Annotated in this window: 53 protein-coding genes (1 of these 53 running past the window's edge); 35 read left to right on the top strand and 18 right to left on the bottom strand. The window is 45.6% G+C overall.

Annotated features, from left to right (window positions below; translation table 11 throughout):
* Positions 1-387 precede the first annotated feature (387 nt).
* Together Q1A40_RS14050 and mdtD are read left to right on the top strand one after the other, a co-directional pair.
* On the top strand, positions 388-1,083 hold the full coding sequence (locus Q1A40_RS14050) for a FadR/GntR family transcriptional regulator (protein ID WP_300001085.1): 696 nt from the start codon (positions 388-390) through the stop codon (positions 1,081-1,083).
* Positions 1,084-1,115: 32 nt separating this feature from the next.
* On the top strand, positions 1,116-2,510 hold the full coding sequence (mdtD, locus tag Q1A40_RS14055) for a multidrug transporter subunit MdtD (RefSeq protein WP_300001087.1): 1,395 nt from the start codon (positions 1,116-1,118) through the stop codon (positions 2,508-2,510).
* Here mdtD and rbsR read toward each other — a convergent pair.
* From rbsR to rbsD, 6 genes are all read right to left on the bottom strand, one after another.
* Positions 2,507-3,496: a ribose operon transcriptional repressor RbsR gene (gene rbsR, locus Q1A40_RS14060; protein ID WP_300001089.1), complete on the bottom strand. Its 990-nt coding sequence runs from the start codon at positions 3,494-3,496 to the stop codon at positions 2,507-2,509. The genes mdtD and rbsR overlap by 4 nt on opposite strands.
* A 7-nt stretch (positions 3,497-3,503) precedes the next feature.
* Positions 3,504-4,436: a ribokinase gene (gene rbsK, locus Q1A40_RS14065; RefSeq protein ID WP_300001091.1), complete on the bottom strand. Its 933-nt coding sequence runs from the start codon at positions 4,434-4,436 to the stop codon at positions 3,504-3,506.
* A 76-nt stretch (positions 4,437-4,512) separates the two neighbouring features.
* A complete protein-coding gene (gene rbsB / locus Q1A40_RS14070) occupies positions 4,513-5,400 on the bottom strand; it encodes a ribose ABC transporter substrate-binding protein RbsB (RefSeq protein WP_300001093.1) in 888 nt (295 codons plus the stop codon).
* A 25-nt stretch (positions 5,401-5,425) separates the two neighbouring features.
* Positions 5,426-6,391 carry a ribose ABC transporter permease gene (gene rbsC / locus Q1A40_RS14075; RefSeq protein ID WP_300001094.1) on the bottom strand — a complete coding sequence of 322 codons (966 nt, stop codon included), beginning with the start codon at positions 6,389-6,391 and terminating at the stop codon, positions 5,426-5,428.
* Positions 6,388-7,902 carry a ribose ABC transporter ATP-binding protein RbsA gene (gene rbsA / locus Q1A40_RS14080; protein ID WP_300001096.1) on the bottom strand — a complete coding sequence of 505 codons (1,515 nt, stop codon included), beginning with the start codon at positions 7,900-7,902 and terminating at the stop codon, positions 6,388-6,390. Before rbsA ends, rbsC begins: the two co-directional genes overlap by 4 nt.
* A gap of 7 nt (positions 7,903-7,909) precedes the next feature.
* The gene (rbsD, locus tag Q1A40_RS14085; protein WP_300001098.1) at positions 7,910-8,329 is read right to left on the bottom strand and encodes a D-ribose pyranase; all 420 of its coding nucleotides are present in this window, start codon (positions 8,327-8,329) and stop codon (positions 7,910-7,912) included.
* A 571-nt stretch (positions 8,330-8,900) separates the two neighbouring features.
* On the opposite strand from rbsD, the gene Q1A40_RS14090 reads away from it, so the two are divergent.
* Positions 8,901-9,110 (top strand): YdgH/BhsA/McbA-like domain containing protein, encoded by a 210-nt coding sequence (locus Q1A40_RS14090; protein WP_300001100.1) that lies wholly within the window; start codon positions 8,901-8,903, stop codon positions 9,108-9,110.
* A gap of 270 nt (positions 9,111-9,380) precedes the next feature.
* On the opposite strand, the gene kup is transcribed toward Q1A40_RS14090, so the two are convergent.
* On the bottom strand, positions 9,381-11,249 hold the full coding sequence (gene kup / locus Q1A40_RS14095) for a low affinity potassium transporter Kup (protein ID WP_300001102.1): 1,869 nt from the start codon (positions 11,247-11,249) through the stop codon (positions 9,381-9,383).
* A 127-nt stretch (positions 11,250-11,376) separates the two neighbouring features.
* Here kup and ravA point away from each other — a divergent pair, with 127 nt between their 5' ends.
* Both ravA and viaA read left to right on the top strand, forming a co-directional pair.
* Complete coding sequence (gene ravA / locus Q1A40_RS14100) at positions 11,377-12,873, top strand: ATPase RavA (RefSeq protein WP_300001104.1); 1,497 nt, start codon at positions 11,377-11,379, stop codon at positions 12,871-12,873.
* Complete coding sequence (gene viaA, locus Q1A40_RS14105; protein ID WP_300001106.1) at positions 12,867-14,321, top strand: ATPase RavA stimulator ViaA; 1,455 nt, start codon at positions 12,867-12,869, stop codon at positions 14,319-14,321. The genes ravA and viaA overlap by 7 nt, the downstream gene beginning before the upstream one ends.
* Before the next feature lie 2 nt (positions 14,322-14,323).
* On the opposite strand, the gene asnA is transcribed toward viaA, so the two are convergent.
* A complete protein-coding gene (gene asnA / locus Q1A40_RS14110; RefSeq protein ID WP_300001108.1) occupies positions 14,324-15,316 on the bottom strand; it encodes an aspartate--ammonia ligase in 993 nt (330 codons plus the stop codon).
* A 155-nt stretch (positions 15,317-15,471) separates the two neighbouring features.
* Here asnA and asnC point away from each other — a divergent pair, with 155 nt between their 5' ends.
* From asnC to glmS, 15 genes are all read left to right on the top strand, one after another.
* A complete protein-coding gene (asnC, locus tag Q1A40_RS14115) occupies positions 15,472-15,930 on the top strand; it encodes a transcriptional regulator AsnC (RefSeq protein WP_300001110.1) in 459 nt (152 codons plus the stop codon).
* An 89-nt stretch (positions 15,931-16,019) separates the two neighbouring features.
* On the top strand, positions 16,020-16,469 hold the full coding sequence (gene mioC, locus Q1A40_RS14120) for an FMN-binding protein MioC (protein ID WP_300001112.1): 450 nt from the start codon (positions 16,020-16,022) through the stop codon (positions 16,467-16,469).
* Between the two features lie 368 nt (positions 16,470-16,837).
* On the top strand, positions 16,838-18,727 hold the full coding sequence (gene mnmG / locus Q1A40_RS14125; protein ID WP_300001114.1) for a tRNA uridine-5-carboxymethylaminomethyl(34) synthesis enzyme MnmG: 1,890 nt from the start codon (positions 16,838-16,840) through the stop codon (positions 18,725-18,727).
* A 52-nt stretch (positions 18,728-18,779) separates the two neighbouring features.
* Positions 18,780-19,397, top strand: coding sequence for a 16S rRNA (guanine(527)-N(7))-methyltransferase RsmG (gene rsmG / locus Q1A40_RS14130; RefSeq protein WP_300001116.1), 618 nt, complete (start codon positions 18,780-18,782; stop codon positions 19,395-19,397).
* Between the two features lie 623 nt (positions 19,398-20,020).
* Entirely contained in the window at positions 20,021-20,401 is a 381-nt protein-coding gene (atpI, locus tag Q1A40_RS14135; protein ID WP_300001117.1) for a F0F1 ATP synthase subunit I, read from the top strand.
* A 5-nt stretch (positions 20,402-20,406) separates the two neighbouring features.
* A complete protein-coding gene (gene atpB / locus Q1A40_RS14140) occupies positions 20,407-21,225 on the top strand; it encodes a F0F1 ATP synthase subunit A (protein WP_300001118.1) in 819 nt (272 codons plus the stop codon).
* Positions 21,226-21,274: 49 nt separating this feature from the next.
* Complete coding sequence (gene atpE / locus Q1A40_RS14145) at positions 21,275-21,514, top strand: F0F1 ATP synthase subunit C (protein WP_004393045.1); 240 nt, start codon at positions 21,275-21,277, stop codon at positions 21,512-21,514.
* 64 nt (positions 21,515-21,578) lie between these two features.
* The gene (gene atpF / locus Q1A40_RS14150) at positions 21,579-22,049 is read left to right on the top strand and encodes a F0F1 ATP synthase subunit B (protein ID WP_300001126.1); all 471 of its coding nucleotides are present in this window, start codon (positions 21,579-21,581) and stop codon (positions 22,047-22,049) included.
* A gap of 14 nt (positions 22,050-22,063) precedes the next feature.
* Positions 22,064-22,597: a F0F1 ATP synthase subunit delta gene (gene atpH / locus Q1A40_RS14155; RefSeq protein ID WP_300001128.1), complete on the top strand. Its 534-nt coding sequence runs from the start codon at positions 22,064-22,066 to the stop codon at positions 22,595-22,597.
* Positions 22,598-22,611: 14 nt separating this feature from the next.
* Positions 22,612-24,153, top strand: coding sequence for a F0F1 ATP synthase subunit alpha (gene atpA, locus Q1A40_RS14160; RefSeq protein ID WP_300001130.1), 1,542 nt, complete (start codon positions 22,612-22,614; stop codon positions 24,151-24,153).
* A gap of 50 nt (positions 24,154-24,203) precedes the next feature.
* Positions 24,204-25,070 carry a F0F1 ATP synthase subunit gamma gene (gene atpG, locus Q1A40_RS14165; protein ID WP_300001132.1) on the top strand — a complete coding sequence of 289 codons (867 nt, stop codon included), beginning with the start codon at positions 24,204-24,206 and terminating at the stop codon, positions 25,068-25,070.
* Between the two features lie 34 nt (positions 25,071-25,104).
* Entirely contained in the window at positions 25,105-26,487 is a 1,383-nt protein-coding gene (gene atpD, locus Q1A40_RS14170) for a F0F1 ATP synthase subunit beta (RefSeq protein ID WP_300001133.1), read from the top strand.
* A 20-nt stretch (positions 26,488-26,507) separates the two neighbouring features.
* A complete protein-coding gene (locus Q1A40_RS14175) occupies positions 26,508-26,927 on the top strand; it encodes a F0F1 ATP synthase subunit epsilon (protein WP_300001134.1) in 420 nt (139 codons plus the stop codon).
* 532 nt (positions 26,928-27,459) lie between these two features.
* Positions 27,460-28,830: a bifunctional UDP-N-acetylglucosamine diphosphorylase/glucosamine-1-phosphate N-acetyltransferase GlmU gene (gene glmU / locus Q1A40_RS14180; protein WP_300001136.1), complete on the top strand. Its 1,371-nt coding sequence runs from the start codon at positions 27,460-27,462 to the stop codon at positions 28,828-28,830.
* Between the two features lie 189 nt (positions 28,831-29,019).
* Entirely contained in the window at positions 29,020-30,849 is a 1,830-nt protein-coding gene (gene glmS, locus Q1A40_RS14185; protein ID WP_300001138.1) for a glutamine--fructose-6-phosphate transaminase (isomerizing), read from the top strand.
* 90 nt (positions 30,850-30,939) lie between these two features.
* Here glmS and Q1A40_RS14190 read toward each other — a convergent pair whose 3' ends face one another.
* A complete protein-coding gene (locus Q1A40_RS14190) occupies positions 30,940-32,253 on the bottom strand; it encodes a dicarboxylate/amino acid:cation symporter (RefSeq protein ID WP_300001140.1) in 1,314 nt (437 codons plus the stop codon).
* A gap of 876 nt (positions 32,254-33,129) precedes the next feature.
* Positions 33,130-34,125 (bottom strand): LacI family DNA-binding transcriptional regulator, encoded by a 996-nt coding sequence (locus tag Q1A40_RS14195; protein WP_300001142.1) that lies wholly within the window; start codon positions 34,123-34,125, stop codon positions 33,130-33,132.
* Positions 34,126-34,335: 210 nt separating this feature from the next.
* Between Q1A40_RS14195 and Q1A40_RS14200 the strand changes: the two genes are divergently transcribed.
* From Q1A40_RS14200 to Q1A40_RS14220, 5 genes are all read left to right on the top strand, one after another.
* On the top strand, positions 34,336-35,577 hold the full coding sequence (locus tag Q1A40_RS14200; RefSeq protein WP_300001144.1) for an MFS transporter: 1,242 nt from the start codon (positions 34,336-34,338) through the stop codon (positions 35,575-35,577).
* A gap of 18 nt (positions 35,578-35,595) precedes the next feature.
* Positions 35,596-37,029, top strand: a complete 1,434-nt coding sequence (locus Q1A40_RS14205) for a glycoside hydrolase family 32 protein (protein WP_300001146.1) — start codon at positions 35,596-35,598, stop codon at positions 37,027-37,029.
* A gap of 72 nt (positions 37,030-37,101) precedes the next feature.
* Entirely contained in the window at positions 37,102-38,370 is a 1,269-nt protein-coding gene (locus tag Q1A40_RS14210; protein WP_300001148.1) for an OmpG porin family protein, read from the top strand.
* Between the two features lie 14 nt (positions 38,371-38,384).
* Positions 38,385-39,878 (top strand): family 43 glycosylhydrolase, encoded by a 1,494-nt coding sequence (locus tag Q1A40_RS14215; protein ID WP_300001150.1) that lies wholly within the window; start codon positions 38,385-38,387, stop codon positions 39,876-39,878.
* A gap of 9 nt (positions 39,879-39,887) precedes the next feature.
* Positions 39,888-40,904, top strand: a complete 1,017-nt coding sequence (locus Q1A40_RS14220; protein WP_300001152.1) for an OmpG porin family protein — start codon at positions 39,888-39,890, stop codon at positions 40,902-40,904.
* A gap of 64 nt (positions 40,905-40,968) precedes the next feature.
* On the opposite strand, the gene Q1A40_RS14225 is transcribed toward Q1A40_RS14220, so the two are convergent.
* Positions 40,969-41,754 (bottom strand): DeoR family transcriptional regulator, encoded by a 786-nt coding sequence (locus Q1A40_RS14225; protein WP_300001154.1) that lies wholly within the window; start codon positions 41,752-41,754, stop codon positions 40,969-40,971.
* Positions 41,755-42,073: 319 nt separating this feature from the next.
* Here Q1A40_RS14225 and rbsK (Q1A40_RS14230) point away from each other — a divergent pair, with 319 nt between their 5' ends.
* The 3 genes from rbsK (Q1A40_RS14230) to Q1A40_RS14240 all read left to right on the top strand — a co-directional run bounded on the left by rbsK (Q1A40_RS14230) (position 42,074) and on the right by Q1A40_RS14240 (position 45,431).
* A complete protein-coding gene (rbsK, locus tag Q1A40_RS14230; RefSeq protein ID WP_300001156.1) occupies positions 42,074-42,994 on the top strand; it encodes a ribokinase in 921 nt (306 codons plus the stop codon).
* Between the two features lie 95 nt (positions 42,995-43,089).
* Positions 43,090-44,406, top strand: coding sequence for an L-fucose:H+ symporter permease (fucP, locus tag Q1A40_RS14235; RefSeq protein WP_300001158.1), 1,317 nt, complete (start codon positions 43,090-43,092; stop codon positions 44,404-44,406).
* Between the two features lie 11 nt (positions 44,407-44,417).
* Positions 44,418-45,431 (top strand): aldose 1-epimerase family protein, encoded by a 1,014-nt coding sequence (locus Q1A40_RS14240; protein WP_300001160.1) that lies wholly within the window; start codon positions 44,418-44,420, stop codon positions 45,429-45,431.
* A gap of 64 nt (positions 45,432-45,495) precedes the next feature.
* Here the strand turns inward: Q1A40_RS14240 and yfdV are convergent, their stop codons facing one another.
* The 4 genes from yfdV to Q1A40_RS14260 form a co-directional block, all read right to left on the bottom strand.
* Positions 45,496-46,458 (bottom strand): transporter YfdV, encoded by a 963-nt coding sequence (gene yfdV, locus Q1A40_RS14245; RefSeq protein ID WP_300001162.1) that lies wholly within the window; start codon positions 46,456-46,458, stop codon positions 45,496-45,498.
* Positions 46,459-46,741: 283 nt separating this feature from the next.
* A complete protein-coding gene (locus Q1A40_RS14250; protein ID WP_300001163.1) occupies positions 46,742-47,878 on the bottom strand; it encodes a cupin domain-containing protein in 1,137 nt (378 codons plus the stop codon).
* 231 nt (positions 47,879-48,109) lie between these two features.
* A complete protein-coding gene (locus Q1A40_RS14255; RefSeq protein ID WP_300001165.1) occupies positions 48,110-48,517 on the bottom strand; it encodes a DUF2000 domain-containing protein in 408 nt (135 codons plus the stop codon).
* A 58-nt stretch (positions 48,518-48,575) separates the two neighbouring features.
* Entirely contained in the window at positions 48,576-49,427 is an 852-nt protein-coding gene (locus Q1A40_RS14260) for an AraC family transcriptional regulator (protein WP_300001167.1), read from the bottom strand.
* Between the two features lie 300 nt (positions 49,428-49,727).
* Here Q1A40_RS14260 and pstS point away from each other — a divergent pair, with 300 nt between their 5' ends.
* The 5 genes from pstS (at position 49,728) to phoU (ending at position 54,240) form a co-directional block, all read left to right on the top strand.
* Complete coding sequence (gene pstS, locus Q1A40_RS14265; RefSeq protein ID WP_300001169.1) at positions 49,728-50,768, top strand: phosphate ABC transporter substrate-binding protein PstS; 1,041 nt, start codon at positions 49,728-49,730, stop codon at positions 50,766-50,768.
* 63 nt (positions 50,769-50,831) lie between these two features.
* Positions 50,832-51,794, top strand: coding sequence for a phosphate ABC transporter permease PstC (pstC, locus tag Q1A40_RS14270; protein ID WP_300001171.1), 963 nt, complete (start codon positions 50,832-50,834; stop codon positions 51,792-51,794).
* On the top strand, positions 51,791-52,681 hold the full coding sequence (gene pstA, locus Q1A40_RS14275; protein WP_300001173.1) for a phosphate ABC transporter permease PstA: 891 nt from the start codon (positions 51,791-51,793) through the stop codon (positions 52,679-52,681). Before pstC ends, pstA begins: the two co-directional genes overlap by 4 nt.
* A 45-nt stretch (positions 52,682-52,726) precedes the next feature.
* Entirely contained in the window at positions 52,727-53,500 is a 774-nt protein-coding gene (pstB, locus tag Q1A40_RS14280) for a phosphate ABC transporter ATP-binding protein PstB (protein WP_300001175.1), read from the top strand.
* A gap of 14 nt (positions 53,501-53,514) precedes the next feature.
* Positions 53,515-54,240 (top strand): phosphate signaling complex protein PhoU, encoded by a 726-nt coding sequence (gene phoU, locus Q1A40_RS14285; RefSeq protein WP_300001177.1) that lies wholly within the window; start codon positions 53,515-53,517, stop codon positions 54,238-54,240.
* Positions 54,241-54,281: 41 nt separating this feature from the next.
* Here the strand turns inward: phoU and yiiM are convergent, their stop codons facing one another.
* The 3 genes from yiiM to Q1A40_RS14300 form a co-directional block, all read right to left on the bottom strand.
* On the bottom strand, positions 54,282-54,959 hold the full coding sequence (gene yiiM, locus Q1A40_RS14290; RefSeq protein WP_300001179.1) for a 6-hydroxyaminopurine reductase: 678 nt from the start codon (positions 54,957-54,959) through the stop codon (positions 54,282-54,284).
* A 75-nt stretch (positions 54,960-55,034) separates the two neighbouring features.
* On the bottom strand, positions 55,035-55,655 hold the full coding sequence (gene sodA / locus Q1A40_RS14295; RefSeq protein WP_300001180.1) for a superoxide dismutase [Mn]: 621 nt from the start codon (positions 55,653-55,655) through the stop codon (positions 55,035-55,037).
* Between the two features lie 682 nt (positions 55,656-56,337).
* The gene (locus Q1A40_RS14300; RefSeq protein WP_300001182.1) at positions 56,338-56,691 is read right to left on the bottom strand and encodes a helix-turn-helix domain-containing protein; all 354 of its coding nucleotides are present in this window, start codon (positions 56,689-56,691) and stop codon (positions 56,338-56,340) included.
* Between the two features lie 104 nt (positions 56,692-56,795).
* Between Q1A40_RS14300 and Q1A40_RS14305 the strand changes: the two genes are divergently transcribed.
* Positions 56,796-57,332, top strand: a complete 537-nt coding sequence (locus tag Q1A40_RS14305; protein ID WP_300001183.1) for an NAD(P)H-dependent oxidoreductase — start codon at positions 56,796-56,798, stop codon at positions 57,330-57,332.
* Positions 57,333-57,590: 258 nt separating this feature from the next.
* Positions 57,591-57,671, top strand: the start of a protein-coding gene (locus Q1A40_RS14310; protein ID WP_300001185.1) for a GntR family transcriptional regulator. 654 nt of this gene lie beyond the right edge of the window; the window shows 81 of its 735 coding nt (coding positions 1-81); the start codon lies at positions 57,591-57,593; the stop codon falls past the right edge of the window.

The following is a 57,671-nucleotide window of genomic DNA, read 5'->3' on the forward strand; positions in this document are numbered from 1 at the left end:
CGACACCCGAAGGTGTTTGAGATATCAATCTTGCGAGTGCCCACACAGATTGTCTGATAAATTGTTAAAGAGCAGTGAGTTGCTTGCCTTAGCTTGCTAACTCGAGGTGGCGTATATTACGCGTTCCTCTTTCAAAGTCAAGCGCTTATTGTTCGCTTTTCTTCGACTGTTTCGGCGGTTAGCAACCGTTGTTCCGTCTCAGTGGATGCGCATTATAGGGATTTCCTCGCGGCTGACAACCCCTAATTTCAAATAATTTGCTGACTGAGGGATTTTGTAGCAATGTGCGGAAATATCAACCAATCTCAGCGAATTTGGGGTAAAAACCACCCAATGCTAACGGGCAATGTCATACTGGTTAGTGAATATTTTCCAAAGGATGTATTTATGTCTTTATCTACACAGCAGCTCGCCGCCCAGAAAAACCTTTCTTATATACTGGCTGAAAAACTCGCACAGCGTATATTGAAGGGCGAATACCCGGTTGGCAGTATTCTGCCAGGTGAAATGGAGCTAGGCGCGTTATTCAACGTCAGCCGTACTGCTGTACGTGAGGCAGTGAAAACATTAACAGCAAAAGGCATGTTATTACCCCGCCCAAGGATAGGAACTCGAGTAATGCCTCGAACACAATGGAACTTCCTGGATAAAGAGTTACTCGCCTGGTGGATGACAATGGATAACTTAGACTTTATTGTTGATGACTTCATTATTATGCGCCATAGCATCGAACCACAGGCTTGTGCTTTAGCCGCTATTCATAGTGAAGATTCACAGCGGCAAAAACTGCTCTCTATAATGAAGGAAATGGTTTCCTTGCAGGACACCTTCGATAAAGACTATTGGATAGAAATAGATATGGCTTATCATGAGCTAATCTATGAGATGAGCGGTAACGCATTCATGACCTCTTTTGCGAACTTGTTCCGCCCTGTCTACTACAACTATTTCACAGCCATCACCGATAACAAAGTGGTTAATCTTAATTTGCATCAGGCCATTGTTGATGCCATCTGCCAGCGAGACAAGCAGGCTGCATTTGCTGCCTGTGTGGCACTATTGAATGAACCCACGTCTCATTAGGAATACAGGCTCATTGAATCATCAGGAAATTAATGACTAAAAGCACGCGCAGTATGGCCGGACTCCCTTGGATAGCGGCAATGGCCTTTTTTATGCAGGCCCTGGATGCCACGATCCTCAACACGGCTCTTCCGGATATCGCCCGTAGCTTGAATCGCTCGCCGTTGGCAATGCAGTCAGCCATTATTAGCTATACCCTGACCGTCGCAATGTTGATTCCCGTGAGTGGCTGGCTGGCCGACCGTTTTGGTACACGCCGTATATTCATGATTGCCGTATCCCTTTTTACTTTTGGCTCTCTTGCCTGTGCGCTTTCTGGTTCGCTCAGCCAGCTGGTCATTTTTCGTATTCTCCAGGGAGTGGGAGGAGCCATGATGATGCCGGTGGCTCGCCTTGCTTTACTACGTGCCTATCCGCGCAGTGAACTGCTACCGATACTGAATTTTGTCACTATACCTGGATTAGTTGGCCCGGTAGTCGGTCCGTTATTAGGAGGAGTACTTGTCACATGGGCCAGCTGGCACTGGATTTTCTTAATCAACATTCCGATTGGTATCTTTGGTCTAATTTATGCCCGTAAATACATGCCGAATTTCACCACGCCAATTAAGAAATTTGATATGCGCGGTTTCTTATTGTTTGGTATTGGTCTGGTACTGATTTCCTGTGGTCTGGAACTGTTCGGGGAACATGTTGTTGATACCTATATCGGTGTGTTGGTTATTATTGGCGGTTTTTTCCTGGTGCTGAGTTATATATTTCATGCCCGTCATGCTCAGTCGCCGCTTATTCCGCTCCCCCTGTTTAAAACGCGGACATTCTCTGTTGGAATTATCGGCAATGTAGCGTCACGCTTAGGGACTGGATGTGTTCCGTTTTTAATGCCACTCATGCTACAGGTCGCATTTGGTTACAGTGCATTAATTGCTGGTTGTATGATGGTACCAACCGCGCTCGGAGCTTTAGTGGCTAAGTCGACGGTAACACAGGTACTGCGCTGGTTTGGCTACAGAAAAACGCTGTTCAGTATTACTCTGTTTATCGGAATAGTGATTGCTCAATTCTCACTCCAGACACCGGATATGGCTTTATGGCTATTGGTTCTGCCGTTATTTGTGCTGGGTATGGCCATGTCAACGCAGTTCACTTCAATGAATACCATCACACTCGCCGATCTCAGTGATGAACATGCCAGTAGCGGTAATAGCGTCCTGGCCGTCACTCAGCAACTTTCCATTAGCTTTGGTGTTGCTGTTAGCGCCGCAGTGCTTCTGGCCTTTAAAAATAACGAAAGCCTGAATACCGTAGAGCAATTTCACTACACATTCCTGAGTATGGGAGGAGTGACACTCCTCTCCTCGCTGGTATTCCTGGCGCTGCATCCAAAAGATGGTCGTAATTTAATAAAAGACAGACATAAACCTTAAACAGATCCACGCACAATCAGTTTTGGTGTGAGCTGTAAACACTGCTGGGCTAAATCGGGTTGCGCCATTCGCTTAATCAAGACATCGACTGCTAACTCACCTAATTCATCTTTAGGCTGATGAATAGTGGTTAGTGGTGGCGTCATGTAACTTGCCAGTTCTATATCATCATAACCCACTACCGCCATATCCTTTGGAACAGCCATGGATGACTGATATAACGCCTGATAGATACCAACAGCCATAGCGTCATTACAGGAAAAAACGGCTTCTGGTGGCGTGTCCAGTGAAAGCAGTTTCTGCATGGCGATGTATCCACCATTAAACTCAAAATCACCGATGATTTCATATCCAGGAAGAATGGGAAGTCCAGCTTGTTGCATTGCTTTCCGATAACCATCAAGACGCATACAAGCCGGGCTTTTATCTATCGGACCACTGATGCAGGCAATTCGGGAATAGCCTTTATCAATCAGGTACTGGGTGGCAATTTCACCTCCCAGTAATGAATTATCCTGAATCACATCGCTACCGTCGAATGGCGACCAGTCCATCATCACCGTAGGAACACCGGGATAACGGTTCATTATTTCAATCGAAGGATGGTGTGATTCAGTACTGAGTAGCAGCAACCCATCAACGCGTTTTTGCAGTAGCGTTTCCAGGTTACTGTTCATGCGCTGCTCATCCCCTTCGGTATTGCAGAGTACCAGGCTATAACCGCGTTCAAAACAGCTCCGCTCAACGCCGCGCACCAGCTCAGAATAAAACGGGTTACTACTGGCGGTAATTAACATGCCAATAGTATGAGTCTGATTCAGCTTAAGACTACGCGCCAACGCTGAAGGGGCATAATTCAGCGTTTTAATGGCATCGTCAACTTTCTTACGTGTGGCCTCACTCACAAAGCGATCGTTGTTAATCACATGCGAAACTGTTGAGGTAGAAACACTCGCCAGGCGAGCGACATCCTTCATTGTGGCCACTGTTTACTTATCCCTGTTGTTCTAAAAATGCATCTATTTCATGACGCCACGGCACTGAAGGCTGAGCACCCTTACGAGTTACCGCAATCGCGGCTGCAGCATGCGCAAAGCGAACCGCTTCATTCATCGCTTTTCCTTCCAGCAATGCAGTCACCAGCGCACCATTGAAGGTATCTCCGGCGGCAATAGTATCGATAGCGTTTACCCTGAAACCGGGAACTCGTTGACCGATGCCTTTATCACTTAACCACACGCCGCGGCTACCCAGCGTAATAATGACAATATCAATTCCTTTGCCATGTAATACATTTGCGGCTTTTGCCGCATCATCATCATTTTCAACCCGAATACCGGTCAGCTTTTCTGCTTCAGTTTCATTCGGCGTTATCATATACAGCAGCGACAGTAACTCATCGGATAACGGACAAGCGGGAGCTGGATTGAGGATAACTTTAGTCTGATGCTGGTGTGCTATTTTTGCCGCAGCCAGCACGCTTTCCAGCGGAGACTCCAGTTGCATTAATAACGCTGATGCTTCACTGATTTTTTGTTGTTGCTGATTAACCAAGTCCGGCGTTAATGCTGCATTAGCTCCGGCATGAATACCAATTACGTTTTCGCCATCACTGTTAACAAAGATCAAAGCGACGCCAGTTGTTTCATCCGGAATCGTACTGATAGCTGAAATATCAATGTTATCGCTGGCTAATTGCTGACATACCTTCTTACCGGTATCGTCATCACCCACGCAGGCAATAAACGTGATATCAGCCCCACTACGCCCTGCGGCAACCGCTTGGTTAGCGCCTTTACCGCCAAAAGCAACCTGATAATCCTTTCCGGTAACGGTTTCCCCTGGTGTTGGGAAATTATTATTAAGATTAAGAATATGATCGGCATTGATACTACCAAGAACAACGAGTTTTTCTGTGTTTTTCATTTGATTTATATCCAGTTAATTGCACCATCATAACCTGATGGTGCAATGTCCTTGCTTGGTATATTTAGGCTAATACTTATTTTTTAACCAACTTCAAATCAACCGGGATTTGCGCCGGAACAGTTTCGCCTTTTAACGCTTTATCTGCGGTAACTACGCCAATAACTCCGATTTGGTCGGCCATCTGCGCCACTGTTGCGCCCAGTTTACCGCCTTCAACCGCTTTCACACCATCATCAGTGCCGTCAAAGCCGACGACCAGCACATCGTTTTTACCTGCAACTTGCAGGGCACGCAATGCCCCTAACGCCATTTCATCGTTTTGAGCAAATACAGCCTGAACGTCAGGATGTGCAGTCAGCAGATTCTGCATAACGTTCAAGCCTTTAGTACGGTCGAAATCAGCAGGCTGGCTCGCCAGGACATTAAATTTATGGGCAGCGACAGCCTGTTTAAAACCTTCACCACGTTCACGGGCAGCAGATGCACCTGCGATTCCCTGTAGCTCAATAACCTTGGCCCCATCACCCAGTTTTTCAGCAATAAAGTCACCCGCCATTTTACCGCCCGCGACGTTATCAGAAGCGATATGGCTGACAACAGTGCCCTGGTTTGCTACACGGTCCAAGGTAATTACCGGAATATTCGCCTGATTAGCCATCTTCACTGCGTTACCCACTGCATCTGAATCAGTTGGGTTAATCAACAGTAATTTAGTTCCACGTACCGTTAAATCTTGAACGTTGGCCAGTTCTTTAGCCGGGTTATTCTGGGAGTCCAGAACCACCAGGGTATAGCCCAGTTTATCGGCCTCTTTCTGTGCACCATCTTTCAATGAAACAAAGAACGGATTATTCAAAGTAGACACGACCAGAGCGATAGTATCTTTTGCCATGGCATTAGCGCTAAGTGTGGCACTCAGTGCAACCGCAGAAACCAAAGTAGCCAGTTTTTTCATGTTCATATGCGTATTCCTGTAGGGTGACTTGTTACTGTTTTTTGTTATCCACCAGCACCGCCAGCAGAATAACAAGCGCTTTAACGATCATCTGGTAGTAAGAGGAAACACCTAATAAATTTAAACCGTTGTTAAGAAATCCAAGAATTAATGCCCCGATCAGGGTGCCAACAATACGGCCCTTACCACCCGCAAGACTGGTACCACCCAGTACTACCGCAGCGATAGCATCAAGTTCATAACCCATACCCGCGGTAGGTTGTGCGGAAGAAAGACGCGCGACTTCAATGATTCCAGCCAGTGAAGCCAGCAAGCCACACAGCGAGTAAACAATAATTTTAACTTTATCAACACTGATTCCAGAAAGACGAGTCGCCGCTTCGTTGCCACCTAAAGCATAAATATAGCGGCCTAAACGGGTATGGTGCAGCATGTACCATGCAGCAATAAAGACAATCGCCATAATCCAGACTGGAGTCGGTATACCTAAAGGACGACCGATACCAAACCAGCCAAAGAGATCGGCATTATCAGAGAAGCCAGTATTGATAGGGCTACCGTTGGTATACACCAGGGTCACACCGCGCAGCAGCAACATCATGACAAGCGTAGCAATAAAAGCCTGCACTCGCCCTTTGGCAACAATCACGCCGGTGACTGCACCAATTGCAGCACCTAGTGCCAGAGCCGCAGCAACCGCAACTAATGCGTTAACTTCAAACCCGACAACCGAAGCGGCGACTGCGCCGGTCAATGCCAGTAACGAACCCACAGAAAGGTCAATACCAGAGGTCAGGATAACCAGCGTCATGCCTACCGCCATAATGGCGTTAACTGAGGTTTGTTGCAGGATGTTGAACAAATTATTTACGGTAAAAAAGTTTGGGCTCAGGCTGGATACAATGGCAATCAGCACCAATAACGCTATCAGTGATTTTTGCTCCATCAGCCATGCTTTAGTGAACCAGCGACGGCCAGACACGGTTTGTACACTCATTTTTTCCACTCCTGACTATCCGGTTTAAATTTGCCTACAGCTGCCGCCATTAATCGTTCCTGGGTTGCTTCATCCCGGGTAAAGATGGCACTCGCTTTACCTTCATGCATCACCATAACTCGGTCACTCATACCCATAACCTCAGGCATTTCTGATGACACCAGAATGATGCTTAATCCATCAGCTTTGAACTGGTTAATTAGCTGATAAATTTCTTTTTTTGCACCAACATCAACGCCGCGTGTCGGTTCATCGAGAATCAAAACATTCGGTCGGGTCATCAAACCACGTGCGATAGCAATCTTCTGCTGGTTACCACCAGAAAGCAGGCCTATTGGTTGTTCCATTGACGGTGTTTTAACTTTAAACAACTCAATAAAATCCCCCACGGCCAGCTCTTCCTCTTTATGTTTGAGGCTGCCTGAGGTGCTGCTGAAATAGCGAAGTGCGGTCAGTGACATATTTTCTTTCACTGACATACCGAGGATCAGGCCGTCACGTTTACGGTCTTCAGAGATATAAACAATCCCGTACTCCAGACCGTCTTGAGGAGAACGAGGGCTTATCTCGTTGCCACCAAGTACAATACGACCGGCTGTTTTTGGCAGCGCGCCATACAGGACTTTCATTAATTCCGTACGGCCAGCCCCCATCAAACCTGATACGCCGAGGATCTCGCCCTCACGTAGAGTAAAAGAGACGTCTTTAACTCCCGGGCCTGACAGTTTTTCTACTAACAACCTGACCTTGCCAGGTTGCTTATCAATATGGGGATACTGCTCTTCAAGTTTACGACCAACCATCATCTCAATCAGCGAGTCTTCACTGAGAGACGAGACTTCACGTTCAGCAACAAACTGCCCGTCACGCAGTACGGTAACGTCGTCACAAATCTCGAAAATTTCCTTCATGCGGTGAGAGATATAAACAATGCCACAGCCCTGGTTTCTCAGCTCACGAATGACACGAAACAGTGATTCGGTTTCGGTATCCGTTAATGCATCCGTGGGTTCATCCATGATGATGACCTTGGACTGATAGCTCAGTACTTTGGCAATTTCGACCATCTGCTGATCGCCAATCGATAAATCCCCCACCAGTAGGTCACTGGTAAAGCGCAGATTCAGTCTGGCCAGAAGCTTGTCGGCTTCTCGGTACATCGCTTTCCAGTCAATATTGCCGAAACGACCAACAAACTCACATCCGAGGAAAATGTTTTCCGCAATACTCAGTTGAGGTATCAGGTTGAGTTCCTGATGAATGATACCGATGCCAGCTTGTTCGGAATACTTTGGTCCTTTAAAGCTGGTCTCTTTACCCAGCCATAACAATGATCCCGCATCTTTGGTATAGATACCGGTCAGGACCTTCATCATCGTCGACTTGCCAGCACCGTTTTCACCCACCAGCGCCATCACTCGACCCGGATAAACATTCAGGGAGGCGCCGGACAGGGCTTTCACTCCCGGAAATGACTTCTCAATACCCTTAAGCTGCAGTAAAGGTTCCATACTGACCTCAGAAGGTGACGCCAGCGCAGAGAATGATGTTCGCAAATGGAGAACATTCTCCACTACGAATAACAGCCCGGCTGTCTGTCGTACATTGTTTGAAGGCTTCATGGCTGACGTAGCGAATAGCGATGGTATTACCCTGCTGCTGTTGCAGTTGCTCTATATGCGCTAATAACTGTTCATGAAGCTTGGGATTATGCTGTTTAATTTCCAGTGCCAGGATAGCGGCTTCAACCTGCATTTCCTCGGTCACCACTTCTACGACCTGCATAAAACCCGGTACACCCTGGGTTAATGCCAAATCGATGCGTGCCGTTTTAGGTGCAATAGGTAACCCTGCATCTGCGATGGTCAGCATGTCTGTATGCCCCAGACGGGAGATAACAGCGGAAATATCTGCGTTAAGTACTTTGCCTTTTTTCATCTTCTCACCTCGCGAGCGAAACGTTTCGCTCACAGTCAGTGTAGGTAATGCCGGGCCAGCTTCACAACAAGTATGTAGCAAAAATGTGATCGCCATCGAAACGTTTCGCAAAGCGTCTTTTTACGGCATGGATAGATGCAATAGCTAATACTCTTCGGTTTCAGCGCGTAGATTGGTGATGGATTGCCAGTTTATTCTGGTACGCTCAAACAAGTATTCAAAAGTGGAAAATTGGGATAATTGAGGAGTCACGGAGCAGTATTAACATGCATATATTAATGGATAAACCATGCTGCATACGCACTGTGTAACGCCCGCTCCTTTCACAAAAAGGTACACCATGACTATTACGATGAAGGAGTAAAATCATTTGTGAGCTGCTCTGTACCTTGAACATCAAGATACTAAGATCCGCGTAGAACGCTTTTCTCCAGCACAACTAATTAGTTCAGTTTTATTGAACAATAAAAGCAAAAAATCCCGATTTTAATCAATAACCCCATGGTCTACTATTTACCACATCAGGCCAACAGCGCCGCTTAATGAATAATGATTTATAAGGAATACGACCATGAAATCAATCAAAACTTTAGTTGCAGTTGCTACTCTTTTCGCTATCTCTTTCGGTGCTTTCGCACAAAGTATCAGTGCTACCGCATCCACTCTGGATTCTGCGGAAGCTAAAATCTCTGCAATGGCAGAGCAGCAAGGCTCTCAGTACACTATTACCAGCGCCCGCGTCGGTGACCAGGTGCATATGACAGCGATCCTCAATAAATAAGAATGGTCTCGGAAAGGCCGCCAGAGATAGCGGTCATATTTCGACAACCTAATGCTAAACAAAAAACTGAGTATTTAATAAAGCCTCTCCTTTGAGAGACTTGAGACTGATGACAAAGCTAAAGTGATATCTAATTCTCAGCGCTTATTTACGAAAATAAACAGGAAAATCAATTCATTGATTTTCAGCTGATAACACAAAGAAGGAAAAACCACGTTTTTTCCTTCTTTGTCAGCAATCTGAAGCCTCTCCTTTGAGAGGCTTTATTGGCTATATTTCAACCTGAGTGCCGAGTTCAATCACTCTGTTGGGCGGGATCTCAAACTGATCCGGTGCACGCAGAGCATTTCTTTGTAAGGTCATAAATAACCTGCCGCGCAAACGTAAGTACCAAGGGCGTTTACCGATAATCAATGACTCATGAGAAATAAAGAACGAGCTTTCCATTATCTCGCAGCTCAGCCCTTCCATTCTGCAGCGATAGAAGACCTCTTCAACATTAGGTGTTTCCTGCCAGCCATATTTTGCAACAACCCGCCAGAAGGTCGGCGAAAGCTGTTCAATTGTTACACGCTGCAGATTATGCACATAGGGAACATCTTCAGTACGAAACGTCAGTAACAGCACCCGTTCATGTAGCACTTTGTTATGTTTCAGATTATGAAGTAACGCGAAGGGAATCACATTAATGCCACGGGACATATACACCGCGGTACCCGGCACGCGTACCGGAGGTGATTTTTCCAGTGAAGCCACCATCGCGTTCAACGAGTTGCCATGTTCATTCATCTTGCGTAGTAGACGAAACCGCTCACTTTTCCAGGTAATCATAATGATAAACATGACAAACCCTAAGCAGAGAGGTAACCAGCCGCCGGAGTAGATTTTAACCAAATTGGCAGAGAACAGCGGAATATCAATACATAAGAAAACCAGTCCCGCCAGGGCGACGATAATTTTATTCCAGTGCCAGTTTTTACGTGCAACGGTACAAGCCAAAAAGCTGGTCAGTATCATGGTTCCGGTGACCGCAATACCATAGGCCGCAGCGAGATTACTCGAATGCTCGAAACCAATAATCACCAGCACTACCGCGATATAAAGGATCCAGTTCACCACAGGAATATAGATTTGCCCGGACTCTTTTTCCGAAGTATGGATAATACGCATCGGGGATAAATATCCCAGCCGAACCGCTTGACGAGTCAGGGAGAAGACGCCTGAAATCACAGCCTGGGAGGCAATGACTGTCGCCAGAGTAGCCAGAACCAGTAACGGAATAAGCGCCCAGTCAGGGGCTAAAAGAAAGAAGGGATTTTTAATCGCTTCTGGGTTTTGCAGCAATAATGCCCCCTGGCCAAAATAGTTCAGAACCAAGGCGGGTAGTACGGCAATAAACCAGGCAATACGAATCGGCAATTTACCAAAATGGCCCATATCCGCATACAGCGCCTCCACCCCGGTTATCGCCAGGACTACCGCGCCGAGAGCAAAGAAAGAGACCGCTTTATATTGCACAAAGAAGTTAAATGCCCAATAGGGATTCAGAGCCTGTAGCACTTCAGGATTCGCTATCACTGCCCGCCCACCGAGCACTGCCAGCGTCAAAAACCATAACAGCATCACCGGTGCGAAGAGTTTTCCGACTGTACCTGTGCCGTGCTTTTGGATCACAAATAGCAGGGTCAGAACGGTAATAGAGAGCGGTACAATATAGGTATCCAGTGACGGCGCCACGATTTCCAGCCCTTCAATAGCAGACATCACCGATATTGCAGGTGTTATCACCACCTCACCGTAAAAAAAACTGCCTCCTACCAGCCCGATAATAATCAGCAAAGCTGTACTACGAGCAGACGTATAACGCCCGGCAAGTGACATCAGTGTCAGAGTTCCTCCTTCTCCCGCGTTATCAGCCCGCATCACAAACAGCAGGTACTTAATGGAAACAACCATGACTAACAGCCAAAAAATAAGCGACAAGAAACCAAATATCGCCTCGCGCTCCACCCCAATACCAAATTGTCCGGACAGACACTCACGTAAGGTATAGAGCGGGCTGGTACCTATATCACCATAAACAACACCAATCGCGGCCAGAGTGACGGCAGGCAACGATTGCTTACTCTTTGTGTTCATAAGCTGTCTTTTTTGTGATCCCGAACAAGTATACCCGGACCAGGAGACTTCCCAAGTAGGCTCTTGATGACGATAACCGTCTTCTTGCGCTATCTTGAGCCTTCTCTGTAAGGATGCAAAATTAATTATGGCTCAATCACATTTACTCGCAGAAAGAATCGCACGTCTCAGTCAGGCCTTAGAAAAGGGTTTGTTTGAGCGCCAGCATGCCATTCGCTTGTGTTTACTCGCCGCATTGAGTGGGGAAAGTGTTTTTTTACTCGGTCCGCCGGGTATTGCCAAAAGCCTGATTGCACGGCGATTAAAATTTGCTTTCCGCAGTGCCCGAGCTTTCGAATATCTGATGACCCGCTTCTCAACACCAGAAGAAGTATTCGGTCCACTCTCAATTCAGGCCCTTAAAGATGAAGGACGCTATGAGCGTTTAACCGCGGGCTATTTACCCGAAGCGGAAATCGTCTTTCTTGATGAGATCTGGAAAGCAGGCCCAGCGATTCTTAATACCTTACTGACCGCAATCAACGAAAGACAATTCCGTAATGGTGCCGGGGAAGAAAAGATCCCAATGCGTTTGTTAGTGGCGGCTTCCAACGAATTACCTGAAGCGGACAGTAGTCTGGAAGCGCTGTACGACCGTATGCTGATCCGTTTGTGGCTGGATAAAGTACAGGATAAAAATAATTTTCGGGCGATGTTAGTGAGTACTCAGGATGAAAACCAAAACCCTGTCCCTGAAAATCTGCAAATTACTGACGACGAGTACTTTAGCTGGCAGCAAGATATAGGCCACGTCCGTTTGCCTGATGACGTATTCGATCTTATTTTTCTTCTGCGTCAGCAACTTGATGTCATTCCTGATGCACCTTATGTTTCAGACAGACGCTGGAAAAAAGCCATGCGTTTATTGCAAGCAAGCGCCTTCTTTAATGGCCGCGATCTGGTTCAGCCCATTGACCTGATCCTGCTTAAAGACTGTCTGTGGCATGACACCGCAGCGATGGCAATGATGCAACAACAGCTTGAAATATTGATGACCGGTCACGCATGGCAACAGCAGTCAATGCTGACAAAACTGACCACCATTACTCAGCGTCGTCTGCAATTACAGCAGCAAAGTAATGATAAAGAAGCTCTGACCGTCAATAAACAAAACGGAATGTTCAGCCGTAAACCTCAGTATCAACTCCCTGATAACTTAACCGGTGAAACCTTAACCTTATTGTTACAAAAACCGCTACGGCTACACGATATTGAAGTGATTCATATCACCCTGGCTCATGACGCCTTGGCGCAGTGGTTAAGCAAAGGCGGAGAGATCCGCGGCAAACTAAACGGAATAGGTTTCGCTCAGACTCTGGATATGAGTGTTGATAACAGCCAGCATCTGACACTGCGAGATATCAGCCTGCAAGCCACACGGCTGACTTTACCGGGACATCAGCAACAAGGGGTTCCGGATGAGATCAAACAACAACTGGATGCCCTGGATGCACAGTTACACCAGCAGCATGAACGGTTTAACCACCAGCAGAAGTGTTTATTTATTGAAAGTGACTGGCTAGCCAAAATAGAGGCGAGCTTGCAAGATGTGGCCGTACAACTGCAACAGGCTCGTCAATGCTAAGTATTGAAACGCTGGATATCATTTTAACTATCGCTGAAGGTGAACTGATAGAAGGGGTTATTGTTGCGCTACTGGCTTCACCTGCGCTTGCCGTCTTTTTTGAGAGATACCCACGACTAAAAAAAGCCGTCAATGAAGATTTGCCTCGCTGGCGAGAACAGTTAAAAAACCGTCTGAAAGAGGGGCAAGTTCCTGAAAAACTCGCACAAGAAGTACAGTTTTATCAGCAGAGTCAGACACTAAGTACGGCCCAACTGGTGCTAAAAATACCCGAAATTACGCAATTACTGGAAAATACAGACTCGCCTTTTAAGCAAGAGGCCAGAACCTTACTGGCACCAACTTCAACCATGACACCAGCATTGCATACCCTGTTTTTACAGCGCTGGCGTCTTAGTCTGGTAGTTCAGGCAACCTCGCTGAGTCAGCAGCTCCTGGAAGATGAGCGTGATAAACTATTGGCTGAAATTCAGGCACGCATGGCATTAAGCGGCCAGCTGGATGCTACCCTGGCAGAAAACGATACCGCTGCTGGCAAACTCTGGGATATGAGTCGCGGTGGCGGGCTGCGTTATGCGGACTATCAGCTAATAGTACAATACGGTGATTTTCTTGCCAGTCAGCCCGAGCTCATGAAGCTGGCGGAACAGCTAGGTCGTTCACGGGAAGCAAAGTCAGTCCCCCGCGAAAATGCCCCCACCGAGCTTTGGCGAACCCAGGTTCGTGAACCCTCCAGCGTGCCGGAACAAGTCGATGGTTTAACCCTTGGCGATGACATTTTGCGCCTGTTACCAACAGAGCTGGCCACTTTAGGCATAACCGAACTGGAATATGAGTTCTATCGTCGGCTGGTGGAAAAGCAGCTACTCAGTTATCGCCTTCACGGTGATTCATGGCGGGAAAAGGTAATAGAACGTCCGGTTGCTCATCAGGATTTTGCCGAACAACCGCGTGGACCGTTTATTATCTGCGTAGATACATCAGGATCCATGGGGGGATTTAATGAACAGTGCGCAAAAGCTTTCTGTTTAGCCTTAATGCGTATTGCCCTGGCAGATAACCGCCGCTGTTTTATTGAGATGTTTTCCCATGAAGTGATCCATTATGAGGTCAGCGGAAACGGTGGTCTGGAAGATGCGATTCGCTTTTTAAGCCAGCGCTTTCATGGCGGAACTGACTTAGCAAACTGCTTCCGTTCAGTGATCGAGCGGATGAAAGGGCCCGAAGGCTATGATGCCGATGCAGTGGTCATTTCTGATTTTATCGCCCAGCGACTACCGGATGATGTGGTAAATAGCGTAAAAGTACTGCAGCGTGAACATCAGCACCGTTTTCATGCAGTGGCGATGTCAGGACATGGCAAACCCGGGATCATGCGCATTTTCGATCATATCTGGCGCTTTGATACCGGGCTTAAGGGACGTTTACTGCGGCGCTGGCAACGCTAGTCCTATAGCAAATCGCTCACAGTAGCCTGAATATCAGCCGGCCATACACCACACTGAACCTGGCCGATATGTGGCAGCTGTAGCATCAACATCGTCAGGCGAGACTGACCGATACCGCCACCAATGGTTTGTGGCATTTCACCTTTCAGCAGAGACTGGTGCCATTCCAGTTGCAGACGATCTTCATCGTGAGTCAGGGCTAACTGGCGTTTAAGTGTCTCTGCGTCAACACGGATCCCCATAGAGGAGAGTTCAAAAGCATCTTCCAGAACCGGGTTCCATACCAGAATATCACCGTTCAGCCCGGCAAAACCGCTCTCGGTAGGTGTTGACCAGTCATCATAATCCGGGGCACGCACATCATGACGTTTACCATCGCCCAAGGCACCACCAATACCAATCAAGAATACAGCGCCCAGCTCTTTCGCTATCGCACGTTCGCGTCCTTTAGCATCGAGATCAGGGTAACGTTGTTGCAGTGTTTCGCTGTGAACAAAATGAATCTTTTCAGGTAAGAATGGCGTCAGACCCGTTTGCTCAGAGACCGCCATTTCAGTGGCTTTCATGGCCGCCCAAATACTTTCAACGGTTTTGTGCAATATACCAAGATGACGTTCACCATCACCCATCACGCGTTCCCAGTCCCACTGATCTACGTAGACAGAGTGGATCGGTGAGAGACGGTCTTCATCAGGACGCAGGGCTTTCATGTGCGTGTAAAGCCCCTCGCCTGCGCTGAAGTCGTGCTGACCAAGAGTTTTTCTTTTCCATTTTGCCAGGGAGTGTACGACTTCAAATTGTGCTTCAGGAATCGCTTTAACTCTCACCTGAACTGCTTTTTCGCTACCAGACAGATTGTCTTGCGTGCCATCACCGAGGCGGCTGAGGATCGGGGCCTGAACTTCTATCAGACCGAGCTTCTCTTCCAGCTGACGGGAAAAATAGGCTTTAACAAAACTAATCTGGCGTTGTCTGGCAATGTAAGCAGTTTTCATGGTGTTTCTCTTTATTGTGTTGTCTCTGTAAACCATTAAGCAATAAAAGTGATGGCAAATTCAATAATCAACAATAAAAAAGGGCAAAGTCTTTTTAATTCGATAATTTGGAGGTATAAAAAACAATAAATCTGCATTTATCATAGGAAAAAACAATGAATAATTATCAAATCGATAATCTCGATCGCGGGATACTTGAAGCGTTAATGGAAAATGCCCGAACGGCCTATGCAGAACTGGCCAAACAGTTTGATGTCAGTCCGGGTACTATTCACGTTCGTGTCGAGAAGATGAAACAGGCAGGCATTATTACTGGTGCACGCATTGATATCAGCCCTAAACAGCTCGGTTATGACGTCTGCTGCTTTATCGGCATCATACTGAAGAGCGCCAAAGATTATCCTTCTGCGCTGGCAAGACTTGAAAGTCTGGATGAAGTAACCGAAGCCTATTATACCACCGGGCATTACAGTATTTTTATTAAAGTAATGTGTCGATCTATCGATGCCCTGCAACAGGTACTTATCAACAAGATCCAAACAATTGATGAAATTCAGTCCACTGAAACGTTGATCTCCCTGCAGAACCCCATTATGCGTACCATTCGGCCATAATGATTATCTTTAATACCCATATTATCCACAGGTAGATCCCTGCTCATTCACAGCGTACAATGCCCGACGATTGAAAAAGGTGAGATACCATGGCTGATATTACTCTGATTAGTGGCAGTACGCTTGGCAGTGCTGAATATGTAGCAGAACACCTGGCAGAGAAACTGGAAGAGGCAGGACATAGCACCACAACCCTGCATGGCCCGCAGTTAGAAGATCTTCAGACCGAAGGTTTATGGCTGGTGATCTCTTCTACTCATGGTGCAGGGGATCTTCCGGATAACTTATTGCCTTTATATGAGGCTATCCAGGAACAGAAACCGGATCTGAGTCGTATTCAATATGGTGCTCTGGGTATCGGTAGTAAAGAATATGACACTTTTTGTGAGGCGATTGAGAAGATCGATCGTCTTTTAACAGAATGTGGCGCTGTCAGAGTCGGGGAAATAGAGAAAATAAACGTCCTCGATCATGACATTCCTGAGGATCCAGCCGAAATTTGGCTCGATTCCTGGAAAAATTTACTCCCTTCTGTGTAAAGATCGCGCATTTGAATGTGGATAACTACGCTTAAAACCTTGTAATAACCCGTAGTTATCCAAGTATAACTCTTGCTCACTTTCTGTCCTGTGTATAAGTGTATGATTTGATCCCAGCTTATACGGTCCAGGATCACCGATCATTCACAGCTAATGATCCTTCCCATGAGGTTGATCTAAAAGCAGTAAAATGGCTTATCCACAGAAGCCTTCGATCCTAATAAGAGATCATAATAAGAGATCTTTAAATAAAAAAGATCTTCTTTTAATTAGTGGCTCACCCCCCACTTCCTCCAGGGGCTAAAGTTGAGTAGAATCCTCAGCCCGGGCAGTTACAACCCACATCGCAAAACCGCGAGGCAGTTACCATGTTTTATCAAGATCCTTTTGACGTCATCATCATCGGCGGGGGTCATGCAGGCACAGAAGCGGCAATGGCTGCCGCTCGTATGGGTCAACAGACCCTGCTTCTGACACACAATATCGACACACTGGGGCAGATGTCCTGCAACCCGGCTATTGGTGGTATTGGCAAAGGACACTTGGTCAAAGAAGTAGATGCACTGGGTGGCTTAATGGCACAGGCTATTGACCGTGCAGGTATCCAGTTTAGGATACTAAACGCCAGTAAAGGTCCGGCAGTGCGTGCAACCCGTGCTCAGGCTGACCGTGTGCTCTATCGTCAGGCTGTACGTACCGCGCTTGAAAACCAGCCTAATTTGATGATCTTCCAGCAAGCAGTTGAAGATCTGATCGTTGAAAACGATAAAGTGACCGGTGTTGTCACACAAATGGGTTTGAAATTCCGTGCTAAAGCCGTGGTGCTTACTGTCGGGACTTTTCTTGACGGTAAAATTCATATTGGTATGGATAACTACAGCGGTGGTCGTGCAGGCGATCCGCCTTCGATCCCGTTATCACGTCGCTTACGTGAACTGCCACTCCGTGTGGGTCGGCTAAAAACGGGTACTCCACCACGTATTGACGCCCGTACTATTGATTTCAGCGTGCTGGAAAAACAACAGGGTGACGAACAGTTACCTGTATTCTCGTTTATGGGAAATGTTAGTCAGCACCCAGAACAGATACCTTGCTACATCACTCATACTAACGAAAGAACTCACGAAGTTATTCGTAATAACCTCGATCGTAGCCCGATGTATGCAGGCGTTATCGAAGGTATTGGACCACGTTACTGTCCTTCAATCGAAGATAAGGTTATGCGTTTTGCTGACCGTAATGCACACCAGATTTTCCTTGAACCAGAAGGCCTGACCAGCAACGAAATTTATCCAAATGGTATCTCTACCAGCCTGCCATTTGATGTGCAAATGCAGATCGTTCGATCGATGAATGGCATGGAAAATGCGAAGATCGTACGACCAGGTTATGCTATTGAGTATGATTTCTTTGATCCAAGAGATCTGAAACCAACGCTTGAAAGTAAATATATTCAAGGTTTGTTCTTTGCCGGACAGATCAACGGCACCACGGGTTATGAAGAAGCGGGAGCGCAAGGCTTACTTGCTGGTCTTAATGCTGCGCGTTCTGCATCGGAAAAAGAAGGTTGGTCTCCTCGTCGGGATCAGGCCTATCTCGGGGTACTGGTCGACGATCTTTGTACGCTGGGAACGAAAGAACCTTACCGTATGTTTACCTCACGCGCTGAATATCGCTTGATGCTGCGCGAAGACAACGCTGATCTGCGCTTAACTGAAGCAGGCCGTGAATTAGGCTTGGTGGACGATCTTCGCTGGGCCCGTTTTAACGACAAACTGGAAATGATCGAGCGTGAACGTCAGCGTCTGAAAGATATCTGGCTGCACCCACAGTCTGAAAATATCGCAGAGGTGAATGCTCAGCTTAGTGCACCGCTTTCTCGTGAAGCGAATGGCGAAGATCTGCTGCGTCGTCCGGAAATGACCTATCAGTCCATGGTTAAACTTTCTTCGTTTGCACCTGGCCTTGATGATATTCAGGCTGCTGAACAAGTTGAAATTCAGATAAAATACGAAGGCTATATTGCTCGCCAGCAAGACGAGATTAATAAACAACTGCGTAACGAGAATACCTTGTTACCTGAAACTCTCGACTATCGGCAGGTTAATGGGTTATCCAACGAAGTTATCGCCAAACTAAACGACCATAAACCGGTCTCTATTGGTCAGGCATCGAGGATCTCTGGCATTACACCAGCCGCAATCTCAATTTTGCTTATCTGGCTAAAAAAACAAGGGCTGCTACGCCGTAGCGCGTAAGCCGAGCTGATATCAGGCCAGGAACTCCTGGCCTTTTTTAATAGGTTTAAAAGTGCTGACTAAATTATCTCGTCTGCTCAATGAAGCAGGTATTACTCTTCCTGAAAATCAACAGCAGCAGCTGGTTGCCTATGTAGCTTTACTGCATAAATGGAATAAGGCCTATAACCTGACTTCGGTACGTAATCCGGAAGATATGCTGGTTCGCCATATTCTGGACAGTATAGTGGTTGAGCCCTATCTGGAAGGGAGTCGTTTTATTGATGTTGGAACCGGTCCTGGTTTACCGGGTATCCCACTTGCAATAATACGCCCCGATGCGCACTTTACGTTGCTGGATAGTCTGGGAAAACGTATTCGTTTTCTGCATCAAGTTAAGCATGAGCTTAAACTGGAAAATGTCACCCCGGTACAGAGCCGTGTTGAAGAGTTTCCTGCTGAACCTCCATTTGATGGTGTCATCAGCCGTGCTTTTGCCTCGCTTACCGATATGGTGAACTGGTGCCAGCATTTGCCTGGTGAGGCTGGCCGCTTCTATGCGTTAAAAGGCATCCGTCCTGATGATGAAATTGCCGCTTTACCTGAACAGTTTGTTGTTGAAGATATTGTCAGACTGACGGTAAAAAACCTGGAAGGTGAGCGTCATTTGGTTCGTATTAAACGTATCTAATATTAATCCTTATCAAAGAATCGAGTGATAGGTAGCGATTTTAAAAAGTTAACAGAATGGCTGGTTGATATTGATAGTCTTTTTAGTATTTAACAAATAATTAACCCATTGCTCGATAAATACTAACATTTGATAATTGGTTTCGTAGGTTATAATTGCCATTTAAAATATAATCAGGCTAAAAATGAGCCAAATCACAAATTGGCAAGATGTTAAAACTTTAAACGTAATGTCAAATAAAGGTTTTTTTGTGTATACAGGCTGTTTTAATAAGGTTGCTTTAATTAATTTATATTAATCATTATGTTATGTTTTTAGCTTTCATTGTCGATAAAAAAACGATCTCAGTGAAATATGGTATTTGTGATCGGATGCACATTTTTTTGCAAGTGGTTTTCAGTCATTTGACCTAAGTCAGGTACCCTGAACGGTGTATTAAAAGTTATAAAAACGGCGTGTAGATAAATATTTAAATATTTGTTCATCTTTTCGCTACTTATTGTTTGAAATCACTGGGCCGCACCGTATAATTTGCTCGCTTTTTGAGGCTTGACTCTCGGTCGCAAAGACAGTCTTATTACAGCCCGCGACCTTCCTTATTGGAAACAGGAGTAGATAGACTCATGTCAGCGTCGCTTTACAGTGGAAATGTTGCACGTAAACTTCTTTCCCTGCAGTTTGTAGTAATGTTGGCTCTGGGATTACTGTTTTGCTTTAAAGACCCGGCTTGGGGTGCCTCAGCAATTGCTGGGGGAATGGCAGTCTGGTTGCCAAATGCATTGTTTGCTTTTTTTGCCTGGCGTCATCAGGTGCATACACCCGCTAAAGGACGTATAGCCTGGTCATTCGCTCTGGGCGAAGTCGTTAAGATGTTAGTGACCTTTATCATTCTGGTTCTGGCGCTGGCATACTTTAAAGCGGTCTTATTGCCGCTAATCGTCACTTGGGTTTCGGTGCTGGTTGTGCAGATACTCGCACCAGCTGTTATTAACAACAAAGGGTAAGAGTAATGTCTGCAGGAGAAATCTCTACACCGCAGGATTATATAGGCCACCATCTGACGCATCTTCAGTTGGACCTGCGTACTTTTTCGCTGGTGGATCCGCATAATGCCCCGGACACATTCTGGACACTCAATTTAGACTCCATGTTTTTCTCTGTTGTTCTGGGTCTGTTGTTCCTGATGATATTCCGTAAAGTCGCTAAGACAGCAACCAGCGGTGTTCCGGGCAAATTCCAAACAGCAATCGAGCTGGTGATTGGATTTGTTAATGGTAATGTTAAAGACATGTACCATGGCAAAAGTAAAGTCATCGCTCCGCTGGCTCTGACGATTTTCGTCTGGGTCTTCCTGATGAACTTGATGGACCTGATTCCAGTCGACTTGCTACCTATGCTTGGTGAGCATGTCTTCGGATTGCCTGCATTGCGTGTTGTTCCGTCTGCGGATGTGAACGTAACGCTCTCTATGGCATTGGGCGTGTTTATCCTGATTCTATTCTACAGCATCAAAATGAAAGGCATTGGCGGCTTCACGAAAGAGCTGACGCTGCAGCCGTTCAACCACTGGGCATTAATTCCTGTCAACTTAATCCTTGAAGGGGTAAGCCTGTTGTCAAAACCTATATCTCTGGGTTTGCGACTGTTCGGTAACATGTATGCCGGTGAGTTGATTTTCATTCTGATTGCTGGCTTGTTGCCGTGGTGGTCACAGTGGCTTCTGAATGTGCCTTGGGCCATTTTCCACATCCTGATCATTACATTGCAAGCCTTCATTTTCATGGTTCTGACGATAGTCTATCTGTCGATGGCGTCTGAAGAGCATTAATTTTATCCACTACTACGTTCGTTTTAACTGAAATAAATTGGAGACTGTCATGGAAAACCTGAATATGGATCTGCTGTACATGGCTGCCGCTATTATGATGGGGTTAGCGGCAATCGGTGCTGCAATCGGTATCGGCATCCTCGGAGGAAAATTCCTGGAAGGCGCAGCTCGCCAGCCAGATTTGATTCCTCTGCTGCGTACTCAGTTCTTTATCGTAATGGGTCTGGTGGATGCTATCCCTATGATCGCGGTAGGTCTGGGACTGTACGTGATGTTTGCTGTCGCGTAGTGAACGTTGCTTTTAATTAAATTAAAGCAATATCAAACGTTAACTAATAAAGAGGCATTGTGCTGTGAATCTTAACGCAACAATCCTCGGCCAGGCCATCGCGTTTGTCCTGTTTGTTCTGTTCTGCATGAAGTATGTATGGCCGCCGTTAATCGCTGCCATCGAAAAACGTCAAAAAGAAATTGCTGACGGTCTTTCTTCTGCAGAACGTGCTAAAAAGGACCTTGACCTTGCACAGGCCAGCGCGACCGACCAGCTGAAACAAGCTAAAGCGGATGCTCAGGTGATCATTGATCAGGCGAATAAACGTCGTGCTCAGATCCTTGATGAAGCGAAAACTGAAGCAGAGCAGGAACGGGCTAAAATCGTTGCACAGGCTCAGGCAGAGATCGACGCTGAGCGTTCACGTGCTCGCGAAGAACTGCGTAAGCAGGTGGCTCTGTTGGCTTTAGCCGGTGCCGAGAAAATAATCGAACGTTCCGTAGATGAAGCTGCTAACAGCGACATTGTTGATAAACTTGTCGCTGAACTGTAAGGAGGGAGGGGCCGATGTCTGAATTTGTTACGGTAGCTCGTCCCTACGCTAAAGCAGCTTTTGACTTTGCCGTCGAACACAACAGCGTGGAAGGCTGGCAGCGTATGCTCGCTTTTGCCGCAGAAGTTGCTGACAATGAACAAATGACAGAGCTCCTGTCTGGTGCTTTGGCACCAGAAACGCTCTCTAAGTCGTTTATCGCTATCTGTGGTGAGCAACTGGACGCCAACGGCCAAAACCTGATTCGGGTTATGGCTGAAAATGGTCGTCTTAAGGTGCTTCCTGATGTTCTTCAGCAGTTCGTTCAGCTGCGTGCGGCTCTTGAAGCCACGGTTGAAGTCGAAGTGACTTCTGCCAGCACGTTAAGTGACGATCAGCTTTCGAAAATCAATGCCGCGATGGAAAAACGTCTGTCACGCAAAGTTAAGCTGAATTGCAAAATTGATAAGTCTGTAATGGCAGGTGTCATCATCCGTGCGGGTGATATGGTCATCGATGGCAGCGTACGCGGCCGTCTTGATCGCCTGGCAGACGTCTTGCAGTCTTAAGGGGACTGGAGCATATGCAACTGAATTCCACCGAAATCAGCGAACTGATCAAGCAGCGTATCGCTCAGTTCAATGTTGTGAGTGAAGCTCACAATGAAGGTACTATCGTTTCTGTAAGTGACGGTATTATCCGTGTACACGGCCTGGCCGATGTTATGCAGGGTGAGATGATCTCTCTGCCGGGTAACCGTTATGCTATTGCACTTAACCTTGAGCGCGACTCGGTGGGTGCGGTAGTTATGGGTCCGTATGCCGATCTTGCCGAAGGCATGAAAGTGAAGTGTACTGGCCGTATTCTTGAAGTTCCGGTTGGCCGTGGCCTGTTAGGCCGTGTGGTGAACACCTTGGGTGCACCTATCGATGGTAAAGGCGCTTTAGAGCATGACGGCTTCTCAGCTGTTGAAGCTATCGCACCTGGCGTTATCGAGCGTCAATCAGTCGATCAGCCTGTACAGACTGGCTATAAGTCTGTCGATGCGATGATTCCAATCGGCCGTGGTCAGCGTGAGCTGGTTATCGGTGACCGTCAGACAGGTAAAACTGCTCTGGCAATCGATGCCATCATCAACCAGCGCGACTCTGGTATCAAATGTATCTATGTTGCTATCGGTCAGAAGGCTTCTACCATCTCTAACGTGGTACGTAAGCTGGAAGAACACGGTGCACTGGCTAACACCATCGTGGTTGTGGCTACCGCATCTGAATCTGCTGCACTGCAATATCTGGCGCCTTATGCCGGTTGTGCAATGGGTGAATACTTCCGTGACCGTGGTGAAGATGCACTGATTGTTTATGATGACTTGTCTAAGCAGGCTGTTGCTTATCGCCAGATTTCTCTGCTGCTGCGTCGTCCACCAGGTCGTGAAGCATTCCCAGGCGACGTTTTCTATCTCCACTCTCGTCTGCTGGAGCGTGCTGCGCGTGTTAACGCCGAGTACGTTGAAGCTTTCACCAAGGGTGAAGTTAAAGGTAAAACGGGCTCTCTGACTGCGCTGCCGATTATCGAAACGCAAGCTGGTGACGTTTCCGCGTTCGTTCCGACCAACGTAATCTCGATTACAGATGGTCAGATCTTCCTGGAATCTAACCTGTTTAACGCCGGTATTCGTCCTGCTGTTAACCCGGGTATCTCTGTATCCCGTGTTGGTGGTGCCGCTCAGACTAAAATCATGAAGAAACTGTCCGGTGGTATTCGTACCGCTCTGGCACAGTATCGTGAACTGGCAGCGTTCTCTCAGTTTGCATCAGATCTTGATGATGCTACCCGTAAGCAGCTGAGCCACGGTCAGAAAGTGACCGAGCTCCTGAAACAGAAACAGTATGCGCCAATGTCTGTTGCGCAGCAGTCTCTGGTTCTGTTTGCCGCTGAACGTGGTTATCTCGAAGATGTTGAGCTGGCTAAAATCGGTAATTTCGAAGCTGCGCTGATGGCTTACGTTGACCGTGACCATGCTCCATTGATGCAAGAAATTAACCAAACTGGTGGCTATAACGACGAAATCGAAGGCAAGCTGAAAGGCATCCTCGATTCCTTCAAAGCAACACAGTCCTGGTAAAATCTTGCGGCTTGTCTTAGGGCAAGCCGCAAGGCATTGAGGAGAAGGTCATGGCCGGCGCAAAAGAGATACGTAGTAAGATCGCAAGCGTCCAGAACACGCAGAAGATCACCAAAGCAATGGAAATGGTCGCCGCTTCTAAAATGCGTAAATCGCAGGAAAGAATGGCAGCCAGCCGTCCTTACGCAGATACCATGCGTAAAGTGATTGGTCATCTTGCTCTGGGAAATCTTGAATACAAACACCCATACCTGGATGAACGCGAAGTAAAACGCGTGGGCTACCTGGTGGTGTCCACTGACCGTGGTCTGTGCGGTGGCTTGAACATTAACCTGTTCAAAAAGCTGCTGGCTGACATGAAAGAGTGGTCCGATAAAGGCGTTCAGTGTGATATGTCCCTGATCGGTTCTAAAGGCGTCTCTTTCTTCAACTCTGTAGGCGGCAATATTGTTGCTCAGGTGACAGGTATGGGCGATAAGCCATCACTGTCCGAGTTGATTGGCCCGGTGAAAGTGATGTTGCAGGCCTATGATGAAGGCCGTCTGGACAAGCTGTTTATTGTCAGCAACAAATTTATTAACACGATGTCTCAGACTCCAACGATTACCCAGCTACTGCCATTACCACCGGCAGAAGATGAAGGTGAGTTGGAGAAAAAATCCTGGGATTATCTATATGAACCTGATCCTAAAGCGCTGTTGGATACCCTGCTGCGTCGTTATGTGGAATCTCAGGTTTATCAGGGCGTTGTAGAAAACCTGGCCAGCGAGCAAGCCGCTCGAATGGTGGCGATGAAAGCCGCTACCGATAACGGCGGCAGCCTGATTAAAGAGCTGCAGTTGGTTTACAACAAAGCACGTCAGGCCAGCATTACTCAGGAACTCACCGAAATCGTCGGTGGCGCGTCCGCGGTATAACCAGGTTTACGAATTACGTAGAGGATTCAACAAGATGGCTACTGGAAAGATTATCCAGGTAATCGGCGCCGTAGTGGACGTCGAGTTTCCTCAGGATACCGTACCAAAAGTGTACGATGCCCTTGAGGTAACAAATGGTAATGAGCGTCTGGTGCTGGAAGTTCAGCAGCAGCTTGGTGGCGGTGTTGTTCGTACCATCGCAATGGGTTCTTCCGATGGTCTGCGTCGCAACCTGGTCGTGACTAACCTTGGACACCCGATCGAAGTACCTGTAGGTAAAGCGACTCTGGGACGTATCATGAACGTTCTGGGTCAGCCTATCGATATGAAAGGCGACATCGGTGAAGAAGAGCGTTGGGCTATTCACCGTCCGGCACCAAGCTATGAAGAACTGTCAAGTTCTCAGGATCTGCTGGAAACTGGTATCAAAGTTATCGATCTGATGTGTCCGTTTGCTAAAGGCGGTAAAGTCGGTCTGTTCGGTGGTGCGGGTGTTGGTAAGACCGTTAACATGATGGAGCTTATCCGTAACATCGCGATCGAACACTCAGGTTACTCAGTGTTTGCTGGTGTAGGTGAGCGTACTCGTGAAGGTAACGACTTCTACCACGAAATGAATGACTCAAACGTACTGGATAAAGTATCTCTGGTATATGGTCAGATGAACGAGCCACCGGGTAACCGTCTGCGCGTTGCGCTGACCGGTCTGACCATGGCGGAGAAGTTCCGTGATGAAGGCCGTGACGTTCTGCTGTTCGTCGATAACATCTATCGTTATACCCTGGCCGGTACTGAAGTATCCGCTCTGCTGGGTCGTATGCCTTCAGCGGTAGGTTATCAGCCAACTCTGGCAGAAGAAATGGGTGTCTTGCAGGAGCGTATTACCTCCACCAAGACTGGCTCAATCACTTCTGTTCAAGCGGTATACGTTCCTGCGGATGACTTGACTGACCCATCACCAGCTACCACCTTTGCTCACCTTGATGCAACCGTGGTACTGAGCCGTCAGATTGCTTCTCTGGGTATCTACCCGGCAGTAGACCCGCTGGACTCAACCAGCCGTCAGCTGGATCCACTGGTTGTGGGTCAGGAACACTATGACGTTGCGCGTGGCGTGCAGTCTATTCTGCAGCGTTATCAGGAACTGAAAGACATCATCGCTATCCTCGGGATGGACGAGCTGTCAGAAGAAGACAAACTGGTTGTAGCACGTGCGCGTAAGATCCAGCGCTTCCTGTCTCAGCCATTCTTCGTAGCAGAAGTCTTTACAGGTTCTCCGGGCAAGTATGTTTCTCTGAAAGATACTATCCGTGGCTTTAAAGGCATTATGGACGGTGAATACGACCATCTGCCAGAGCAGGCGTTCTATATGGTTGGCTCCATCGACGAAGCCGTTGAGAAAGCTAAAAAACTTTAACGCCTTAATCGGAGGGTGATATGGCAACGACTTACCACCTGGATGTCGTCAGCGCGGAGCAACGTTTGTTCGCGGGTCTGGTCGAAAAGATCCAGGTAACAGGTAGCGAAGGTGAACTGGGTATTTTTCCAGGCCATACGCCGCTGCTTACCGCCATTAAGCCTGGTATGATCCGCATTGTGAAAGAAAACGGACAAGAAGAGTTCATCTATTTGTCCGGTGGTGTGTTAGAAGTTCAGCCAAATAACGTTATTGTTCTGGCTGATACCGCAATTCGCGGACAGGATCTCGACGAAGCTCGGGCTCTGGAAGCGAAACGTCAAGCGGAAGAACACATCCATGGCTCTCACGGTGACGTGGACTACGCTCAGGCTTCTGCTGAACTGGCTAAAGCGATCGCAAAACTGCGAGTTATCGAGTTAACCAAAAAGCTGATGTAACGATTTGCTCGAAAGATAAATGCCAGCCTTGCGGCTGGCATTTTTTTTACTACACATTTCCTAACCGATATAATCTGAAATTCCTCGCTTTAAACCGCCATAATCTTCTGAAATTATTTGTTATGTAAAATAAGTAAGCGACGATAATTCAAATTATCGACTTTTTTCATTATTCATCGGTTATCATGCGAGCAGGCATTTTTTATTATCAGCCAGAGAATAATGGCTGATTGCTGCTCTGGGCAGAGTTTAACCCCGTCGAGGTGATTAATTATGTCACCTTTAAAGCTGGTTAATGTCTTTATTCGGAATAAAAAATAACAATAAAATCATGTTAATAGTAAATTAAAGATGAGAGTTTCGCTCTGTATTTAACTCTCCACACCAAAGTCTTGGATAAACAGAGTAATAATATGGCTAAAATATCACCCTGTTAAAGATTTTTCTGGTTATACATTTTTCAGTGCAAAATATGTAGAATTTTCAACGCTAAATCGATTAACTTCTTTCATTCAACAGATTCAGGATACGTATGGCAAACAGTGCAATGAGCGTGGTTATCCTTGCCGCAGGCAAAGGAACCCGCATGTATTCCGACCTTCCCAAAGTACTCCATACCTTGGCAGGGAAACCGATGGTGCAGCATGTTATTGATGCGGCAAAAAAACTGGGAGCACAGCGTGTGAACCTGGTTTATGGCCATGGTGGATACCTGTTAAAGCAAACTCTGAATGATGAGTCGCTCAACTGGGTATTACAGGCTGAACAGCTTGGTACCGGCCATGCAATGCAAATGGCTGCGCCATATTTTTCTGATGACGAAGATATTCTGATGCTTTACGGCGATGTTCCGCTCATTGCTGTTGAAACGCTTGAACGTCTGCGTGAAGCGAAACCTGCGGGGGGTATCGGGCTGCTTACTGCGGTACTTGATGACCCAACGGGCTACGGGCGTATTGCTCGTGAAAATGGCAAAGTTGTGGGTATTGTTGAACAAAAAGATGCCAGCGAAGAGCAGCGCAAAATTACCGAGATCAATACCGGTATTTTGGTTGCCAATGGCGCGGATCTGAAGCGCTGGTTAGCTAATCTTGATAACAATAATGCTCAGGGTGAGTTCTATATCACTGATATTATTGCTCTTGCCCATCAGGAAGGACATGAAATCGCGACGGTTCATCCACAGCGACTGAGTGAAATGGAAGGAGTAAATAATCGTCTGCAACTGGCCCGACTGGAACGTGTTTATCAGACCGAGCAAGCGGAAAAACTACTGCTGGCAGGGGTGATGTTACGCGATCCGGCTCGTTTCGATCTGCGCGGCGAGCTGACACACGGCCTGGATGTCGATATTGATACTAACGTGATTATCGAAGGCAAGGTTGTGCTGGGTAATCGTGTGAAAATCGGCGCTGGCTGTGTGATTAAAAATGCTGTGATTGGTGATGACTGTGAAATCAGTCCGTACAGCGTGGTTGAAGATGCCCGTCTTGAAGCCTCCTGTTCTGTCGGCCCGTTTGCGCGTCTGCGCCCGGGAGCTGAGCTGGCAGAAGGTGCTCATGTCGGTAACTTCGTCGAAATGAAAAAAGCGCGTCTGGGTAAAGGATCTAAAGCCGGTCACCTGAGCTATCTTGGTGATGCTGAGATTGGCGATAACGTTAATATCGGTGCCGGGACTATCACCTGTAATTACGATGGTGCAAATAAACATAAAACTATCATCGGTGATGATGTCTTTGTCGGTTCTGATACTCAACTGGTTGCCCCCGTTACTGTAGGCAATGGTGTCACTATTGCTGCCGGTACGACAGTCACAAACAATATTTATGACCCTGTGCTGGTGATTAGCCGGGTAAAACAAACTCAGGTAGATGGCTGGCAGCGTCCGGTGAAGAAAAAATAATATCTTTTATCCTTCTGTTCGTTGGACAGGAGGCTGGAATGAAGGCTGTTCTCGAAAACAGCCCGTTCCGTCAGTAGTAAAAATAATAACCCCACTCTCTACAAGGCTCGGGGCTCCGGGTATACCGGAATATGCAGGTCAAGCGACAACAACCTATGACGGAAACGTCATTCTCAGGACTTACAACTTATGTGTGGAATTGTTGGCGCAGTAGCGCAGCGTGATATCTCTGAAATTTTGATCGAAGGTCTTCGTCGTCTGGAATACCGTGGATATGATTCAGCAGGTCTTACCGTAGTCGATGACGCAGGACAGATGGCGCGTTTACGTCGTCTGGGGAAAGTACATAATCTGGCAGAGGCCGCAGCCGAAAACGCACTGAATGGCGGAATAGGTATTGCACATACTCGCTGGGCGACCCACGGTGAACCTTCTGAAGCGAATGCTCACCCACATGTCTCAGGCCCGATTGCGGTCGTTCATAACGGTATCATTGAAAACTATGAGCCGTTACGTGAGCTTCTGAAAGAGCGTGGCTATATTTTTACCTCAGAAACTGATACCGAAGTGATTGCTCACTTAGTGCACTGGGAACTGCAGCAGGGAGGCTCTTTACGTGAAGCCGTACTGCGCACTATTCCACAGTTACGCGGTGCATACGGTACGGTTATTCTCGACTCACGCGATCCGCATGTCCTGTTAGCTGCCCGTTCAGGTAGCCCGATGGTTATCGGTCTTGGTGTGGGTGAAAACTTTATTGCATCAGACCAGCTGGCACTACTGCCAGTGACTCGTCGCTTTATCTTCCTGGAAGAAGGTGATATCGCTGAAGTCACTCGTCGTCATGTAACCATTTTTAATCATAATGGTGAAGAAGTTCAGCGTCCGGATATCGAGTCCAATCTGCAGTATGACGCGGGTGATAAAGGTATCTACCGCCACTATATGCAGAAAGAGATTTACGAGCAGCCTAATGCTATCAAAAATACCCTTACCGGGCGTATCAGCCACGGTGAAGTAGATTTAAGCGAGCTGGGGCCAAAAGCTAATGAGCTCCTGGCTCAGGTTGAACATATTCAAATTGTTGCCTGCGGAACCTCTTATAACTCCGGCATGGTTTCACGTTACTGGTTTGAGTCGCTGGCAGGTATTCCTTGTGACGTTGAGATAGCGTCTGAATTCCGCTATCGCAAGTCTGCGGTACGTCGTAATAGCCTGATCATTACCCTTTCCCAGTCTGGCGAAACAGCCGATACCTTAGCCGCATTGCGTCTGGCTAAAGAGCTGGGATACCTGGGGTCTCTGGCCGTCTGTAACGTAGCGGGATCTTCGCTGGTACGTGAGTCTGACCTGGCATTGATGACCAATGCGGGTACCGAAATTGGCGTAGCCTCTACTAAAGCCTTTACCACACAGCTGACTGTACTGTTGATGCTGGTGGCGAAGATAGGCCGTCTGAAAGGCGTTGATGCTTCTGTGGAGCATGATATCGTTCATGGTCTGCAAGCGCTTCCAAGCCGTATCGAGCAGATGCTGTCTCAGGATAAGCGCATTGAAGCTCTGGCGGAGAATTTCGCTGAGAAACATCATGCGCTGTTCCTTGGCCGTGGCGATCAGTATCCAATTGCCATGGAAGGGGCTCTGAAGCTGAAAGAGATCTCTTATATTCATGCTGAAGCCTATGCCGCAGGTGAACTGAAGCACGGTCCACTGGCTCTGATTGATGCCAATATGCCAGTCATTGTCGTTGCACCTAATAACGACCTGCTGGAAAAACTGAAATCCAACATCGAAGAAGTCCGTGCCCGCGGCGGCGAGCTGTATGTCTTTGCTGACCGGGATGCGAATTTCACCAGTAGCGATAATATGCACATCATCGAGATGCCGCATGTTGAAGAAGTGATTGCCCCGATTTTCTATACCGTGCCATTACAGCTGCTGTCTTACCATGTTGCCTTGATCAAAGGCACCGATGTTGACCAGCCACGTAACCTGGCGAAGTCAGTGACGGTTGAGTAAGGTTTAGTCCTGGACTGACGTTATAAAAACCCAGTGGTGCTGTTTGAAAAGCATACTGGGTTTTTTTTAACCACATTTTGGCAGGATAAATCAGTTATTTTTGCGATCGGCCAGTATCGATGGACTGATTTTTATTTCATCGTCAGGGGACGATTTTTTTGATAATGCTTCTTGTAGTTGATTGTTATCCAGCTGGTTACACCATTTTGCGACCACGATTGTCGCAACGCCATTCCCGACTAAGTTAGTTAATGCCCGGGCTTCTGACATAAAGCGGTCGATGCCCAGAATCAAGGCTAACCCAGCCAAAGGTAAATGCCCCACCGCAGAGATGCTTGCTGCCAGTACAATAAAGCCACTACCCGTGACACCTGCTGCACCTTTTGAGGAAAGCAATAGAACAACAAGTAAGGTGACCTGATGAATAATATCCATCTGGGTATTGGTTGCCTGTGCGATAAATATCGCCGCCATGGTCAGATAAATAGACGTCCCGTCCAGGTTAAATGAATAACCGGTTGGAATAACTAATCCCACTACCGATTTATTACACCCTGCTTTCTCCATCTTTTCCAGCATGCGCGGTAGCACTGATTCTGAAGATGAAGTTCCCAGCACAATAAGTAACTCTTCTTTGATATAGCGAATAAATTTGAAGATATTGAAGCCATTATATCTTGCGATAGAACCAAGAATAACGACAATAAACAGGACACACGTAATATAGAAGCAGATGATCAGTTGGCCCAGTTGTACCAGACTTCCTACTCCGTATTTACCTATCGTAAAGGCCATTGCACCAAATGCACCAACTGGAGCCAGGCGCATAATCATATTGATGATACCGAAGATCACTCGAGAGAAGCTCTCGATGACATTGAAAATAACCTGGCCTTTTTCACCCAAATGATGCAGAGCGAAACCAAACAGAACGGCAAACATCAATACTTGTAAAATATTGCCGCTGGCAAAAGCACCAATCACACTGCCAGGGATAATATCAAGTATAAAGGGGATAATTCCTTGCTGGGAAGCTTGCTCTGCATAAACGGCAACGGCTTTCGTATCCAGTGTTGCCGGGTCGATATTCATCCCTGCCCCGGGTTTAACTACGTTCACGATAACTAAACCTATAATGAGTGCGATAGTGCTGACCACTTCAAAATAAAGTAGAGCCATCCCTCCTGTTTTACCAACTGCCTTCATACTTTCCATACCCGCAATACCCGTTACGACGGTACAGAAAATAACCGGGGCAATAATCATTTTAATTAGCTTTACAAAGCCATCACCCAAAGGTTTCATTTCGGCACCGAGATCCGGATAAAAGTGGCCTAACAAAACGCCCAGCGTAATCGCTATTAGCACTTGAAAGTACAGGGTTTTAAAGAGTGAGATTTTCATAAAAATATCCTTTTAGATCAAGATACGACAGCTTGTCGTTTTGCTCTCATTTTGATTTTAAACAAGACCACAATAACAGCATGGTTAAAATTAATTGTAGTAGATTATATTATTAATATAAAAATAAGAACTGAAACGCTTCAAATGAAGGTAATAACGGAAATCGAACCAAGTTAGCGAAGCTATTTTCACCAGGAAATGTGTGATAGCAGGTATATGAGATGCCTGAAAACGTTAATGAATTAAGTTACCTGTTAGTTAATTTTGAGTGGGAATATTCTTACAAAATGGTTCGTTCTGCCTTTCTGTTAAGAATTTTCCGTGTTCAATGATTAATTTTCATCCTTGGTGTTCCTCCATGTTATTTGTTCCTCTGAGAGATTACTCGGATGACTAAATAAATATTCTAAATTTAAATAATATTCTTAAGGATTAGTTTTATTATTTAATCTGAAATTTAATGTATTATTGATGGCTGGTGGTAATATATAAAAAAACGCTAATAATAATTTATTGTGTTAAAGTTTTAATATAAAAGTAATTGTTTAATTTACTTTTCGCATTAATTCGCCACTCTTTCTATTAACTCGTTTATACATTGCGTTTTTTATATTCGGATGATTTATCAGAAAAAAATTGAATAGTATTTAGAGTTAACAGTAAAAATATCTCCTCATCTGTGCTCTGCTTAGTTTTATCCAATGTGCTGCAAAACCCCGTCCTTCAGGGGAAGTTATATGAACCTGTTAGTGCATTACATATTTCCAGCAATCTCGCGGAAAAATAATCTGAACAATCACTTCCTAATCAAGATACAGACAACATACAGACGCTACAGTGGGAGCTATCTTGGATAAGATGTTTTCCTGAGCGATATCACAGCGACTCACGAGCCAGATAATCACTGTGAATTTTTATTGTCTCCTTGTGTTTTTCACCATTAATAATGTGCAGAGCACTTAGCCGGCCTATCTCATAATGAGGGATTTGAACGGTAGAGAGTGCAGGAATAAAAAGATTACCTACCCCCACCATATTGTCATAACCGACCACAGCAATATCCTGAGGAATTTTTATATTCAGGGATAACAATGTTTGATAAACAACAAAAGCCATGCGGTCATTGCAGCAAATGATTGAATCAAATGATGATTTTTTATTTTTTAGGTGGGCGATTATTTTTTCAGGCACATTCAGATAGTGGATATCACCGTCGGCGATATAAATATGTATCAGGGAATCGGGATCTATCTGATGTTCATGGAATGCCTGCTCAAGGCCTTCCCGACGTCGGGTGCTGGCGATAATTTCTTGAGGCAGGTGCAAACAGAGCGGCTTTCTGTACCCTGCTTTAAGCAGGGCCTGAACAGCATCATACTGGCCCTGTTTGTCATCCGGAATGTAACTGGCGAGTTTGACATCATCACTCTCGCAGTTAGCCAGCACACAGGGATAGTTAAGCAGCGTGGTCGGAACCTTGACTTTGCGTAACCCCATCGTGGTGTAGATGATACCGGATGGCCGATAGGACAAAAGCAGTTTTGTGATATCTGCGGGGTCATCGTATTTGAGCATATTAATCACAAAACTGTGCCATCCCTGAGCACGGGCTGTTTCTTCAATCGCGAGCGTGATATCCACTGAAAATGGCGTGGTCACCGTATCGAGTGCCAGAACGCCTATCGAACCAGGGGTGGTTTTTGCTCCGCGGATCTTCAGGGCAGAAATATTGGGAACATAATTAAGTTGTTTAATGGCTGCTTGTACTTTGATTAATGTCTCAGGATTGAGTTTCTCTGGGGTGTTAATGGCGCGAGAAACGGTCATCAGAGAAACATGAGCAAGCTCGGCGACAGCTTTTAGAGACGACATCCAGATAACTCCTTGCTGGTGAGGTAATGCACAGATAATAATCAGCGGTAAGTGACTCAAAATCTTCCGCTAAATAGTATGACATCGATCACATTGCCACTATGTTAACGTTAACTTTTATGATTAACATCTAAAATTTTTCAAGAAAAAGATGACCGCTTAAAAAAGTTAACGTTAACTCTAGGGAAAACAACCTTCCAGGTGTATGACATGAAAAAGGAACACGCTTCGCATGCTTATGTGCTTTTAAGTGCACTTCTGTTTTTTTTCTTTGTAACATGGTCTTCATCAGGTTCTTTGCTATCTATTTGGTTAAGTCAGGAAATTGGACTTAAACCAACAGATACCGGTATTATTTTTTCGGTGCTGTCTATATCGGCATTCTTTGCACAAATATTTTATGGCTATATTCAGGATAAACTCGGATTACGTAGAAACCTGCTCTTTTTTGTCGCCATGTTGCTGGTTCTGTCTGGCCCTGCGTATTTATTTTTTGGTTATCTGCTTAAAATAAATATCTTCCTGGGAAGTATTTTTGGTGGAGTATTTATTGGTCTGACGTTTAATGGTGGTATTGGTGTATTGGAAACCTATACCGATCGTGCAGCAAGAAATAGTAATTTTGAGTTCGGTCGTGCAAGGATGTGGGGGTCTTTAGGTTGGGCAGCAGCAACATTTTTTGCCGGTATTTTATTTAATATTGATCCCCGGTTAAATTTCTATGCGGCTTCCGTATCAGGGTTAATATTTTTCTTTTTACTGACCCGGCTGAATGTAAAATATTCTACAGATGCGGCATCTTTAAATACTCAACACAGTAAAATCTCAATTGAAGATGCTTTCTGTCTGTTAACCCTCCCACGTTTCTGGGCCCTGGTCTTTTTCTTTATCGGCACCTGTATTTATGGTGTTTATGACCAACAATTTCCTGTCTATTTTGCCTCGCAGTTTCCTACTTTGAAGGAAGGTAATGCCATGTTTGGCTACCTGAATTCATTCCAGGTTTTCCTGGAGGCTGCGGGAATGTTCTGTGCACCATGGCTTGTTAACCGTATTGGGGCAAAAAATGGCCTCATTTTTGCCGGAATGGTTATGGCGATACGCATTCTTTCTTCTGGGATTGTTGAAGGGCCACTGTTGATTTCAATAACTAAGCTACTGCATGCCGTTGAGCTTCCGGTACTGCTTATCTCTATTTTCAAATATAACAATTTGAATTTCGATAAACGCTTATCCTCCACGCTCTATTTGGTGGGCTTTGCCTGCACCAGTTCAATTATTGGTACTTTGCTTTCGCCACTTGCAGGCTGGAGCTATGAGCGATTTGGTTTTGCTCAGTCTTATTTGATGATGGGCTCGATGGTATTCACCACAACCTTTATTTCAATTTTTCTATTGCGTTCAAGTTCGCTGCCGCCCGAGCAGTCTGCCGCACAAGTTAACCCCGTATAATTGCACCAGGACGATTTTATGACTTCTTTATTACAACAGGCAGACGCCGCCGTAGAGATAAACAAACTTCAGGTAAATAAAAAATGGTACCCGAAATTTCATATCGCCGCTCAGACGGGCTGGATTAATGATCCCAACGGGTTAGTCTGGTTTGATGGCTGGTATCACGCTTTCTATCAGTTTCATCCTTATTCCACCCACTGGGGACCGATGCACTGGGGACATGTACGCAGTAAAGATTTAGTGCACTGGGAACCGCTACCTGTAGCTCTGGCACCAGAAGGCCCGGAAGATAAAGACGGCTGTTTTTCAGGCTCTGCTGTGGTCGACGGTGATACTCTGGCGCTCATTTATACCGGCCATAAGTTTGCCGGGGATTCCAGAGAAGATGATGCGCTGTATCAGGTGCAGTGTATGGCCAGAAGTAAAGACGGTATAACCTTTGAGCGTAAAGGGATCATTATTGATACACCGCCGGGCTTACACCATTTCCGCGACCCTAAAGTATGGCGAGAAGGTGATAGCTGGTACATGGTGGTTGGGGCGCGAGTGGGCGATTGTGGTCAGGTGCGTCTTTATCGTTCAGACGATCTGTATCAGTGGCAGGATGAAGGTATTCTTGCTCAGTCTGAGCCGGGAATGGGCTATATGTGGGAATGTCCTGATTTCTTTAAATTAGGCGATAAATATGTACTGATGTTCTCGCCTCAGGGAATAGAAGCTAATGGCTATCATCATCGTAACCTGTTTCAGAGCGGATATCTGATTGGCGACTGGGCTCCAGGCCAGCCGTTTGTCCACAATAATGATTTTAAAGAAATGGATCACGGGCACGATTTTTATGCGCCACAAAGTCTTCAGTCTCCTGATGGTCGGCGCATTGTGCTGGGATGGCTTAATATGTGGGAGTCCGCCATGCCAGAACAACAGGATGGCTGGTCGGGATTATTGACTGTGCCACGTGAAATAACACTTGGCGAAAATAATAAATTATTAAGTAAACCAGTCCCGGAATTAGCCGCTCTGCGTACGCGCCACTGTCACCATGGCATTACCGAGCTGGCAAGCGAGAAAAAAGAGATCCCGTTTGAGTGTGACGCTTTTGAATTACAATTAGCCTGGGATACTGCTGCGTCCACAGCAGAAAAATACGGTATCTCTCCAGTACAAGGATTAAGTATTTATATTGATAATCAAGCAAAGCGTTTATTTCTGGAGCGGGCTTATCCTGAATTTAACATGGAGGGTGAAAGAAGTATTCCACTTCCTGATTCAGATATCCTGTCACTGCAAATATTTATCGATCGCTCATCGGTAGAAATATTTGTTAATGAGGGTGAAGCTTGTCTGAGTAGTCGTATTTATCCTGCTGAAGAACAAAAAGAAATTATAGTATTTGCTCATCATGGTCGTGCATTGTTAACTCGCTTTGAATACTGGGATATTCAATAACTGCCTGGCTATATATCAAGTGAATTTATGAATAAACAGGTGTGCTCGCACACTTTTTATGAGAGCTATAAAATGAATAGAATATCAAATTATTCTCGTTTTTTATATTCTAAGCCACAAAAAATGTATCCGCAGAAGAAAAGAAAAATATTTATCATTCTCTCTCTTTCTGCTTTCTCTTCATTTGCCTTTGGTGATAGTTCTGGCTATACCAGACATTATCAAAGCTATTATGAGAATGAGACCAACAGCCGTGTTCAACCGACAGTTAATTCTGATGTAACCTCAACGAAACATCAGCAGCCTGCCGTTCAACAGAAATCGCTGAATAATACGTTGCCAGGTGCTGAACAGCATAACTCGCAGCCAACAACAGCCAAGACGCAAGCCACAGAACGAGCTGAAAAAAAAACAAACGAGGCTGATAACCAAGTGAGTGTGGTACGTTTGCGTCAAAATGAACTCCCGGTACACTGGGACGGAATTGGTAATAATATGGAGGCTGGTGGGTTACACGGTAATATTGCCTCTCAAATAGAAATTGAAGATAACCGCCGCAGCGATAATTCTAAAAATAGTGGTAAGTTTAAGCTTGCCACAATACAAGCCTTTCTCAAACATGATGAGTTACCCGGCTGGTATTTTGGTTTTTATAATGCCCGTGAAGATAACTATAAAGGGATGTATACCAATCAAGACTACAGTGGCTCTAATACAATTAATGAGATATTTGTTGGTCATATTTTTGAAACCTGGCGGGGGAATTTTGGTACTGAACTGATGGGCGGTTCTGAAAGTGGAAACAAACGCTGGAAATATCGCCTGAAACTCTGGCAGGATATACGGCTCTCCAGCAAATGGAGTCTGGGGGGTTATCTCTTTGGTGAAGAGCAGCCACAAAATAGCCAGCCCGGAAATAATGATTTATCTCAGCATATTTTTGAGACGGAACCCGTCTTACAGTATCTGGTTAACCCTGATATGGGGGTTTTTCTGCGGCCTTTTTATGTTTATAAGCGTCAGGAAAGAGGTAACTGGGGAGATATTGTCGAACAAGAGTGGAAAGCCAGTATTGGTGTGTGGCGTAACTGGTATCCATTGCTCTCCTCTGTTTATGTTGGTATTGGACAGAAAAAAACCACGAATGCCAGTGACTCTGACGTACTCTTTTATGATGGGCGTTATAAATATATCGGAGGAACCCTCAGTTATCCGGTCATTGGTGATTTAAGACTATACGGTGAGTTTAAAGCCAGATTCGGTAAAGAAGATGGGGAATGGACAGAAAAAGGTTCTTTCTGGAGCCCCTTTACCATTATTGGCGTTGTCTATAACTTCTAGGTTCAGGAAATAATATGAAAAAAATACTTTCTCATATCCTATTAGTGGCATTGAGCTCATGTGTATTTAATCATGCTGTTTATGCTCAAATGGGTAAAGAAACATTAGAGAATAAAAAAATCACCGCGGTTAAAAGTTTTTTTCCCAGGGTTGATGGTTCATTTATTGGCGATCCTATGCCTGTGTATGAACAGGGAGAATTTAATGTTTTTTATCTTAATGATATCCGGGGTGGCAGTGATTTAGGTGTTCATGCTTTTCACCTGCTTTCTAGTAGAGACTTATATGACTATAAGAATCACTCGGAAGTCATTCCTTATATTAATGATATTGATAACCCTGAACTTTTATTAGGTACAGGATCGGTTATTAAAGTTGGCGATACCTGGCATGCCTGGTATACCGCACATAATCAAAATGTTTTTCCTGTGGAATCCGTCATGCATGCAACCAGTAAAGATAAACTTAACTGGACTAAGCATCCTGAAGACACCATTTTACCTGGAAAAAATTATCGCGGTAATGACTTCAGAGACCCTCATGTTGTCTGGATCCCGGAACGTCAGGAGTACTGGATGCTGATAACGACACGCAGCAACGGTCGGGGAGTGATTGCATACTACAGCTCTAAAGATCTTAAAAACTGGCAGGATAAAGGCATCTTTTTCGACAATGATACGGTGGCACCGGACTCAAACCTGGAATGTCCAACTCTGGTCTATTTTAATGGGCGTTGGTATCTGACATTCAGCGATCAGTGGCCTCTGCGTTTAACCCAGTATCGCGTGGCAGACAAACCAGAAGGCCCCTGGCATAAACTGGATGATTTCGCTGTTGATAGTGCAGGTTTCTATGCCGGAAAAATGACGTTAAAAGATGACCGGTTATTCATGTTCGGCTGGGTACCGACAAAATCAGGAAACAGTGATAAAGGCAATATTGACTGGGCAGGAAATCTGGTTGTTCATGAACTGGTTGCTGAAAAAAACGGTCAGTTAAGAAGCGTTATACCACAAGAAACTGAAAATAAAATTGCTGAAATTCAGGGCAATACTCGTACATTAACCAGCATTAAAACGGTTGAGAATAATTTCAGTTTTGGTCGTCTGAAATCAGATATCTATGCCCCCTTACCTGATAAAGGCGTTATCACAGGCAGCGTCACATTACCTTCTGATGGCATGATAATGAGTTTCGGTGTTAACGCTAATAATATCGGCATGGCTTACCCCAATATCGTTTTTAATAAGAAAAAGAACAAAATTTATTTCTTTAATGGTGAACTGAAAGATATTAATAAAGCCAAAGCAGAATCCTGGATAGATATGTCTTTAGGCGAAAAAGTTGATCTGAAAATCATTTATGAAAATTCGATTGCCGTCTTTTATATCGACAATCGCAAAGCCTTTACCACCCGAATGTACAGTATGCCCGCTAAGCCATGGAGTATCAGTCTGCCTGCTGCAGATAATATTCAGGCCATTTTTACCCTTAAACAAATGCCTTAAATGGAGAGCATGATGAATAAGTATATTGCTTCTGCTTTTATGACTTTATTACTTTCTCCTGGCATCGCTACAGCGAGTATGAGTATTGTTAAAGATAATGCAGGTAATGTGGTAGCTGTCGATCCTTGGTCATATCTTGATGAAAGCGTTATGTGGACGTCAGCACGCTCCTCTAACCCTAATGGCGGCAAAGTACAGGGTGTTCTGAAAGTAAAATATGCCATTGAAGATAATAACTGGCGCCACAGTCATCAGCATAATGGCAGCGATACCTTAACCTTTGTTCAGGGTGTTATGCGTTTTAACGCATTACCTGACTGGTATCTGGCTTTTACCAGCGGGCGAAAAACAAACTATGACGGTAGCTGGGAAAGTCAGACCTATATTAGCCAGGATCAGTGGACACAGGTGATTCTGGGGAGAGAGTCTTTCTATAAGCAATTACGCTATGGCTGGGATGTTATGGGTGGCAGCGTTTCTCTGGAAGATCGCTGGCAAGCACGCTTAAAACTATTTGCTGACTTACAGCTCACCGACAGCCTCTCGATCTTTGGTTATGCCTATCAGCAGGTTGATCACCGGCGTAGTGGCGGCACTCAGAATGACCGGGATGTTAATTCATTCCAGTTTGAACCCGGAGCTCAGTACATTATAAATAATTCCACCGGCGTCTGGTTCAGAAATCTGTTCTCTTCGGGCAGGCTGGATCGTAAACAATGGGGGGATATTAAAAACAAAGAGTGGACTACCTCGGCCGGTGTTTGGCACAACTGGGGAAAACTTTCTACTACGTTCAGTGGCGGTTATGGTCACGACAGTAAATACAACGCGCGTAAAGATGATTCGGAAGTCTTTCAGAGTTCACGTTATAAATATATCAAGCTCTCTGCTAACTATCCTGTTACTCGACGATTTACATTATCCGGAGAGGTCACTGGCACCGATCTTAAGCAAAACGGTAGCTGGGTAACAAATGGAAAAGCATGGACCACAGAATATAAAATGATGGTCGATTTTAACTTCTGATTTCTGTTTTATCACAGCCATCGCGGGTGATGGTGATGGCTGTTTCTCTTCTGGCTGACGCCTGTTAATTTTCTTCTGAATCAGGTGTTATCACCTTCACTGAACTGTTTCGGCACAAATTTTGATAGTCTTCCGGTAGCGAGATATCGCTGATGAGTACATCAAAGCGGGCCAGCGGGCCAATACTGGCGGGAGCAACCTCATCAAACAGGGCATGACGTACCAGTAACACTTTGCGCAATCCGCGATCCATGGCTTTATGCTTAGTGGCAAGGTCGTCAGGGTTAAACCAACTGACGCCAAAATTCTTATGGACACCACTGGCAGAGATAAACACTTTGCGTGGATTCAGAGAGTCCAGAGCAGACGGATTATTTGCATCATAGAAAGCATCACTTTTTGCGCGATAGGTTCCGCCGCAGAGAATCGGCGTTGCATTCGGTTTTTCGTTTAGTGCAACAAAGACCCGATGCGAATAACAAATGCCGGTAAAGGTGATGTCGTCCGGGATCATACTGATAACCAGGGGCATTTCCGGACCATTATCAAAAAAAATCAGATCGTTTTCACTGACCAGTCCCGCGGCCAGGATAGCTATAGGTAAATCGTTCTGATGATGGGGTTTTCGGTTAACGTTTGCAGTCTGATTCAAGGGGTTGGGTTTATTGACCATAACAATATAGCCGCCAAGTAACGTCAGTGGTAGCGGCTCATCATCCTGGCTGAAATCGCGACGAATAGTCATGACGGAGACTTCAAGCATCCGGGCGGCTTCTTTGAGATGGATACGGTCGGTTTTTTTCAGTAGCTCCATCAGACGCCGGATTCGTTCTTTTTTCTTAGTCTCCATTCATCCTTTTCCTCTACGCGATACTGTTTGTTCCTGTTACCAGGATTACATTTTGTGTTTATTAGAACATTACTATACTGCTGGTTACGGTAAATTAAAAGTGCTTTGGCTCACGTTGTTATGAATATAACTATTTATATTTCAGTGTATTGTGTCATTTTCTTTTCATTTTCAAATGTTATTTTTGTCACTTTTCCGTTAACAACAAAATAACAATAATGATCCTGAAGTCGCGATCACAGTCACAAATGATACTTTTGAAACATGATAATGTTACTAAAATATCATTATCCTGTGGCAGTTTTCGAGAGGTAGTAAAATGGATATCGCAGTTATCGGCTCCAACATGGTTGATCTCATTACCTATATCAACCAGATGCCTAAAGAAGGTGAAACGCTAGAGGCGCCAGCATTTAAAATCGGCTGTGGCGGTAAAGGCGCGAATCAGGCCGTTGCTGCTGCTAAACTCAACTCTAAGGTTATGATGCTGACCAAAGTTGGCGATGATATCTTTGCCGATAATACGATTCGTAATCTGGAGTCCTGGGGTATCAATACTACCTATGTTGAGAAAGTCCCTTGTACCAGCAGTGGTGTGGCACCGATATTCGTTAATGCCAGTTCCAATAATAGTATTTTAATTATTAAAGGGGCGAATAAATTTCTTTCTCCGGAAGATATCGACCGTGCTGCTGAAGATTTAAAAAAATGTCAGCTGATTGTCTTACAGCTTGAAGTTCAACTGGAAACGGTTTATCACGCGATAGAGTTTGGTAAGAAACACGGCATAAAAGTGTTATTAAACCCGGCGCCGGCGTTACGTGAATTAGATATGAGCTATGCCTGTAAATGTGATTTCTTTGTTCCGAATGAAACCGAACTAGAAATATTAACCGGTATGCCTGTTGATACTTATGACAATATCTGTGCGGCAGCACGTTCATTAGTTGATAAAGGGTTGAATAATATTATTGTCACCATGGGTGAAAAAGGCGCTCTTTGGCTGACGCGTGAGAAAGAAGTACATGTGCCTGCATTTAAAGTGAATGCTGTTGATACCAGTGGTGCAGGCGATGCCTTTATTGGTTGTTTTGTCCATTATTATGTTCAGGGCGGTGATGTTGAAGCCGCGATGAAAAAAGCGGTACTTTTTGCCGCATTTAGCGTCATGGGTAAAGGCACGCAATCTTCTTATCCAAGTATCGAACAATTTAATGAGTATCTCGCTTTAAACGAGTAATTAATTATCCACCCTACATTATATACCCTGAATAATTCAAGTTGCCTGCGGGCAGCTTGAACGATAACGGGTATAACACTATAAAAGGTAGCACTATGAATAATAAAAAAATCATTCAGATGCCTGATGGCTATCTGAATAAGACCCCACTGTTCCAGTTTATTTTGTTATCCTGTTTATTCCCATTATGGGGATGCGCAGCAGCATTAAATGATATTCTTATTACACAATTTAAAAGTGTATTTTCATTAAGTAACTTTGCCTCTGCTTTAGTACAAAGTGCCTTTTATGGCGGTTATTTCCTGATTGCTATTCCGGCATCATTAGTGATTAAGAAAACCAGTTATAAAACGGCAATATTAATGGGTTTAATATTGTATATCATCGGTTGTACGCTCTTTTTCCCGGCATCGCATATGGCAACCTATACCATGTTCCTTGCCGCTATTTTTGCTATAGCCATTGGTCTGAGCTTCCTGGAAACAGCCGCCAATACTTATAGCTCGATGATTGGTCCAAAAGCCTATGCCACATTGCGTCTGAACGTCAGTCAGACCTTTTATCCGATTGGTGCCATCGCCGGTATTTTGCTGGGTAAATATCTGGTCTTTTCCGAAGGTGAAAGTCTGGAAAAACAGATGGCAGGTATGACGGCAGAACAGATCCATGACTTTAAGGTACTGATGCTGGAAAATACTCTCGAACCTTATAAGTACATGATCATGGTATTAGTGGTAGTGATGGTGCTGTTTTTACTGGTTCGCTTCCCAACCTGTAAAGTTGAGCAGACGGTTACCCATAAACGTCCATCCGCAATTGATACATTGCGCTACCTGGCAGGTAATGCTCGTTTCCGTCGTGGCATCATCGCGCAATTCTTATATGTGGGTATGCAGGTCGCTGTCTGGTCATTCACCATTCGCCTGGCGCTGGAGTTAGGTGATATTAACGAACGCGATGCCTCTAACTTTATGGTTTATAGCTTCGCTTGCTTCTTTATTGGTAAGTTTATCGCCAACATTTTGATGACGCGCTTTAACGCCGAAAAAGTGCTGATTGCCTACTCAGTTATTGGCGCGGTATTCCTGGCTTATGTTGCTCTGGTTCCTAACTTTAGTGTGGTGTATGTCGCAGTTCTGGTCAGTGTCCTGTTCGGGCCTTGCTGGGCAACAATTTATGCAGGTACGTTAAACACCGTTGATAATGAACATACTGAGATGGCGGGTGCGGTGATTGTCATGGCCATTGTTGGTGCAGCGGTGGTGCCTGTGGTTCAGGGCTATATCGCAGATATGTTCCACTCATTACAGCTTTCATTCCTGGTCTCGATGCTGTGCTTTGTCTTTGTTGGCATCTACTTCTGGCGTGAAAGTAAAGTCAGCCAGACGTTGGTTGAAGCGACAGGATCCTGAGGATAATAGTGATGACAACACGTATTTCCCTGTGGCGGGCTGGTTTCAGCGAAAGCCCCCGCATTGTGCTGGAAAATGAAGACTTCACCGTCAGCGCATTTTGCTATGCCAGTGGTGTTGAAGCGATTCGGATACAAAATGGCCGCGGTGAATTAGTAATTTTGCCCTGGATGGGGCAAATGATTTGGGATGCGCAGTTTGACGGCCATGATTTGACGATGCGTAATATGTTTAAGCAACCGAAACTCACGTCAGAAGTGGTTGGAACCTATGGTTGCTTTGCCTTTCATTCCGGTTTGTTAGCGAATGGCTGTCCGTCACCAGAAGATACGCATCCTCTGCATGGCGAAATGGCTTGTGCGGTAATGGATGACGCCTGGCTGGAGCTTGAGGGTGATTCACTGACTGTCTGCGGAACCTACGAATATGTGATGGGATTCGGCCATCACTATCTGGCATCCCCTAAGGTGGTGATGCATAAAGCCAGTAGCCTGTTTGATATTCAGATGACCGTGAAGAATCTGGCATCCGTTGCTATGCCGTTACAGTATATGTGCCATATGAATTATGCCTATGTGGCCGATGCGGTTTTCAAGCAGAACATTCCAGATGAGGTGCTGAAACTCCGTGAGTCAATTCCGGCCCATGTGAAACCGACGGAGCAGTGGCTGGCGTTTAATCAACGACTCTTGCAGGGTGAGGCCTCAGCAGGAACGCTAAATCAACCTGAGTTTTACGATCCGGAGATAGTCTTCTTTGCTGATAAGTTAGATACCTGGACGGATAAGCCTGAGTTCAGTATGGTTGCGCCCGATGGCACGACCTTTATCACTCGTTTCTCAAGCGAGGAACTGAACTATGTAACCCGCTGGATCCTTTATAACGGTGATCAGCAAGTTGCGGCCTTTGCCTTACCAGCCACTTGTCGCCCGGAAGGGTATTTGGCTGCAAAACGTAACGGTACTCTGCTTCAGCTTGAACCTCAGCAAACCCGGACTTTTACGGTCACGACGGGTATTGCCTGATTACCCTTTTTCGCACTTAAGGGACCGCAATGGTATTTGCGGTCCCTGCTGGCTAACAAAAAATTTAAGTGCTGATTATCCTCGCCAGATACACCCATATCGGCGCAGCAATAATAAAACCAATCACTGAAACCGCTAAGGATGAAGTACCGGTTCGGGTATAAACCTGGTAACTGCTTGAGATGATAATGCCAGAGAATGCCGGAGGTAAGGCCACACTCAAGACTAACATTTGCAGGATATGTGAGTCGAGGCCACATGCCCACCCGGCGAGAAGGAATACGGCAGGCATCAGGATCAGTTTGAAAAAGGTATTGTAGGCAACCTCTTTATCCAGCTCTATCTTATAGGCTGACAAAGTTAAACCTGCGGCAAAAACGGCAACGCTTGAGTTTGCTTTTGCCAGTAATACAAAAGTAGGATCCACTTCAGGCGGCACTTTTATGCCGATCAACACTAAAATAACTGCAAGAACAGGTGCCCAGACGACAGGTTGTTTGATGACAGAAAGCAGAGTACTTTCCGTTGATGCATTATCTGGAGATGTTGTTTTATTACCCGCATGCAGTAAATACAGCCCTATTGGAATAGTAATGGCATTAACCACAATGGCGACGATAGCGATAACTAAACCAGTTTCAACCCCGGTGCCATAAAGTGGGTCGAGGATAGCGAAACCTAAAAACCCGATGGTCGGTGAACCAGCAATTAACGCACAAACAGCGGCTTCAGCTTTGGTCCTTTTAAAAAACCACTGGAGAGTGAAGTAGGAAACCATAAATAATCCTACCAGCCCGACAAAACTGATCGCTCCCAGAGTTGCATTCTGCGCTAACATTTCACGGTCTGCGCGCACAATTGAGATAAATAATGCAGCAGGTAAGGCAAAATTTAAAACCAGTTTATTGAAGATTCTTGCTTGATCTGACTTAAATTCGTTGGTTCTTCCAGAAATATAACCAATTAACATAATAACAATAATTGGAATAAGATCTGATACGAGCATCTTTGAAATAAATTGTTCCATTCGTGAATCCTTTATCTATGGATGCATAGAGGTTGCGTGAATTCATGATAATAAAAGCGAGATTAAATCTTTTATTGCTGGACCGAGTATTGTCACACTATGTGGCAATATATACCCGTTATACCCGCCATACTTCAAGTTGCTTGGATGTGGCGTGCGTGAGGCGCGTCTACAAGCAGCTCGAATTATTTTTGGTATATACTTCAAGAACCTGAGCTCAGGCCGCCGAATTGTATTGCATCAATATGCTTATCGACGACCTGAACTTAAATGAACGTAACTCTTATTTTACGACCGGGCAGCGTGTTGCACGCAGTGAATTCATCAACCGGTCATCAACGTCAAGATGTCCCTGAACCAATGCTGATGGCGTTAATGCCAGCCATTGATTCAATGAGATATCACGGTAGTCGGCGCGATTGAAAACATTCAGTACATGAACCGTTTCGGTTCCGGTATTTTCGATATAATGGGCAAGGTTTTTAGGGACATAGCCCACATCACCGGCGGTATAATCGAATGTTCTGGCGTTAGCTACTGAGTTGAACACCGTCATACGAGCCTGGCCTGTGAGGTAATACTGAATTTCATCTGCATCAGGATGCCAGTGAATTTCGCGCATGCCACCAGGTTCAATTTCAATCATCAGCATAGCCATACTGGTGACATCAAAGTTTTTTACATCAATAACTTTAGTTGCTCCGCCTGGCCATGGTGTTGCCGGGATATCTTTACCACGGAAAACATATTTTCCGGTCATTTGCGCTGCACCCAGTTCCTTTCTCACTTGTTCGATATCTTTAGGAACGGGTTGTCTGAAAATATACTTTTCTTTTGCCGGAATATTATCGAAGGCACTTTCAGGCACACCAAAGTTTTTCGCTAACACCTCTTTAGGTGTATGGGCGAAGAGTTCAGTAACCAGTAATGTCTCGTTCTCAGAGAAATTGCCGTCATTGAAAATCAGAACAAATTCAGTACCTTCTTCTAATCCCTGAATAGCATGAGGGAAACCGGCGGGCGCAAACCAGAGATCGCCTGCCTCTAAATCTTCGACCAGCGTATTTCGCTGATCATCAACCAGATAAAAACGGACACGTCCCTGGGTGACATAAGCCCATTCTGCTTCTTTATGCCAGTGTAGTTCACGTATTACACCAGGCCCAAGGCGCATATTTACAATGGCCAGTTCTTCAAGCGCAGGGCATTCCCGAATCGTAACTTCACGTGCCCAGCCGCCATCTTCTAAACGGTTGTGAGCCATTGAAAAAGGAAACTTCAGGTTAGGCATACCCCCATTGTCTGTGGCGGGTGGCAGGAGAATATTTGGATTCATTTTATCCAGGGCAATATTACGTGGACCTGGATCATCGGCGCCATGGGAGCCCCGAATAGGTTGCGGTGCAGAGGTGTCAGTCATATCAATACTCCATAGAAAAAGTAAGAAAATAACAACACCTTCACTTTAGCAGAGAAAATTAATTATGTTCTTTATTTTTTTTTAAACTGTGCATTCAACGACACAGTCGTTAGCTCAATATTTTCATCTGTTATATTCCATTCATTTATCTTATGAGATTAATTTTATAATATAAATAACGCTCCAGATACAAAGTCTGTAGCGTATTATTTTTATATTTTACATGGTCAGTTATTTATGTAGTGTTAATCCTTTCAGAACCTTATCTATATGTTTCTTTGGTCCCTGAATCGCAATGCCGACAAAGTCCATATCGTCGATATTCTCTGCCTTAAAGACTTCACGGTTTGCCTCGTCATGGCCGGTAGTAAACATGGCATAGATATAAGGAATAATGCATAACTCTCGTTCCAGCCCCTTGTGGTGTACTTTTTGTAGTTGATCCCGACTGGCTTCAAAAATCAGCATTGGCTGACCAGAAATACAACCATACTGGCGTTCGAGAGCATCAACATAGGGCTGGCCGATAATCTCTGGAACTGAAGAGGCAATACCTGTTGCCAGAAAAGCGACGACATTTAATCGCTGCCAGGTGGCTAAATCATTACGTACTATAAAAGCTATTTTGGTATCAAACATGATGAAATATCTCTGGTTATGTCCGTTGAGACTGACATCATCAGAAATTCTCCGTACCTCAGTCTAGAATGTTTGTGCAACACCGCTGATAGGCCGCAGGACTTAATCTGTAAGCACGCTGAAACCAGCGCCCCATATGACTTTGGTCGGAAAATCCGACCCGATTAGCCACCTGTGCGGGTTCGATACCTTTTGCCAGTAATACACGGGCAGTACGCAGCCTGAGGCGAACCAGATAAGCATGAGGTGAGAGCCCATAATGTTTTTTAAACTGACGGCTTAATCGAAAACGGTCGATACCTAACAGATGAGAGAGTTCATCAAGCCCCACATCTGACGCGATATTCTCATGCAAATAGTCTCTTAACTTTTCTGTCTGGCGAGGTGAATCACTTAACTGTGACGGTGGTTTTTGAATGATATGACGGGAAAGCACAGTGAGAAGGTTATCTAATCCCTGGTCTCGTGCCAGCCGTCCTTCTTGTTGATGAATAGCGAAAAATGCCTGCTGAATAGCGGTGATTAACAGTGGGTCATCCGTCAGGGTATTGCTGAATGCGGACTCTATTCTGGAAATATCTCCCAAACCGCGTCGTTGCATCATAGCTGATACCCAGTCCTGAGGCAGATAAAGCATCATATAGGTGAAGCCAAATTCATTGATAGCATGACCATCATGTACCGCGCCGGGTTCAATCAGTATCGCCCTGCCTGGCGTGCTGGTATGTAATAAACGGTGGCAATTAAAACGTTGCAGGCCTTGAACTGTTACCCCGACCAATAGTTCATCATGGTCATGTGCATCGTAGGCATGTCCCTTAAAATGGGCGTTAATACTTTCGATACCTGTTTCATCATTGCGTCGCAGATCTAACCAGTTCTGGTTTAGCGGCTCTTTTTGTGACGCCATATTTGAAATATCTCCAGTATCACTTCTATTATTGAATGGTCTTTTTACCGATGAAATTCACGTTCTTATGATGCCAATATGACAATGGATTATATTTTATCGATAATATTTCCATAATAAACACGTTGGTAAGTTATTGATTTTTATTGTCTTGATTGTTTTTGGCTAATCCAGAGTTAATTTTGTCTTTGCCAGTAATAAAACTGTCATAAAACGTACATATAGTTGTCACCAAATTGACCTACTTTCTATCCTGTATTCAACTTAACAATATCTTACGAACATCTGGCAGGAGACATTATGAACGTTATCCGTACTACTGTCGCAACGGTTGTGACCGCGGCGCTGGCCATGAGCTCTACCGCAGCATTTGCCGCTGCAAGCCTGACCGGTGCAGGTGCAACATTCCCTGCGCCAGTGTATGCCAAATGGGCTGACACTTATCAAAAATCAACGGGCAATAAAGTAAACTACCAGGGAATCGGTTCTTCTGGCGGTGTTAAGCAGATCCTTGCTCATACTGTTGATTTTGGTGCTTCTGATGCACCACTGTCAGATGAGAAATTAAAAGAAGATGGCCTGTTCCAGTTCCCTACCGTTATCGGTGGTGTGGTAATGGCTGTTAACTTGCCGGGTCTGAAATCCGGTGAATTAGTTCTGGATGGCAAAACGCTGGGTGATATCTATCTTGGTAACATCAAGAAGTGGAACGATCCGGCAATTGCTAAGTTAAACCCAGGCTACAAACTGCCTGAGCAGGATATCGCGGTTGTTCGTCGTGCTGACGGCTCCGGCACTTCGTTTGTTTTCACCAGCTACCTTGCGAAAGTAAGCCCTGAGTGGAAAGAGAAAATTGGTGCGGGTTCAACGGTAAACTGGCCAACAGGTCTGGGTGGTAAGGGTAACGACGGCATCGCTGCTTTCGTACAGCGTCTGCCTGGTTCAATTGGTTATGTTGAGTATGCTTACGCTAAACAAAATAACCTCGCTTACACCAAACTGGTTTCTGCTGATGGCGAAGCAATCAGACCAACCGAAACAAGTTTTGCCAATGCAGCCAAAGGCGCTGACTGGAGCAAAAGCTTTGCTCAGGATCTGACTAACCAGAAAGGTCAGGATGCATGGCCAATCACTTCTACTACCTTCATTCTGATCCACAAAGAACAGGCGAAGCCAGAGCAGGGTGCAGAAGTGCTGAAATTCTTTGACTGGGCTTACAAAGACGGTGCCAAAGAAGCGAATGCGCTTGATTATGCCACCTTCCCGGAATCAGTGGTTGAGCAAATTCGTGCAGCATGGAAAACAAACATCAAAGACAGTTCTGGTAAAGCGCTGTACTGATTGTAAAAATCCGGGATAACGCTATGTTATCCCGGTTAATTCAGCCACGATAAAGAGTATGCTATGGCAGTGACCAAGCCGACATTTAAAGCGCCTGGTAAACAGGGCGACATTATCTTCAGTGCACTGGTAAAACTGGCTGCGCTGATTGTGCTATTTCTGCTGGGCGGAATTATTATCTCACTGATAATTTCCTCATGGCCAAGCATTCAGAAATTTGGTTTTTCTTTCCTTTGGACTAAAGAGTGGGATGCACCTAATAACATTTATGGTGCTCTGGTTCCAATCTACGGAACGCTGGTGACCTCATTTATTGCCCTGTTGATTGCTGTACCGGTGAGTTTTGGTATTGCGCTGTTCCTGACGGAACTGGCACCAAACTGGTTAAGGCGTCCGCTGGGTATTGCCATTGAACTCCTGGCAGCGATCCCGAGTATTGTTTACGGGATGTGGGGGTTGTTCATTTTTGCACCGTTGTTTGCAGCCTACTTCCAGACCCCCGTCGGCAATGTGATGTCATCAATTCCTATTGTTGGTGAACTGTTCTCAGGACCTGCATTCGGTATCGGTATTCTTGCCGCAGGCGTTATCCTCGCCATTATGATTATTCCGTACATTGCTTCCGTTATGCGCGATGTATTTGAGCAAACACCGGTAATGATGAAAGAGTCAGCCTACGGAATTGGCTGTACCACCTGGGAAGTTATCTGGCGTATCGTTTTACCCTTCACCAAAAACGGTGTTATCGGTGGTGTGATGCTGGGGCTGGGACGTGCTTTGGGCGAAACCATGGCTGTGACCTTTGTTATCGGTAATACCTACCAGCTGGATAACTTCTCGCTGTATATGCCGGGTAACAGTATTACCTCCGCACTGGCTAATGAATTTGCTGAAGCGGAGTCGGGCTTGCATACCGCGGCGCTAATGGAGCTGGGGCTGATTCTGTTTGTGATTACCTTCATCGTATTAGCTATTTCAAAATTCATGATTATGCGTCTGGCGAAAAATGAAGGAGCACGCTCATGAATAATACTGATGCTCAAAGTGTTGCGCTGCTGGTTGAAAGCCGCCGTAAAATGCAGGCCAGACGTAGTTTATTCAATAAAATTGCCTTGATGCTTTCTATGGCTACCATGGCTTTTGGTTTGTTCTGGCTCATTTGGATCCTGTTCTCTACCGTGACGCGCGGTATTGATGGTATGTCGCTGGCACTGTTTACCGAGATGACCCCGCCACCTAATACCGAAGGTGGTGGTCTGGCTAACGCCATTGTCGGTAGTGGCTTATTAATTTTATGGGCGACAGTAATAGGCACCCCGTTAGGCATCATGGCGGGTATTTATCTGGCAGAATATGGCCGTAAATCATTACTGGCTGAAGTGATTCGTTTTATTAACGATATTTTACTGTCAGCGCCTTCTATTGTTGTCGGCCTGTTTGTCTACACTGTCGTGGTGCTAAAAATGGGGCATTTCTCCGGCTGGGCTGGCGTTATCGCCCTGGCACTGCTGCAAGTTCCTATCGTTATTCGTACCACAGAAAATATGATGAAGTTGGTTCCGGATAGTCTGCGAGAAGCAGCCTATGCCCTGGGAACTCCAAAATGGAAAATGATCTCGGCAATTACTCTCAAAGCCTCGGTATCAGGGATCGTGACCGGTGTTTTATTAGCAATAGCACGTATCGCCGGTGAAACCGCCCCGCTGCTGTTTACCTCGCTCTCCAATCAGTTCTGGAGTACCGATATGATGCAGCCTATTGCTAACCTGCCAGTGACGATTTTCAAATTTGCTATGAGCCCGTTTGCCGAATGGCAGCAACTGGCTTGGGCAGGGGTGCTGATTATTACCTTCTGTGTGTTATTGCTAAATATTCTGGCACGTGTGATTTTCGCGAAGCGTAAACACGGTTAATTTTTACGGCGCGTCTATCGGTGCCGCACGGAGATGAAGAGACAAATGAGTAAGATTGATTTAGCGAAGAGCAAAATTCAGGTCCGTGATTTGAACTTCTATTATGGTAAGTTCCACGCCCTGAAAAACATCAATCTGGATATCGCCAAGAATCAGGTTACTGCCTTTATCGGGCCATCTGGTTGTGGTAAATCCACCCTGTTACGTACCTTTAATAAGATGTATTCCCTTTATCCTGAACAGCGTGCAGAAGGGGAGATTTTACTGGATAGCGAAAATATTCTGACGCAGAAACAGGATATTGCCTTGTTGCGTGCCAAAGTTGGCATGGTCTTCCAGAAACCGACTCCTTTCCCGATGTCTATTTATGACAACATCGCTTTTGGTGTCCGGTTATTTGAAAAACTGTCACGCACCGATATGGATGAGCGTGTGCAGTGGGCGCTGACTAAAGCAGCACTATGGAATGAAACGAAGGATAAGTTACATCAGAGTGGTTATGGCCTGTCTGGTGGCCAGCAACAGCGTCTGTGTATTGCCCGTGGTGTGGCGATTCGCCCGGAAGTTTTACTTCTTGATGAGCCTTGTTCAGCGCTTGACCCGATCTCTACCGGGCGTATCGAAGAGCTGATCACCGAGCTGAAGCAGGACTATACTGTGGTGATTGTGACCCACAATATGCAGCAAGCGGCGCGTTGTTCAGATCACACTGCATTTATGTATCTTGGCGAACTGATTGAATTCAGTAAGACAGACACACTGTTTACTACGCCTGCCAAGAAACAAACCGAAGATTATATTACTGGCCGCTATGGTTGATGCTGGAGAGTGCAATGGATAACCTCAATCTGAATAAACATATTTCCGGCCAGTTTAACGCCGAGCTGGAATATATTCGCACCCAGGTAATGACCATGGGGGGGCTGGTTGAACAACAGCTTTCTGATGCCATTACTGCGATGCATAATCAAGATCGCGATCTGGCCCAACGGGTTATCGAGGGTGACCAGAAGGTCAATATGATGGAAGTGAGCATTGATGAAGCCTGTGTGCGCATCATTGCGAAACGCCAGCCAACTGCCAGCGATTTACGTCTGGTGATGGCTATCATTAAAACCATTGCTGAACTTGAACGTATTGGTGATGTGGCAGATAAAATTTGCCGCACTGCGCTGGAGAAATTTTCCCGACAGCATCAGCCGCTGCTGGTGAGTCTGGAATCTCTGGGACGTCATACGGTACAAATGCTGCATGACGTACTTGATGCGTTTGCCCGTATGGATATGGACGAAGCAGTACGTATTTATCGCGAAGATAAGAAAGTGGATCAGGAATATGAGGGCATTGTGCGTCAGCTGATGACCTATATGATGGAAGATCCGCGAACAATTCCAAGCGTTCTGACCGCACTGTTCTGCGCGCGTTCTATCGAGCGGATTGGTGACCGGTGCCAGAATATTTGCGAATATATTTTCTACTTCGTGAAAGGACAGGATTTCCGGCATGTTGACGGTGACGAGCTGGATAAATTACTGGCTAAAACGCATCCGAAAGAATAAGTTGATTACAAAGGCGGGATATTTCTCCCGCCGTTTCCTGCCTATTTTCCCCATAAGCGTCGTGAATTGTCTTCTATCTTTCCTGAAGTACGACGTTTCTGCATGGTACGAGCCCAGCTAACAGATAAGCCTGCTGCGGACAATAAGCGATGATACTGTGCATCATCAAAAGGCATTGCCCAGGCGATAGCAATGGCTTCTGCCACCGTGATGTCGCTGACACGCGAAACCAATTCAAACGGTGAGTCACTGGAAACCACGCCTTCGGCAATGACCCGATACAGCCAGCCACAATAGCCAGAACTCTGCATGCGCTCTGACATGTCGGGAATACCAAAATGAAAATTGAGTTTATAGCAGGGAGAGCGTGGCTGAGTGACTTGAATTAAAGCCTCACCCCAGCGAAAGATATCCCCCATATACACATTCTGTTCCGTGAGCCCTTCGGTTGAGATATTTTCACCGAACGCTGGAGCATTAAAGCTGTCTGCCTGCTCGGGGAAATATTGTGTCCAGTAACGGTAGTGTTCTCTCGGATAGTGACAGAGCGCTCTGTCCGGCCCACCATGAACTACTTTTTCGGCTTGTTCATCACCTGTGAGGCCAAGCGGAGTAAGTAAAACTCCTCCGTCTTGCTGTACTTTAGCAATTGCGCTGGGCTTGCTACCGCTGTAATCACGAATTTTGCCAGCATAAACCTGAAGCGAATAATGGTGCATAAACGAACTCTCTGGTTTTGCGGAAATAAAAAAAACGAGCCATCAGGCTCGCTTTTCTAAGGTGATAACGCAACCTTATTTTTTAGCGGCGAAACGTGCTGCTGCTTCGTCCCAGTTAACCACGTTCCAGAACTCTTTAGCATAGTCTGGGCGACGGTTCTGGAATTTCAGGTAGTAAGCGTGTTCCCAGACGTCCAGGCCGATGATTGGGAAGCCAGATGCGCCAGAGATAGCCTCACCCATCAGTGGGCTGTCTTGGTTTGCAGTAGAAACCACAGCCAGTTTGTCACCTTTCAGCACCAGCCAAGCCCAGCCAGAACCGAAACGGGTTGCTGCTGCTTTTTCAAACTCTGCTTTAAAAGCGTCTACGCTACCAAAATCGCGCTCGATAGCTGCTTTCAGATCGCCTTTCAGTTCGGTGCCTTTTTTCAGGCCTTTCCAGAACAGGCTGTGGTTAGCGTGGCCGCCAGCGTTATTACGCAGAGGACCTTTTTTATCCGCAGGCAGTTGATCCAGTTTGGTGATCAGCTCTTCTGCAGACAGGCTGGCGAACTCTGGCAGAGATTCCAGGGCAGCATTCGCATTGTTAACATAAGCCTGATGGTGTTTGCTGTGGTGGATTTCCATCGTTTCTTTATCGAAATGTGGTTCCAGTGCATCGTAAGCGTAAGGTAGGGATGGCAGGGTATAGCTCATTTCATCGTCTCCGTTAACATAGGGCGGCTGTTAAGCTGTAGCGCCGCGTAATCAGTCAGTTCATTATAGTTAATTAAACAGCCTTGAAAATGATTATCAATGCCTTGTTTAGGGTAGGGTTATATCTGTTACTCATAACCGCTATACGTATTGTTATAAAAGGATGCCATAAAATCTCTCGGGCTGCATCACTGCCGCTGAGAATCTCTGAAAGGGGTTATTCCTTGATACCCCCTCGTCATGGGCATTATCCATAGGTTCAGCCGTTAGGAAAAATGACCAAATAGCCCGACATTTTTGAAAAAACATAAATTTGCGAAGCAGCTTTCTGAGCAGGAGCTATTGAAATTGGCAAAATGTTATTTTAAGAGTTATCTGGTAATCTCAATGAGTTTGTCTACACATATCAGGGGTTAGTTATTTTAATTAGTTTACAAATTGTTATTATTTTTAATACACCCAAGATTTTAGGCTATTTGAGTATTACGGCTATTAAGATAACGGTGCCTTCATTTTTCCGGGCATGGATATCATCCATTAGAGTGTGATTTGACGTTTCGCTTAATTAAAACCTGATATTGTTAACGGGCACCTTAAGGAAGAGTTAATTCTTTTATTATCTGTACTAATTACTTAAAACAATAAAATTTAAAGGAGTGAATATGAAAGTTATTACTCTCTGTCACTCAACCTGCCGCCGGTTATCCTCCCCCCATCTGCACATCATATCGATAACGGGGATCAAGGATTTTCCACGTTCAGACAGACTGTATTCAACCTTAGGTGGGATTTGCGGATACACCTTGCGGATGACCAGGTCATCTTTCTCCAGCTCTTTTAAGGTCAGGCTTAAGGTTTTATAGGAGATGGTGCCGATACAGCGCTGCAACTCATTAAAGCGCAGCACCGGCTTATACTCTGCCAGCCAGTAAAGAATAATCATTTTGTACTTCCCGCTCACCACTGACAGGGTATAACCGTAGCCGGTTTCTTCCAGATTGATCCCCGTAGGAGAACAAAGGTTATCAGTTGCCATGGGTACTTTCCTTAGGGTTAGTATATGTCATTAGTGTGCGTATTTTCTCTTTTGAGAGTATACCATATGATGCAGGAACAGCATTCTGATAAGGAATATTCGTTATGAAGACACTGGTCATTGTTGCCCATCCTGATATTAAAAATTCAGTGATTAACCAGAACTGGGTAAAAGCGTTACAGCCATATCCGGAGCTATATACCGTCCATGAACTGTATGCCGCCTACCCGGACGGAAAAATAGATGTGGCTTACGAGCAGAAGCTACTGGAAGCGCATAACAATGTTATCTTGCAGTTTCCGATATACTGGTTCAGCAGCCCGCCATTGCTGAAACAGTGGCAGGATGATGTCCTGACCTATGGCTGGGCTTATGGCTCTGCGAGTGGCTATAAAATGAAAGGGAAAAACGTGGCTCTGGCCGTGAGTGCCGGTATTGGTCTTAAAGATTTTGCTGCACAGGGGCGCTATCACTATTCTTTGAGTGAAGTTCTCAGACCTTTTGAAATGACCTTTAATTATGTAAGCTCGAATTATTTACCTAATTTCGGCTTTTATGGCATTGAACTGGCGGGTGAAATTGCGCCAGAAATACTGGCACAAAGCGCTCAGGATTATCGCGATTTTATCAGAGGGTTATAATCTGTTCTGTAAACGTATTTATCATCCAATACTACAACACTAAATCTGCGTCACGAATGTATGCCGGTTCGCAGAAGTGGGAAAATTTGCTGACGCGATCGTCCTGTACCAAACTCTCATTGAGCGACTACTAGTCCCGATAGCGATTTTCATTGGCGACAAAGTCTGGTCGTGAAGGCAGGGCTTTGATTGAAACCAGACAAATTGTTGTTACTTTGCTCTAAGCTGCTACCATACTTGGAAAAATAGGGGCTGCTGATGATTGATCGATATTCTACCGTTCCGGTTTATTTACAACTTGAACAATACATTAATGGGCTGATTACCAGTGGCACTCTG

This window comes from uncultured Cedecea sp. (assembly GCF_947498825.1).
Taxonomy (GTDB): domain Bacteria; phylum Pseudomonadota; class Gammaproteobacteria; order Enterobacterales; family Enterobacteriaceae; genus JGM124.

Coding starts and splice junctions, on each gene's coding strand:
- Q1A40_RS14050 (WP_300001085.1), top strand. CDS start 388: ATGTCTTTATCTACACAGCAGCTCGCCGCCCAGAAAAACCTTTCTTAT.
- mdtD (WP_300001087.1), top strand. CDS start 1,116: ATGACTAAAAGCACGCGCAGTATGGCCGGACTCCCTTGGATAGCGGCA.
- rbsK (WP_300001091.1), bottom strand. CDS start 4,436: ATGAAAAACACAGAAAAACTCGTTGTTCTTGGTAGTATCAATGCCGAT.
- rbsB (WP_300001093.1), bottom strand. CDS start 5,400: ATGAACATGAAAAAACTGGCTACTTTGGTTTCTGCGGTTGCACTGAGT.
- rbsC (WP_300001094.1), bottom strand. CDS start 6,391: ATGAGTGTACAAACCGTGTCTGGCCGTCGCTGGTTCACTAAAGCATGG.
- rbsA (WP_300001096.1), bottom strand. CDS start 7,902: ATGGAACCTTTACTGCAGCTTAAGGGTATTGAGAAGTCATTTCCGGGA.
- rbsD (WP_300001098.1), bottom strand. CDS start 8,329: ATGAAAAAAGGCAAAGTACTTAACGCAGATATTTCCGCTGTTATCTCC.
- Q1A40_RS14090 (WP_300001100.1), top strand. CDS start 8,901: ATGAAATCAATCAAAACTTTAGTTGCAGTTGCTACTCTTTTCGCTATC.
- kup (WP_300001102.1), bottom strand. CDS start 11,249: ATGAACACAAAGAGTAAGCAATCGTTGCCTGCCGTCACTCTGGCCGCG.
- ravA (WP_300001104.1), top strand. CDS start 11,377: ATGGCTCAATCACATTTACTCGCAGAAAGAATCGCACGTCTCAGTCAG.
- viaA (WP_300001106.1), top strand. CDS start 12,867: ATGCTAAGTATTGAAACGCTGGATATCATTTTAACTATCGCTGAAGGT.
- asnA (WP_300001108.1), bottom strand. CDS start 15,316: ATGAAAACTGCTTACATTGCCAGACAACGCCAGATTAGTTTTGTTAAA.
- asnC (WP_300001110.1), top strand. CDS start 15,472: ATGAATAATTATCAAATCGATAATCTCGATCGCGGGATACTTGAAGCG.
- mioC (WP_300001112.1), top strand. CDS start 16,020: ATGGCTGATATTACTCTGATTAGTGGCAGTACGCTTGGCAGTGCTGAA.
- mnmG (WP_300001114.1), top strand. CDS start 16,838: ATGTTTTATCAAGATCCTTTTGACGTCATCATCATCGGCGGGGGTCAT.
- atpI (WP_300001117.1), top strand. CDS start 20,021: ATGTCAGCGTCGCTTTACAGTGGAAATGTTGCACGTAAACTTCTTTCC.
- atpB (WP_300001118.1), top strand. CDS start 20,407: ATGTCTGCAGGAGAAATCTCTACACCGCAGGATTATATAGGCCACCAT.
- atpE (WP_004393045.1), top strand. CDS start 21,275: ATGGAAAACCTGAATATGGATCTGCTGTACATGGCTGCCGCTATTATG.
- atpH (WP_300001128.1), top strand. CDS start 22,064: ATGTCTGAATTTGTTACGGTAGCTCGTCCCTACGCTAAAGCAGCTTTT.
- atpA (WP_300001130.1), top strand. CDS start 22,612: ATGCAACTGAATTCCACCGAAATCAGCGAACTGATCAAGCAGCGTATC.
- atpG (WP_300001132.1), top strand. CDS start 24,204: ATGGCCGGCGCAAAAGAGATACGTAGTAAGATCGCAAGCGTCCAGAAC.
- atpD (WP_300001133.1), top strand. CDS start 25,105: ATGGCTACTGGAAAGATTATCCAGGTAATCGGCGCCGTAGTGGACGTC.
- Q1A40_RS14175 (WP_300001134.1), top strand. CDS start 26,508: ATGGCAACGACTTACCACCTGGATGTCGTCAGCGCGGAGCAACGTTTG.
- glmU (WP_300001136.1), top strand. CDS start 27,460: ATGGCAAACAGTGCAATGAGCGTGGTTATCCTTGCCGCAGGCAAAGGA.
- glmS (WP_300001138.1), top strand. CDS start 29,020: ATGTGTGGAATTGTTGGCGCAGTAGCGCAGCGTGATATCTCTGAAATT.
- Q1A40_RS14190 (WP_300001140.1), bottom strand. CDS start 32,253: ATGAAAATCTCACTCTTTAAAACCCTGTACTTTCAAGTGCTAATAGCG.
- Q1A40_RS14195 (WP_300001142.1), bottom strand. CDS start 34,125: ATGTCGTCTCTAAAAGCTGTCGCCGAGCTTGCTCATGTTTCTCTGATG.
- Q1A40_RS14200 (WP_300001144.1), top strand. CDS start 34,336: ATGAAAAAGGAACACGCTTCGCATGCTTATGTGCTTTTAAGTGCACTT.
- Q1A40_RS14205 (WP_300001146.1), top strand. CDS start 35,596: ATGACTTCTTTATTACAACAGGCAGACGCCGCCGTAGAGATAAACAAA.
- Q1A40_RS14210 (WP_300001148.1), top strand. CDS start 37,102: ATGAATAGAATATCAAATTATTCTCGTTTTTTATATTCTAAGCCACAA.
- Q1A40_RS14215 (WP_300001150.1), top strand. CDS start 38,385: ATGAAAAAAATACTTTCTCATATCCTATTAGTGGCATTGAGCTCATGT.
- Q1A40_RS14220 (WP_300001152.1), top strand. CDS start 39,888: ATGATGAATAAGTATATTGCTTCTGCTTTTATGACTTTATTACTTTCT.
- Q1A40_RS14225 (WP_300001154.1), bottom strand. CDS start 41,754: ATGGAGACTAAGAAAAAAGAACGAATCCGGCGTCTGATGGAGCTACTG.
- rbsK (WP_300001156.1), top strand. CDS start 42,074: ATGGATATCGCAGTTATCGGCTCCAACATGGTTGATCTCATTACCTAT.
- fucP (WP_300001158.1), top strand. CDS start 43,090: ATGAATAATAAAAAAATCATTCAGATGCCTGATGGCTATCTGAATAAG.
- Q1A40_RS14240 (WP_300001160.1), top strand. CDS start 44,418: ATGACAACACGTATTTCCCTGTGGCGGGCTGGTTTCAGCGAAAGCCCC.
- yfdV (WP_300001162.1), bottom strand. CDS start 46,458: ATGGAACAATTTATTTCAAAGATGCTCGTATCAGATCTTATTCCAATT.
- Q1A40_RS14250 (WP_300001163.1), bottom strand. CDS start 47,878: ATGACTGACACCTCTGCACCGCAACCTATTCGGGGCTCCCATGGCGCC.
- Q1A40_RS14255 (WP_300001165.1), bottom strand. CDS start 48,517: ATGTTTGATACCAAAATAGCTTTTATAGTACGTAATGATTTAGCCACC.
- Q1A40_RS14260 (WP_300001167.1), bottom strand. CDS start 49,427: ATGGCGTCACAAAAAGAGCCGCTAAACCAGAACTGGTTAGATCTGCGA.
- pstS (WP_300001169.1), top strand. CDS start 49,728: ATGAACGTTATCCGTACTACTGTCGCAACGGTTGTGACCGCGGCGCTG.
- pstC (WP_300001171.1), top strand. CDS start 50,832: ATGGCAGTGACCAAGCCGACATTTAAAGCGCCTGGTAAACAGGGCGAC.
- pstA (WP_300001173.1), top strand. CDS start 51,791: ATGAATAATACTGATGCTCAAAGTGTTGCGCTGCTGGTTGAAAGCCGC.
- pstB (WP_300001175.1), top strand. CDS start 52,727: ATGAGTAAGATTGATTTAGCGAAGAGCAAAATTCAGGTCCGTGATTTG.
- phoU (WP_300001177.1), top strand. CDS start 53,515: ATGGATAACCTCAATCTGAATAAACATATTTCCGGCCAGTTTAACGCC.
- yiiM (WP_300001179.1), bottom strand. CDS start 54,959: ATGCACCATTATTCGCTTCAGGTTTATGCTGGCAAAATTCGTGATTAC.
- sodA (WP_300001180.1), bottom strand. CDS start 55,655: ATGAGCTATACCCTGCCATCCCTACCTTACGCTTACGATGCACTGGAA.
- Q1A40_RS14300 (WP_300001182.1), bottom strand. CDS start 56,691: ATGGCAACTGATAACCTTTGTTCTCCTACGGGGATCAATCTGGAAGAA.
- Q1A40_RS14305 (WP_300001183.1), top strand. CDS start 56,796: ATGAAGACACTGGTCATTGTTGCCCATCCTGATATTAAAAATTCAGTG.